Raw genomic sequence first — 47,150 nt, 5'->3', positions numbered from 1 at the left:
ATTATATATCGATTGACATATAACACAGTATTTGTGATTGCACTCCCAATTATTTTTCATGCATATGAAATGTTATTTCAATCTCGCTTAATGATAATAAATATCACTCCACATTAATTATTTTCCTTCCGATTTTTAATTGATAACGATCAAGGTTACAGGGGGGGAATAACCACATTATTTATCCGCCTAACCCTAAAGGATTATACCCGTGTTTAGGGTATGGATTGATTCAGTTTAACCACCGTCATCTGTGCGATCAGGTTAGGGCAAAAATTCACGTGTTGTTGGCAACATTTATGGCCGATTTGACCTGATCTGCATTCATTAAAATTAGCCTGGATCTGTTGCTACTACAGCGTTTGCGAAGAGGATGCGAAATAAATGAACCAGGTTGATCGTCCATTTTTAGATTGTGGTTTAACGCGGCTTGAGTTTCTGCGTATATCAGGGAAAGGTCTGGCAGGATTAACGATTGCCCCCGCTCTGCTATCCCTTTTGGGTTGTAAGCAGGAAGATATCGACAGCGGCACCGTCGGACTTATCAATACGCCGAAAGGGGTGCTGGTGACTCAACGGGCTCGCTGTACTGGCTGCCACCGCTGTGAAATTTCCTGTACTAATTATAACGATGGCGCTGTTGGCACCTTCTTTTCCCGCATCAAAATTCATCGTAACTACTTCTTTGGCGATGATGGAGTCGGGTCCGGTGGTGGGTTGTACGGCGATTTAAACTACACCGCAGACACTTGCCGTCAGTGTAAAGATCCCCAGTGCATGAAAGTCTGCCCGATTGGCGCAATTACCTGGAAACAGGAAGACGGTTGCATTGCCGTAGATCATAAACGCTGTATTGGCTGCAGTGCCTGTACCACGGCCTGCCCATGGATGATGGCGACCGTTAATACCGTAACGAAGAAATCCTCAAAATGTGTTTTATGCGGGGAATGCGCTAATGCTTGTCCGACTGGGGCATTAAAAATTATTGAGTGGAAAGATATTACTGTTTGATGGATAGCAGGGCTGCCTGATACGCGTCATTTATTGCCAGAAAATCGCAGTTTTTGAATAAAAGAACTGCCTGAAAGGTGGCGTGTATATCTATCGGACCTTCTTGCAAAGGAAAACATGATGGCTAATGGTTGGACAGGTAATATTTTACGGGTCAATCTCACCACGGGTAATATCACCGTTGAAGATTCCAGTAAATTTAAGAAATTTGTCGGTGGGATGGGCTTTGGCTATAAAATTATGTACGACGAAGTCCAGCCAGGCACCAAACCTTTTGATGAAGGAAATAAACTGGTTTTCGCGACCGGGCCGCTAACCGGTTCGGGTGCACCCTGCAGTTCTCGCGTCAATATCACCTCATTATCGACATTTACCAAAGGCAATTTAGTGGTCGATGCCCATATGGGCGGTTTCTTTGCCGCACAAATGAAATTCGCGGGTTACGACGCCATTATTATCGAAGGGAAATCACCTTCTCCGGTCTGGATCAACATCAAAGACGATAAGGTCAGCATCGAAAAAGCGGACTTCATATGGGGTAAGGGTACGCGCGCAACCACCGAAGAAATTTGCCGTATCACCAGCCCGGAAACGTGCGTTGCAGCTATTGGTCAGGCGGGTGAAAACCTCGTTCCGCTTTCCTGCATGATTAACAGCCGTAACCACAGTGGCGGGGCCGGCACTGGCGCAGTCATGGGGTCGAAAAACCTGAAGGCCATTGCGGTAGAGGGGACCCAGGGGGTCAATATCGCCGATCGCAAAGAGATGAAGCGGCTTAATGACTACATGATGACCGAGCTTATCGGCGCCAACAACAACCATGTTGTGCCGAGCACGCCACAGGCCTGGGCTGAATACTCTTCACCGAATTCGCGCTGGACGGCCCGCAAAGGGCTGTTTTGGGGCGCGGCGGAAGGAGGGCCAATTGAAACGGGGGAAATTCCACCGGGAAACCAGAATACTGTCGGTTTTCGTACCCATAAATCCGTGTTTGATCTCGGCCCTGCCGCTGAGAAGTACACCGTCAAAATGAGTGGCTGCCATTCATGTCCAATTCGCTGTATGTCGCAACTCAATGTTCCCCGTGTGAAAGATTTTGGTGTGCCGAGTACCGGCGGGAATACCTGCGTGGCGAACTTTGTACATACCACTATTTTCCCGAATGGGCCGAAAGATTTCGACGATAAAGACGATGGGCGCGTCGTAGGAAACCTGGTTGGCCTGAACCTGTTCGATGATTATGGTATTTGGTGTAACTACGGTCAGTTGCATCGTGACTTTACGTACTGCTACTCCAAAGGCGTCTTTAAGCGGGTGTTACCTGCGGCAGAGTATGCAGAGATCCGTTGGGATCAACTGGAAGCAGGCGATCCGAACTTTATCAAAGATTTCTACTATCGACTGGCGCATCGTGTGGGTGAACTCAGCCACCTGGCAGATGGCTCCTACGCGATTGCAGAACGCTGGAATTTAGGCGAAGAGTACTGGGGTTACGCGAAGAACAAACTGTGGTCGCCGTTTGGTTTCCCTGTTCACCATGCGAACGAAGCCTCGGCGCAGGTGGGGGCGATCACCAACTGTATGTTCAACCGCGACTGTATGACGCACACCCATATCAACTTTATCGGCTCCGGTTTACCGCTGGCGCTACAGCGCGAAGTGGCGGGCGAACTGTTTGGTTCACAGGATGCCTACGATGAAACCAAAAACTACACCCCGATTAATGCCGCCAAAATCAAATACGCCAAATGGACGCTGATGAAAGTCTGTCTGCACAATGCGGTTACGCTGTGTAACTGGGTCTGGCCAATGACGGTTTCGCCACTGAAGAGTCGAAACTATCGCGGAGACCTTGATCTGGAAGCGAAATTCTTCCAGGCCGTAACGGGGGATGAAACAACGCAGGCTAGTCTGGATTTGGCCGCGGAGCGCATTTTTACCCTGCATCGTGCTTATACAGTCAAGTTGATGCAAACCATGGATATGCGTAATGAACACGACCTGATCTGCTCCTGGGTGTTCGATAAAGATCCGAAGATCCCGGTCTTTACCGAAGGGACTGACAAGATGGACCGGGAAGATATGCGTCAGTCGCTTACGATGTTCTATCAGGAAATGGGCTGGGACCCGGCGTTGGGCTGCCCAACTCGCGACACCCTTCACCGCCTCGGCCTTGAGGATGTGGCAGCCGACCTGGCTGCACACAATCTGTTGCCGGCGTAAGGAACGCAGATGACGTACGTGAGTAACGACCTGGCCGCTGCAGAGGATGCGCATGGTGACAACGTGGATAGCCAAAAAAGACAGTGGCTGCACGCGTTACACCAGCCTGTCGCACACCGGAGTTCGTCATTAATTCAGGAACCCACCAGCCCAGAGTCGATAGTGGCGGATTTTATCCGCCAGCATTCTGCTTCAGGTCAATTGGTGGCACGCAGCGTGTTTCTGTTGCCACCTTATTCGGTTCCTGAAAGTGACCTGGCTACGCTGCTGGACGCGATGTGTCAGCACGCATCCGACGCAGATATTACCTGTATCCAGGGCTCAGAGGATACCTACTTCTACTCGACGCAAACCATGACGGCAAACTACGCCGAGATGTGTGTGCAGGTGGTGGAAAATGATATCTGCCGTGCCATTGCAGAAGCGGTACGTTTTGACTGCCAAACGTATCCTCGCCCCTATAAGGTCGCCATGCTGGCGCAGCCGCCATACCACTTTGAACCTGAGCAGGTTACGGCGGCGCTCACGGCCATGGAAACGCATCCTGATTATGCAGACATACGTGCTGTGGAATCGTCGAATGCGGAACCTTATCTGTTTAGCGAGCGCTTTATGAGTTACGGCAAAGCGTATGGCCTGTGCGAATGGCTTGAGGTTGAGCAGTATCAGAACCCCTGAATTTTTCAGGTTGATGTCATGGAACGTGTGGACGATCACTGTCACAGCATTAGAGGATAACCCGATGTCCTTCACCCGACGAAAATTTGTCATTGGCATGGGGACGGTGATTTTTTTCACCGGCCCAGGCCAAAACCTGTTAGCGAGTACGAAGAGTACTAAAGACGTTCGTTATGTCATGATCCACGACGAATCATTGTGCAACGGATGTAATATTTGCGCCCGAGCGTGCAGGAAAACGAATCATGTTCCTGTTCAGGGGAGTCGTTTATCGATAGCCCATATCCCGGTAACGGATAACGATAACGAAACGCTGTATCACTATTTTCGTCAGTCCTGTCAGCATTGTGACGATGCCCCCTGCATTGAGGTGTGTCCTACCGGTGCTTCCTGGCGAGATGAAAACGGGATTGTGCGAGTCGATACCTCTCGTTGTATTGGCTGCAGTTATTGCATTGGCGCATGCCCGTATCAGGTACGCTATCTCAACCCACAAACCAAAGTGGCGGATAAATGCGACTTCTGCGCCGAATCACGTCTGGCGAAAGGTTTCCCGCCAATCTGCGTCAATTCCTGTCCAGAACATGCGTTGATTTTTGGCCGTGAGGACAGCCCGGAAATTCAGACCTGGTTACAGGAAAACAAGTACTACGAATATCAACTTGCAGGCGCCGGGAAGCCCCATCTGTATCGTCGGTTCGGTCAACATTTGATTAAAAAGGATAATGTATGAACGCGTCGCAGAATGCCGAACAGTTTCACGCACAGCTTGCGCAGTACGTCCCGATGTTTTCGCCGGATTACTGGCCCGTCTGGCTAGTTTTCGCCGGGTTAATGCTGGTGGGGATGTGGCTGGTGCTGGCGCTCCACGCAATGTTGCGCTTTCGTTCAGCGAATAAAGCGTCGGCAGGACACGGAGAGAAGGTCTATTTATACTCGAAAGCTGTCCGTTTGTGGCACTGGTCGAATGCGCTGTTATTTCTGCTGCTGCTGGCCAGCGGCCTGCTAAACCATTTCACCGCGGTCAGTGCCCCAGTGATGAAAAGCCTGCTGACCGTGCATGAGGTCTGTGGCTTTTTGCTGCTTGCCTGCTGGATTGGTTTTGTCCTGATTAACCTGATTGGGGGGAACGGACATCATTATATTATTCAGCGTCAGGGCTGGATCGGCCGGGCGCAGAGGCAGACGCGATTCTATCTGTTTGGCATTATGCAGGGCGAAGCGCATCCATTCCCGGCATCAACGCGTTCGAAATTCAATCCGTTACAGCAGGCAGCGTATGTCGGCGTGATGTACGGTTTGCTGCCGCTACTGCTGATCTCCGGGTTGCTATCCCTGTACCCACAGGCTGTGGGCGATCTGTTCCCTGGCGTACGTTACTGGTTGCTGCAGGCGCACTTTGCACTGGCGATCGTGAGCGTGTTTTTCATTTTTGGGCATCTTTATCTCTGCACGACAGGACGCACTCCGGGCGAAACCTTTAAGTGCATGGTGGATGGCTATCACCGGCATTAAGAGATGATGATTACTCGTGGTGACTTACGGGCCTGGCGCGTCGGGCCCGTGATGTATCGCTGGTTTCTGCGTGCGTTTCCTGAGGGAGGCAGCTATGCGGAGGTGCACCGTGCACTCCAGCTGGAAGGGTATAGTGACTGGGCAGATAGCCTCGTGGAATACGGCTGGTCAAGATGGCAGGATGAAGAGAATTTTGTCCAGCAGGATATCTGTGCGATGGGCCGTGCTGTCTGTCCGCAGACGGCAGACGACATCGGTAAACAATTGGCGAGTGCGGCTGATGGCGACAGTCTCGGTAGCGCGGGTGATAACATCAAAATCGTCAGCGCCGGGTACGCTGCGCAGATTGCCAGTGCAGGTTACAGCGCACGTATTGGCTGCGTGGGTTATAACGCTCATGTTGCCAGCTCCGGTGAGCGTGGTCGTATTGCCATCGCGGGAAACTCCACACGTGTCAGTAGTGTGGGAGGCGGTACACGGATGGCCAGCACGGGTATGCGGGTGCGCATCAGTTCGCTGGGTGACAGAAGTCGTATCGCCAGCAGCGGTGATTTAACCCAGATAGCCAGTTTTGGCGCAGAGTCGAAAATCGCCAACTGCGCGGACAACGTGCAGATCATGGCTAACGGGGAAAACACCGTTATTGCCAGTACTGGCGTGGTCGATTCGATAATCCTCGGCCCCGGTGGATGCGCGGCGCTTGCCTATCACGACGGTAAGAGAATGCGTTTTGCGGTGGCTATTGAGGGGGAAAATAACATTCGCGCAGGGGTGAAGTATCGGCTCAACGAAGACCATCAGTTTGTGGCATGTTGAGCCGTGGTGCTATTTCAACGCGAACCGGCGCTGAGTGATCTTCTCCAGGCTAAAGCACAGCAGGTAATAGACCAGTCCGGTAAAGACAAAAATGGCCGCCGGGTAAATTTGTACCCGGCTGTTAACCTGACCCGCCACCGTCGTGAGCTCAGGCACGTTGACGATAAACGCCAGCGACGTATCCTTGAGTAGCCCGATAAAAATCCCCGTTAGCGAGGGGAGTACGTTGCGCAGAACCTGCGGCAACAGAATGAACCCGAGCGCCTGGAGTGGGCTAAATCCCTGAACGACTGCCGCATCATACTGACCGACAGGCAATGCAGTTATGCCTGCGTACACGGAATGCATCACCGAAGCGGCGGTAAACCAGGCCAGTGCCAGTGTGACGGTTATGGCTCCCGGTAAATCACTGCCTGTGAGCATGGGTAACAGATACCACATCCAGAAAATCACGAAGATTAACGGAATACCACGAATAAACTCTGCCCAGATAAACAGCCCCTTACGTATCGCCCCAGGAAAACGCCAGGCACAGCAGGCGAGTGCGATCCCGACGGGAAGCGCCAGTACCGCTGCGCCAATCGCCATCAGCAGCGTGAGCAGAACGCCCCCCGGTTGACCCTCTGCGACCCGCCCCCACAGGAGGTAGTCCAGATTGTCGGTAATAACCGAAATATTAGCGATCATGCTGTAGGCTCCTGAAACGAAATATGCCTGTTTTACGCGCCAACGGTTTACCTGCTGCAGGTACAGGGCCAAGACGGGTTAACAACATCCCCAGCACAATACCGGTCAACAGGTAGAGTGCCGTGCCGACGGCAAAGGCTTCCAGCGCATGGGCGTTATAGCTTTCAATTTGCCGCACCTGGTACGTCAATTCGGCAAAGCCAATGCCGCTGGCTAATGAAGACAGCTTCATCAGATTAAGATATTGCCCCACAATTGGCTGCCAGGCATTTGCCAGCCCCTGAGGGAGCAGGATGTGACGGAAAGTCGCCCATGACGAAAACCCCTGTGCTATGGCTGCCTCGCGCTGCCCACCAGACACCGCCTGTAAACCGGAGGTGACCTCTTCGACCAGAAAGGCCGAGGTAAAGACACCCAGCCCCCATGCGGAGCAGAGAAACTCCGGCGTTAACCACCAGACATCTCCTGGCAGAATGGACCAGGCGTGTTCCGCATTAATGAAGGTAATCACGTCGCGAGGAAGGAGATTCCACGCAGCGAAGTACCAGAACATCAGCTGAACCAGTAAAGGGGTATTGCGAAAAACAGAAACCCACACGCTGACCACGGTGGTCGCAAAGCGGTGTCCTGTCAGGCGCAGGCTGAGCAGAAAGATGGCAAATACCGTGGCGAGTACCACGCCGGCTAGCGTGACCCAGAGTGTGGTCAGAAAACCGGAGATTATCCATTGCAGAGGTTGCCCGCTCAGCACCCCCTGCCAGTCCATTGCATGCATTATAACGATGACTCCTGGTGTAACGGGTCGAGCACTTTTTTCAGAAAACGTTGGGTCCTGGGGTGCTGAGGACGTGTGAAAAACGCCTCAGGAGGTGCGACTTCGAGAATATCGCCGCCATCAATAAACACCACACGATCGGCAATCTCCCGGGCGAAATGCATTTCATGCGTTACGACAATCATGGTGATGCCGCTATGGGCAAGACTCTTCATTACCTGCAACACTTCGCCGATCATTTCTGGATCCAGCGCGGAGGTGGGTTCATCGAACAGAATGATTTGCGGTGAGGAGGCCAGGGCGCGGGCGATGGCAACACGTTGTTGCTGTCCGCCGGAAAGTTGGGCGGCATATGCATCGGCTTTTTCGGCCAACCCTACCTGTTCCAGCAGTTCAAGTGCCCGTTGCTCAGCATCCGCTTTTTTCCAACCGTGAACATATTCCAGCGCCAGTGTGATGTTCTGCTGTGCTGTCAGGTGGGCGTAGAGATTAAATTGCTGGAATACAAAGCCAATTCGGCTGCGAAGCTGACGCAATGCGGGGCCGCGCAGCTGACCGATGGGTTTGTCATCAATAAAAATATCGCCGCCGCTCAGTGACTCCAGTTGGTTGATCAGGCGAATTAGCGTCGATTTTCCTGAGCCAGAAGGCCCGAGAATGGTGACGACTTCGCCCGGTTCAACCGACAGGCTGACGCCGTTAAGCACGGTATGATTGCCATAGTGTTTTATGACATTACGCAGTTCAACACGCGCTTGGCGCAGATGCGTAAAATCCGCAGCCGAAGCTGCGGGACGATTAAAAAGGCCTGAGAGCATATTACTTCGCTTCTATTTTGAAGGCGCGGGGCTGTGGATTTTTGGTTTGCGGACCAAACCAGACGTCATAAATTTTGGCTGCCTGCCCGGTAGACTCGAGCTTTAATAGCTCGTCGTTCACGGCCTTTAACAGTGCAGGTTCACCTTTTTTCACACCCACACCAATTTCTTCTTTGCTCAACAAGTCGGGCAAAATTTTGAAATCTGCTTTATCCGGCGCACCGCCTAACAACCCTGCCAGAATGGTGCTGTCCTGGGTGATCGCCTGGACATTACCATTACGCAGTGCGGTTAATGCCAGCGGAATATCGTCATAGGCCAGCACACGTGATTGTGGAAAACGCTGGTGCAACGCCTGCTCACCTGTCGTCCCTTTAACTGCGCCGATACGGGCCTTGCTGTAGTCATCAAGCTTATCCGGCGATTTTGCCGGAACGAGGAATTGCTGCCCGGTAACGAAGTAAGGGGCGGAGAAATCGATAACCTGTGCACGCTCAGGTGTAATAGTGATATCCGCTACGATTAAATCGGCCTTACCGGATTGCAATAACGGAATACGGTTAGCCGGATTGGTGGCGATCAGTTCCAGTTTAACGCCAAGTGATTTAGCCAGCGCTTCAGCGAAATCAACGTCGTAGCCGACAATCTTATGCGTTTTTGCATCAATAGAACCGAACGGTGGATTGGCGTCAAAGGTGGCGATTTTTACCACACCTGCGGCTTTGATATCTGCCAGTTGATCGGCCTGAGCATTTGACGCGGCAATGCCTGACGCCAGCAGGACACTGAGTGCCAGCCATGTTTTTTTTGTGCTGTGAATTTTCGTTGCCATCATTTTCTTTGAATCCCTGTTGTTTTGGTTTGTGCTTTTTACGCTCCCATAACTTGTGGCGGTGACCAAATAAGAAAAAATTCTTATCTATATACAAAATGATATTAGTGAAAGGGGTGTTAATTACGGGTGAAAATAATGAAAAACTGAAATGCAAAATAGTGCACAACGTTGGCAAAAATTCGCATTTCATTTTTTACGCATTCTGCGTTGGAATACGTTGTGTCCAACAGACAGAGGCGGTGGAGAAGATGAACGGGGTTAAATATCTTTGGTTGCGTATCAAGAATCGACATCCACAGACGCCACAGCATAGTGCGGAACGAAATCTTCAGCGTGTTGTGGAGTCTGTTCTTCCTGTCGCCAGCCTGTATGGGGTGGATATCGCCAACATTGATCCGGAGTGGTTCCGTGATAAAACAACACGCTGAACTTCGCCTGACGCGCGAAATGTACTGGAATGAAGTGTGCAAAATAAGCAGAAATACTACTGAATCCCTATTCTGACCTGTAACATACGACAAAACAGGTCTGGATTGGGAACAAGCATGCTGCGTGATAATTTTAACGATCTCTATTATCTCATTGTCGTCGCCCGTGAACGCAGTTTTACCCGCGCCGCAGCGAAGCTAGGGGTCTCGCAGTCAGCATTAAGCCATGCCATTCGCGGGCTTGAGGAGCGACTGGATGTCAGACTGTTGACCCGTACCACGCGAAGCGTCGCGCCAACCGAAGCCGGAGAACGGCTTATCAACAGTATCAGTCCGCGTTTCGATGACATTGAGACGGAGCTATTGGCATTAACCGATATTCGTCAGCGTGTGGCGGGTAATATCCGTCTGACGCTCGGGGAACATGCGTTGCAATCGACAGTCTGGCCTGCACTACAGCCGTTTTTGCAGGCGTATCCTGATGTAAATGTGGAAATGACTATCGACAATAGCCTGACGGATATCGTGATGGGACGCTATGATGCCGGTATCAGACTCGGTGAGCAGGTGGCCAAAGATATGGTTGCTGTCAGGATCGGTCCCGACTGGCGCATGGTCGTGGTGGGGGCACCCGCTTATTTTGCCCGCCATGGCAAACCGCAAACCCCACACGATCTACAGAATCATAACTGCATCAATATGCGCATGCCGACCCTCGGTGGGCTGTATGCCTGGGAGTTTGCCAGGAATGGGCAGGATCTCCGCGTGCGGGTAGAAGGGCAGCTTATTTTTAACAATCTTCCACCGCGTATCAGTGCGGCAATTTCGGGCATGGGCCTGGCTTTTGTACCGGAAGATACCGTCGAACAGGCGGTAGCAGAAGGGGCGTTGGAAAAAGTACTGGAAGACTGGTGTGAACCTTTTCCCGGTTATTACCTGTACTATCCCAGCCGTAGACAACATACCGCGGCCTTTGCACAGCTGATTGAAGCGTTGCGTTATACGGCGTGAAGCGCAGGCTGACTAGAAAAAAACCGGCATTGCGCCGGTTCAGAAATTAGATTTTGCAGGCATCGCCGCAGTCGTTATCAGCAATAATTTCCTGCGCTTTTTTGTCCGCATCTTCCAGACGTTCAGCATTACGCTCTTGTGCTTCTTCCAGTCCATCAAAGACCAGATTATCGAGATCAATTTCCATCATTCACCTGCTCAGGTTCAGCGTTTAACATCGTTCCATTATATTGCAAAAATGTTGCTGAACAGCAGCGATTATTGCTACTAAGCATGTTCTTATACCAGGTCGGCGTATTTTTCCGGCAGCGTATCCCACAGATGGCGGTTCGCGGCGCTGAGAATAATATCGCGCATACATTCCCTGGCCGTCACGCCTTGACGCAGGCGTATCGCTTCCAGCAGCAGACGGTGCTGCTCAACAGCGTGCTCGGTTTCCCGCACCGAGGATTCCTGCGTCTGTTTAAACGACAGCATCATGGCGGCGGAAAGGGCGTTGCCAATCGACATTAAAAACGGGTTATGGCACGACTTCAACAGCGCTGTGTGAAACGCCAAATCCCCTTCCTCAAACAGTGCAATTTCATCTTGTTGTTGCCCGCGCGACATCAGCGTCCAGGCCTCTTCAATCGCGGCCAGATCGCGCGCAGTTGCGTTGGCGGCAGCCAACGCGGCAGCGTTGGGCTCGAACATCAGACGGGTGACGACCAGCTGTTCTGCGACATCAGGCGAGATACCCACTTCTTCCATCCAGCCCAGCACATCCGTATCCAGAAAACTCCAGAGTTCGCGTGGGTTGACCGTACTGCGACGTTTAGCCTGAATCGACAGTAATCCTTTCGCCGATAAAACATGCAGTGCGTTTCGTACAGAAGTACGCGATGCAGAGTACTGCACGGCTAGCTCATTCTCGCCGGGGAGCATCTCCCCATCGCACAGGGTGCCGCGGAGGATTTTCATTGCCAGATCACGCGTGATCGTTTCGGAGATGGTGGCCAGGGAAGTCGTCATTGTTCGCCTTGAAAAATAGAGGGTTGCCCATTGTACGCATAAAACAAGGCGTTATGTATACAAGGAAGCATCACTTGTCCCTTCAGATAACACAATTATACGTTTTGTTTCACTTCACGATCGTGCTCACAGATCACTTACATAAAATTAACTACATTCTTGTCATACAAGATTTAATAATTGGGGTTACAAGATGAAATGGGAATGGATTGCGGTTGACTGGGGAACCTCAAATTTCCGGGCGTGGTTGATGGCAGGAGATGACGTGCTGGATAAACGTAGCGCCAACTGCGGACTGCTCCATGTCAAACAAGGTCAATTCGATGGCACGCTAAAAATGCTGCTGGGTGAGTGGGTGACTAATGCAGCTCCGACAATAGCGATGGCCGGAATGGTGGGTTCGCAGCAGGGCTGGTATGAGGTTGACTATTGTCCGCTTCCTGCCAATGCCGACAGTTTGCTTGCCCACAGCAAAACGTTCACGACCTCATGGGGAAGTGAGGCGTGGATTGTTCCTGGTTTGCGAGCGTCACCTGCTGGCGGCATACCGGACGTGATGCGTGGCGAAGAGGTTCAGTTGCTGGGGCTGGCGATACTGGAAGATATTGCGGATTTTCAGGCAATTTTACCGGGTACGCACAGCAAACATGTAGCGGTCGAGAATAGGCAGATTACTGATTTTTCGACATATATGACCGGTGAGCTTTTTCAGGTATTGATTTCTCACTCGTTACTTGGCCGCGGTCTTCCTGATGCGGTGATCGATGACAGTGCATTTCTACTTGGGGTAGAGGCATCCCAGCGTCACGCGGCGCTAAGCCAACTCCTTTTTTCCACTCGAACGCGGCGACTTTCAGGTGAATTACCTGCTGAATCCGTCAGTGATTATCTCTCCGGATTATTGATCGGTACAGAGTTCGGCGCTGACTGTCGCGGGCTTGTCTGGCTGGTGGGGAGTGCGGCGCTAACTCGCCGCTACCAGTTGGCGGCAACGGCGTTGGGTATTAAGACACGCTGCATTGATGGCGATTGCTGTTTTATCGCCGGAATGCAGTCCCTTCAACAACGGCTAACAGAGAAACACCATGGACAGTTTTGACTTTGCCACGTTGTGGCAGAAAACACCGCTTCCGATGATCGCCATTCTGCGCGGTCTGACACCTGAGGAAGCACCGGATATCGGGGATGTACTGCTGGAGGCCGGCTTCACCTGGCTGGAGGTTCCGCTAAATTCCCCGCGAGCGCTCGATTCTATCACGCTGCTACGTGAACGCGTTGGCGAGCGTGCTATCGTCGGGGCGGGTACGGTACTGACGGCGGCGCAAGTTGATAGCGTTGTCGATGCGGGCGGGCAAGTGATTATCTCGCCGAATATGAACACCTCGGTCATCCGCCGTAGCAGGGAGCGGGGGGCGATTAGCTTACCCGGTGTGATCACCCCAAGCGAGGCGTTTACGGCGCTGGATGCCGGAGCCAGCGGGCTGAAGTTTTACCCTGCGGAAATGATCTCCCCGGACATACTGCGAGCTATGTGCGTGGTCCTACCGCCTCACGTGATTTGCATGCCGGTCGGCGGTGTTTCAGCCGAGGTTCAGCAGTTGCAAAACTGGATGTCGGCGGGGGCAAAAGGCTTTGGCTGCGGGGGTGGTTTATACCGTGCGGGCACATGCCGTGAACAGGTTATGCATAACGCGCTGGCCTATGCTCAAGCCTGGCAACAGGTAAATACCTGAGCGTCGCGCCAATAACAACTTAAGAGGCTGAAAGATGAATACGCGTACCCTCGATACTGAAAATAAAAATGCGGTTTATCGTAAAGTGACCCGACGGCTGATCCCGTTTTTAATCCTGTGTTATTTCTTTGCCTATCTCGATCGTGTAAACGTGGGCTTCGCCAAACTCCATATGCAGGATGCGCTTAATCTGAGCGATACAGTTTATGGGATTGGTGCCGGTATCTTTTTTATTGGTTACTTTATCTTTGAAGTCCCCAGCAACCTGTTGATGCAGCGGTTTGGTCCCCGCTTCTGGATTGCGCGCATCATGGCCAGCTGGGCGATATTGTCCGCGCTGACAATGTTTGTGACTACTCCGACCCAGTTCTATGTCGTGCGCTTTTTACTGGGTGTCGCGGAAGCCGGGTTCTTCCCAGGGATCGTTTACTATTTAACGCTGTGGTTCCCCTCATGGCGCTCTGCTCGTACGCTCGGGCTGTTTATCCTGGTCACACCGTTATCAACCATTATCGGCAGTCCACTATCGGGGCTGATCCTGAAAATGTTTGAGGGCGTGGGTCACCTGCATAACTGGCAATGGCTGTTCCTGGTGGAGGCAATCCCATCATTCCTGCTGGCCTTCGTGGTGTTGCGTTATCTCGATAATGACGTGAAATCGGCGAAATGGTTGTCGGATGCTGAAAAAGCGCTGATCGAACAGGATTTGCAAAAAGACCAGCTTGATAAAGTAGCAGCGAATGCGGGAATGCCGCAGCACAGCCTGTCTGCCATGTTCCGCAACCGGTTCGTCTGGCTGCTGGCACTGATCTTCTTCAGCTTCAATATCGGCTATTACGGCATTAACTTCTGGTTGCCATCGATCATTAAAAGCTCCGGCGTACAGGATGATTTTGCTATCGGCCTGCTGGCGGCGGTGCCGTATATCTTCGGCGCGGTCTGCATGTTGTGGAACAGCCGTCACTCAGATCTGAAGCAGGAGCGCCGTTGGCACATTGCCATTCCGGCGATAGTCGGTGCGATTGGCCTGACGTTTAGCGCCCTCAATGAAGGCTCCACGTTCTGGATGATGGCATGGATTTGTGTCGCGATGTCCGGCACGTTATCGCTGATTCCAACCTATATCAGCCTGCCAGGGACGCTGCTCTCGGGTACTGCTGCTGCAGCAGGCATCGCGTTAGTGAACTCCATCGGCAACCTGGCCGGGTTCTTTGGTCCGACCGTACTGGGCTGGCTGAAAGACACCACCGGCAGCACCAGTAGCGGGCTGTATATTCTGGCGGGATTCCTGGTGCTTTGCGCACCGCTGATTTTCCTCATCCCGGCACGCCTGATTAACCCCCGCGATCGAAAAGCGACGACACAGGCAGAAAGCAGTGTATTAACGAAAAGAGGTCATATATGAGCAGTTGTGGCAGCGGATGCGCAGGTTGTGGTGGCGAACACTTCAACCCGATCCTCAGCGGTGATGACGGCGCCTTAAAACGTGCCCTGTATAAATCAATGGGACATACCGACGAGCAACTTCGCCGGCCAGTGATTGCCGTCGTCAACAGTTATACCAATGCAACGGCAGGGCATGCCAACCTGAATGAACTCACGACACATGTGCTAAAGGGCATTGATGAAGCGGGTGGCGTAGGCATGGTGTTTGGTACCATCGCTCCTTGTGACGGTATTGCAGAAGGGCATCTGGGCATGCGCTACATCCTGGCGGCGCGGGAAATTATCGCCAGCTCGATCGAAGTGATGATGCGTGCCCACCGCTTCGACGGCATGGTGCTATTGGGGTCTTGTGACAAAATTGTCCCCGCCATGTTGATGGCGGCGGCGCGACTTGATATTCCGGCCATTCTGGTCAACGGTGGGCCAATGTATCCTGCTGAATACAAAGGTAAGCACTGGGACGGCAATATTGTCACTGAGGCGATAGGCTGGAAACGTCGCGGGGAAATCGATGAGGCAGAGTTCCGGCACATTGAAGATATTGCCGAACCAGGGCACGGATCCTGCACGATGTACGGAACGGCCAATACGATGTGCTGTATTGCTGAGGTTTTGGGTATGAGCCTGCCGGGGAGCAGTACGCTGCCCGCGATTTCACGCGAACGCCGTGATTGCGCCTATGCGACAGGAATGACCGCAGTGGACCTGGTAAAGCGCGGCGTGAATGCGCGGCAGATCATTACCCGCGACGCGATCCGCAATGCGATGACCTATCTGTTGGCTACGGGGGGCTCAACCAACGCCATTCTGCACCTGCAAGCTATTTACTATGAGGCCGAACTGGGACATCTGCCGCTGGCTGAGTTTGATGCTCTGAGTCATCAGGTACCGCTGGTGGCTTCGCTCTATCCGGCATCGGAATACGACATGATCGACTTCTGGGAAGCGGGGGGCGTCGCTGCGGTGGAAAAAGAGATCGCCAACCTGTTGGAACTCAATTGCCTGACGGTCAATGGACAGAAAAAAGGGGAGTGGCTAATGGATGTTCCTGCCACTCGTCGCCCGGAAGTGATTCATACGCTGGCGATCCCGGTACGCAATGAATCCGGTGTCGCGGTGCTGCATGGCAATTTGTCGCCTATGGGGTGTGTGGTGAAACCCGCTGCGGTTCCGGAGCATTTGATGGTCTTTACCGGACCTGCCGTGGTGTTTAACAGCGAGGATGAGGCCGTCGAGTCGATCCTCTCCGGTGATATTCAACCCGGCAGCGTGTTGGTTCTGCGTTACGAAGGACCGAAGGGGGGGCCGGGCATGCCAGAGATGTATAAGCCGATGAAATTCCTCGAAGGGATGAATCTCTCGGACTCGTGTGCGCTGATCACCGATGGGCGTTTTTCCGGTTCAAATCGGGGGCTATTCGTTGGGCATATTTCGCCAGAAGCCAGCGATGGCGGCGTGCTGGCACTGGTTGAAACGGGGGACACTATCAGCATTGATATTCCGCAGCGGACATTAACGCTGAATGTGGCGGATGCCGTACTGGCAGAGCGTCAAAAAGTCTGCCAACTGGTGCATAAAGAGGTGCCACGTGGATTCTTGCGGCTGTATCGTCGTTGGGCGCTACCTGCGGCGCAAGGGGCTGTACTGGCCGATCGGGAGGATCTCTGATGTCATCAGTCGCAATGATCCAGGGCGTCAATCCCATCGTCGCCATGCCGTTTACCGCACAGGGTGAGGTCGATTTTACGAGTTTTCGTCGGCTGGTGGCTCACCTTTCCGGTCTCGGTGTGAATGGTTTAACGTTGTTTGGTATTGCCAGCGAGTTTCCCAAGCTGGACGATGGCGAACGGTTGCAACTGGCAGAAATCTATCTTGATGAATTGTCGGGGAAGCGACTGTTTCGTGCACTGTCGATTACCGATCATAGCACCGACCTTGCAGTACGGCGGGCGCGGCTGTACCAAAGCATGGGGGCTGACGCGTTGATGTTGCTCCCGCCATTTTTCCTGCAACCGTCATTGGCAGCTGTACAGGCGCACATCTCTGCCGTACTTGAGGCGGTAACTATTCCGGTGATGGTGCAGTACGCGCCAGGCGAAACAGGATTCCCGGTTACGCCACATCAACTGGCCGAGGTCGCAAAACGCTATCCACATGCGGTGTTTAAGATTGAATGTAATCCGCCTGTGGATTACACGCGTGAATTCCTGCAACAGGCTCCAGACGCTCACGTTCTCAACGGTTACGCAGGTCTCTATATGCTGCATATGCTGGACGTGGGCGGAAAAGGCGTGATGCCAGGCTGCTCGTTTAGCGAAATTTATGTGCGTATATATCAACACTGGCTGGCGGGGGAACATCAGCAGGCGGTGCAATTACACAACGCGCTGTTGCCGTATATTCAGCACTGGATGCAGCACTGCGAATATATTATCCAGATTGAAAAAACGATATTGCAGCGACGCGGGATCATCGCCGATGACTATTGTCGTAAACCCGGTTGGCAATTAGCGGATGAGGATTTAAAAACCATCGATAGTTTTATTTCACAGTTCAATTTGTCGGTCTGAGTCATCTCCAGCAAGTGGATCGGGTATGGCGCATCCATACCCGATTAAACACCTGTTCGTACTGGCGTTCTCTGGCGCGCAGCATGCGAGGTTAACATGCAAAATGATATTCATGATTCAACGATTAAGAGAGTGAACAAACGGCTTATTCCTTTCCTGATGTTGCTGTATCTTATTGCTTATATTGACCGTTCTAACATTTCAGTCGCCGCATTACAGATGAACGCCGATCTTGCGCTAACCGCTGAAATGTATGGTATTGCTGCTGGTATTTTTTATATTGCTTATATTCTTTTTGAAGTGCCCAGCAATGTCATTCTGACGCGCGTTGGCGCGAAACTGTGGATCGCCAGGATTATGGTGACCTGGGGCATGATTGCTGCGGGTATGAGTCTGGTACAGACGCCAACGCAGCTATATATTATGCGTTTTTTACTCGGTGTCGCGGAGGCGGGATTTACCCCCGGGATTATTTATTATCTTTCCTGTTGGTACCCGCGAAATAACCGGGCACATGCCATGTCCATGTTTTATATCGGCGCTGCGCTGGCATCAGTCATTGGCTTGCCAATTTCCGGCACTATTTTAAATATGCATGGTTTTTTCGATATTGCAGGCTGGCGTTGGCTGTTTTTATTAGAAGGTATTCCGGCGGTTATCCTCGGTGTGGTCGTTTGGTTTTATCTTGATGATTCTCCCGCTCAGGCGCGTTGGCTCAGTGTACAGGAACGAGACTGGTTACAACGGAAACTCTCGTCCGAAGCCGGGGCAGACAATCATCACCATCAGTGGCATCAGGCTCTCACCAGTAAAAAGGTATGGTTACTGAGTGCCATCTGGTTGCTGCAGGCCTTTGGTACGATAGGCATTACGTTGTTCCTGCCGCTGATCGTTAAAGGTGTCGTCACGGAGCAAAGTAACCTGATTGTCAGCTTACTCTCCGCGGTACCTTTTTTGTTCGCATGTCTGTTTATGTGGCTCAATGGTCGCCATTCTGACCGTAGTGGAGAGCGACGTCTGCACCTTGCAATCCCGCTGATGTTAGCCGGCGGATTACTCCTTGTCGCGGTTTATACCCAGTATCTGCTGCTGGCATACCTTCTGCTGGTGGTAACGGTCGGTCTGAACTGGGCAATTACCCCAATATTCTGGGCGGCAACCACAGAATCCTTAACCGGGGTCGCAGGCGCAGCGGCCATCGCACTGATCAATGCTGTTGCCAACGTGGCAGGCCTGGTGTTTCCGCCGCTCATGGGACGGTTGAAAGATCTGACAGGAAATTATGATGTGTCTTTGGTGATTGTTGCGTTTGCCCTGGTGAGTGGCGGTGGGTTGGCACTGTACGTTCTGTCAATATCTCCCACGCGTAACTCGCGAGTTGCTGGAAAAGAAGAAAGCCTGCGTTAAGTCAAAAATCGTTGTTTCCACTGGTGCGTACCTGGGCATAAACGCCAACCAGGTGCGCACCAGCCATCTCATCCCGCCAACGCTGAAAATCTCTCGTAACTCACTCGATGTGTAAAATAAATGTTAACAAACCGAGTCATATCCCTGTCCATTCAGGAACGTGATGTGCGATTTGTTTTAACAAATATGCGACAAAATCACTATACATATAACTTAATATCTTTTATACATTAATTGTTCAACCCTGCGACTATTCCACAAAAGAGAAAGAAATATGGAACAGACACCTGATAAGAAAAACGATAATTTTCAAAAAGATGGCAAAGAACAGTTCAACCGCTCGATCGGGCTTATTTCAAATTTTGCGTTGGGTTTTACCTACCTGTCGCCGCTTACCGCTGTTTATTCGCTGTTCGCGTTGGCAGTGACGTTGGCAGGACCACCCGCAGTGTGGTGGATTTTGATCGTCGCGTGTGGGCAGTTGTTAGTCGCCCTGGTGTTTGGTGAGGTTGCGTCTCAATATCCGATCACCGGGGGACTGTATCCCTGGGCGAGAAGGTTGTGGGGTAAGAAATATGCGTGGATCGCCGCCTGGATCTACCTGTGGGCGCTGGTGGTGACCATTACCTCGATCGCGGAATACACATCAACATTTGTTGAATCACTCTTTCATTATGGCCAGACACCCGCCACCATGCTGGTGACTTCCGTTTTGCTGCTGCTCTTGATGATGGCCGTCAATATGTCCGGGACCAGGAATCTGGCCAGGGTCGCCAAAATTGGTTTCTGGTGTGAAATCGTCAGCGTGATTGCGCTGGGTATTTACCTGCTGATTTTCCACCGTTCACAGCCTTTCTCCGTCATCTTTGATTCGATGGGGGTACTGGCGCATGACGGAAGTTATTCCACCGCCTTTATGTCCGCCGCGCTGATGGGGCTGTTTATGTTCTTTGGCTTCGAGGCGTGCGGTAACGTTGCAGAGGAAGTGCAAAATCCAAGCAAAAAAATCCCGGTAGCCATGATTTTAAGTATCGTGTTTGGCGCGATCTCCGCCATTATCTCTGTCATGGGCTACCTGCTGGCGTCACCGAACCTGGTGAGTATCGTGAATGGTAAAACCGCCGATCCGATCCCGGCAATCCTTAATGAAGCGCTGGGGGAAACCGGTGCGACGGTCTTTATTATTGTCGCTATTATCGCGATGCTGTCGTGCATTTTGTCTCTGCAAGCAGCATTAAGTCGTCTTATCTTTTCTTTCTCCCGCGACAGAATGCTGCCGGGCAGTGAGTGGATGGCCAAAATTTCTAAAAATGGTGTCCCGGATAATGCCATGGTCGTCAGCTGTGTGTTGCCGGTTATCATTTGTGTCTGGGTCTATTTCCAGCCAGATAACTTATCGCGTATCACCGCATTTGCTGTTATCGGTATTTATATTTCATTCCAGATGGTGGTACTGGCCGCGCTGCGTCAACGCCTGAAAGGCTGGAAACCCGCCGGAGAGTGGACGATTGGTGGTTGGGGTGTGATTGTCAACGTGCTGGCGTTAGCTTACGGTCTGTGTGGGATCTGGTTACTGGCACAGCCTGCTGACAGCAGTGATTTCATCGACCGTTGGACAGTACTGTTTGGTCTGGCGATTGTGGTAGGTTCAGGATTGATCTACATGTTCCTTACCCGACCCTTTGGCCGCTCGGCTGCACCGGAAAACGATGCCATTGCCTACGCCACGAAACTCAATATGGGGCAGGATAACTAAAACTAAGGGCCTTCGGGCCCTTAGTTTCGACCGTTTTATGCGCCGGATACGACGCTGGCATCCTTATCCGGTAACGCTCAGCCTTGAATTGACTATTTCTGGTAGTGATAAAGGATAAAGTAGTCGCTTTGATACACCACTGTGCTGTGCGCAGGCGACAATAATTCACCGACACGAAAGCGCGGCCAACTGGAAAAGATGATCCGGTTTTCCAGATTGGTCAGGATGACATAATCAGGGTGAGGGCAGGAGAGCAGTTCGGCTTCTATCTGACTGACCAGCAGATCGACGGCGGCGACGCCGAGGAACTGATCATGATAGTAAACCGGAACCGCCGAGGTTAGGGTATAGGAGATGTTACAGATATAGTCGACGTACGGGCCATGAATATACGCTTCACCTGCCGGAGGCGAATGCTTAAACCACTCAAAGGTTCTGAAATCCAGCCGCTGTTGCGTCGCCTGATCCAAATCCAGATGTGCCTGACTCAATCCATTATCTTTCTTATACCACCATTCCAGCAGCCAATATTCTTTGGTGGTTTCTGTACTCTCAATATGGCTGGCGAAACCTGCGCCCGAACAGTAGTGGTTGTTGTTCAGTGTGCTCTTGATGTGTTGCTGAACCGTTGATCTGACAGCGGGGTCGAGGACAACTTCGGCTGAAGCTTTTTGCACACCAGCAATGGCCTCGTGAATGCTCCTCGCCAGCGCAACGGTAGACTCTACGGTAGAGGCGGTAATATCATCAATTTTACGGATTAATGCGCTTAAGGATGTCGAAGAGCTCATGGTCTGTCCTGCCTTCACTGATTGTCAGTTCGAGTTATATTTCAGCTTTTTTTCAATAAGGTAATAGGTAAACGTGTCGATGATCTGCGTGGCGTACTGGACTGACTCGGTCTCGTTATGGGCGGCGAGCGCGTCGGCCAGCGCCGAATAAAGCGCAATAATTTCCGCATGAATATTGTCGGCGCGATAGAGTATTGCCACCAGTGATGCCCACTCGGCCTGGACCTGAAGCTCCTGGTTGGCCAGCCGTGCTGAATGAGAGCTGGCCGCAATTGCCAGCAAACAACGCATATCGGCCTGAGTCATCAGTTCAGGTGAATCGGCTTTCCTCAGTACGTCTACAAACTCGCGAAATTTGGCAATGTCCGCCCCGGTCATGCGTCTGGAGGCTAACCTGGCGCTGTGGCTGATAATGGCGCAATGCATTTCGCCTAAATCCGAAAGGTAATCGGTACTGATCGATTTAAACGGATGCAGGGCGCTATTTTTGCCATCAATATTCTCGCAAACGAAGCTCCCGCCATTACGGCCACGAACCGTATGGATAAGATTATTAGCCCGAAGCGTGTTGAGCGCTTCTCTGATAGTGATATGTGAGACACCCATCATCTTTGCCAAATCGGTTTCATTGGGCAGCTGTTCTTTTGGCTCCAGCAACCCGGTAATAATGGCGTTTGAAAGGCGCTGCACTATCTGGTCTGAACGACTGACCTGCCCGATAGGCGCAAATATGACCGCATGAGTAATCATAATCTTTTCTGCACTCAATTCCCTGAAACAACGACCATTTTTAACACATGCCCGCGGGGCACGAAAGGTCAGAATGGCCGCGTTATTTTACCAGCCCACGCGCAACATCGCTGCACAGGCGGATGTGTGTCCCGATAGCGTCAAAACGCATTCCGCGCTGACGATAAATAACCTTACCCTGAAAATGTAAAATTTAAGTTAAAAGTGCGAGGCTTATCATAGTGTCAATGTTGCGCATTTGAAAAATTTTTACAATATATATATTACATAAGCTTCTTTATGTATTAATTGGCGGGAGAAAGGCATGAGAACCCTGAAGCATTTTATAAACGGGCAATATGTAGCGGGTAACACAGAAGACACGTTTGAGTTGGTGAGCCCGGTTGACGGTGAAACGTACGCGTTATCGCCTAATGCCGGTGCGACTGAGGTGGCGCTTGCCTACTCGGCGGCCGCGGCGGCATTTAACATATGGAAAAAATCGACACCTGCCCAGCGGCAAAAAGCACTGCTGCAACTGGCGGATGAGATAGAAAAAAATGTTGAACGACTGGTCAACGCGCAAAGCCAGGAAACCGGTCAATTGCGTCATTTTATCGAAAAAGAAGAGATCGCTGCGTCGTGCGATGCGATCCGTTTTTTTGCCGGCGCAGCACGTTGTCTGGAAGGGAAGGCCGCCGGAGAATATTCCGCCGGGTTCACCTCAACGATTCGTCGTGAGCCATTGGGCATTGTGGGACAAGTCACACCGTGGAATTACCCGTTTATGATGGCGGTATGGAAGATTGCACCGGCGCTTGCCGCTGGCAATACGGTGGTTTTAAAGCCGAGCGATACCACCCCGGTAAGTACGCTGCTCCTGGCTGAACTGGCGGCACCCTTATTTCCGCGAGGGGCGTTTAACGTCGTGTTGGGCAAGGCCAGTACTGGCTCGCTGGTGGTTTCTAACCCGACGGCTTCATTGGTGTCGATTACCGGTTCGGTACGCGCTGGTCTGCAGGTTGCGGCATCAGCAGCAGCTAACCTGACAAAGGCCCATCTTGAACTGGGTGGCAAAGCGCCCGCCGTCGTATTCGCTGATGCAGATATGGACAAGGCGATTACTGCTATCACTACCGCAGGATTTTTCAATGGCGGACAGGATTGTACTGCCGCCACGCGCATCCTGGTGGAAGATTCTGTCTATGCGACGTTCCTGGAAAAACTGATCCAAAAAACGAAAAGTATCAAGTTTGGTCCTCCGCAGGATCAGGATGCGTTATATGGCGCGCTGAATAGCAAAAATCAGCTTGAGCAGGTGAAGGGGTTTATTGAGCGTTTACCTGCACATGCGAAAATTGAAACCGGTGGTCATGCGGGGCCTGGGCCGGGTTTCTACTTTGAACCGACGATAATTTCCGGCCTGCATCAACACGATGAAGCCATTCAACACGAAGTGTTTGGCCCGGTAATGACCATTCAGTCGTTTTCTGGTGATGAAGAAGCGTTGCGCAAGGCGAACGATGTGGAATATGGCCTGGCCGCGAGCGTCTGGACCAGCAATCACAGTCGCGCGCAGCGTTTCAGTATTGATCTCGATTTCGGCACAGTTTGGATTAACAGTCATATTCCTCTGTGCGCCGAAATGCCACACGGTGGATTCAAAAAATCCGGCTACGGAAAAGATCTCTCCTCTTATTCGCTCGATGAGTATACCCGGGTGAAACATATCATGTGTGATATTTCCGAATAACAGGTAATACGATGAAAACATTAAAAATAGCCGTACTTTCATTGGTGATGTTCTCAGGATTCAGCCTGGCAGAAAGCTCACCGCTGAACACGGTAAAAGCGTATATGGCAGCATGGAATGCGCATAATGCGCCGCTGGCAGCCCAGTACCTGGCGGACGATGCCGTTTATTACGATGCCGCTGCAGGGGAGCCGGTAAACGGGCGGGAAAAAGCTGAAAAAGATGTGATCGGTGCATTTATTAAGGCGGTCCCGGATCTGACCTGGAAAATGGTCGGTAAACCTGTTGCTGATGAAGATACTGTGGCATTTCGTTGGGAATTCTCGGGTAAAAATAGCGGCGAATGGGCGGGAAGCCCGCCGACAAATAATCCGATCAAATTTGAAGGTGCCAGCTATATTCATGTTAAGGCAGGAAAAATCACCTGGCAGGGTGATTATTATGACGCTAAAAAACTGGATGAAGAGCTGAAGCCAGTGAAGTAGTCGGCGGTGTCCTCCTTGTATCTACGAGGGGGAACCTCTCATTTGTAGTGTTTTTTAGGACAATGTGTCAGTGGCAAAAGGACAAAGTTAATGGCAATTACCCGACGTGATTTTCTCAACGGCGTGGCGGTGACGATCGCTGCGGGACTGACCCCTCTGGATCTGGTCAGAGCGGCAGGAAAGGGGCACGAATTTATTGATGGAAGTTATTATCCACCGGCGTTAACGGGGCTACGCGGTAACCATCCGGGTTCGTTTGAAATGGCCCATGCGTTAGGCCGTGAACATAAGCACTTTGATTTAAGCGCTCAGCCCGTAGAGGAAGAGTACGATCTGGTGATTGTGGGCGGCGGTATCAGCGGACTGGCCGCGGGTTGTTTCTGGCATGAACTGGCCGGAAAAAACAGCAAGGTGCTGATCTTCGATAACCATGATGATTTTGGTGGTCACGCCAAACGCAACGAATTCACCTCCGCAGGCAAAAAACTGATCGGATATGGCGGGAGTGAAGCCTTTCAATCACCCGCGCATAACTTCAGCCCCGAAGTGAATAAGCTGATGGAAACTGTCGGCGTAAGCGTCACGCGGTTGAAAAAGAGTTTTGACGTTAATTTCTACCCCGACTGGCAGCTTAGTCGCGGCGTCTTCTTCGATAAAAAGAATTTTGGTGAGACGAAAATAGTCAGCGGTGATCCGGGTCGTGCGGTATCCGATGATATTCCGCCAGATCGGCTCAATGGCCGTAATATCGAAGACTTTATCAATGACTTCCCATTGAGTGAGGAAGATCGTAAAGCGCTAATCGATCTGCACGTACGTCCGGTTGATTATCTTCCAGGGATGACGGTTGATGAGAAAACGGAATGGCTGGATACCCACAGCTATAGTGAGTTTCTTTCCACCAAGGTTGGTTTAAGCAAAATGGCGCTGCTCTATTTTCAGCAGCGTTCCAACGATTTCTTTGCCATCGGTATTGAAGGCATATCCGGTAGTGATGCTCGTGCGTGCGCATTGCCGGGAATGGAAGCGTTAGGGCTGCCGCCGCTGGACGGTGAATCGCTGGCCGACCTCGAAGAACCCTATGTCTATCATTTCCCGGATGGCAATGCGGGTCTGGCACGGTTGCTGGTCAGACACATGCTGCCGGGCGCGCTGCCGGGCAATACCATGGAAGATTCTGTCCTCGCCAGACTGCATTATGAAAAGCTCGACCTGCCGGAAAACGCCACGCGTTTGCGCCTGAACAGCACGGTGATAAATGCGGCGAACGTAGAGGGGGGCGTTGCCGTCACGTATCTTTGCGACGGCAAAATGCATCGCGTGCGCGGTAAGAACGCCATTATGGCGGGCTATAACATGATGATCCCGTATCTGGTACCGGAAACGCCGGAGCAGCAGCAGGCCGATCTCAAACTGAACGTGAAGGCGCCGCTGGTGTACACCAATGTGGTGGTCAAAAACTGGCAAGCGTTTAAGCAATTGGGGGTTCATGAGTTTTATTCACCGGCCGCGCCTTATAGCCGAATCAAGCTCGACTATCCGGTCAGTATCGGTGGATACCAACACCCGGCCTCGCCGGACGAGCCCATGGTGATTCATATGGTCTATGTGCCCACGTATCCTGGCAGTAATCTGTCCGCGAGGGAGCAGTTCCGTTTGGGGCGTGCTTATCTGCTGGGGACCACGTTTGCCGCACATGAAGAGATGATCCGTTCTCAGTTGCAGGAAATGTTTGGCTCAACCGGTTTTGACAATCAGCGGGATATCGCGGCCATTACTGTTAACCGTTGGGCGCATGGTTATGCGTATTACGCTAATTCACTGTTCGACGATATGGAAAAAATGCCGGAGATTATTGAGCGGGCGCGTAAACCTATCGGACGTATTGCCATCGCTAACTCTGATGCTGACTGGAGCGCTTATGCTCATGCTGCTATCGATCAGGCATGGCGCGCGGTCAATGAACTCAAGGATATGGGGTGATCTATGCGTAATGTAACCGTTCTAATCGCCTGCCTGTTTACTGCTTCTGTCTCTGCCGCTGAATCTAACGGTGAGTACATCGCGAGGATCTCAGACTGCGTGGCATGCCATACCGCGGAAGGCGGAGCGGCGATGGCGGGAGGCAAGAAGTTCCCCACGCCGGTTGGTGATATCTATTCGACGAATATTACCCCGGATAAGACTCACGGTATCGGCAACTATTCTTACGATGATTTTGAGAAGGCCGTGCGCCAGGGGATTGCCAAAGACGGTCATCCCCTGTATCCGGCGATGCCTTATCCTTCTTACTCGAAACTGTCCGACGCAGATGTTCAGGCTCTGTATAGCTATTTCATGCATGATGTTAAGCCGTCAGCAGAGCCCAATAAAGAGAACGCCATTCCCTGGCTTGTCTCGGCCCGCTGGCCGCTGCATATCTGGAATTGGTTGTTTACCGATGCGCCGACTGCCGCTGTTGAAGATAACAAAGCGGATGATACGGCAGCACGGGTAAAACGGGGTGCTTATCTGGTGGAAGGTCCGGGTCACTGCGGGTCATGCCATACCCCGAGAGGGATGGCGATGAACGAAAAAGCCTATACCAATGCCGATGCTGAGTATCTGAGCGGGGCGATGATCGACGGATGGTATGCGCCATCGCTACGGGGAACCGGGATGTCTGAGCAGGCGTTAACGTCATTGCTGCTGACGGGGAAAAGCAAACATGCTGCAGTATCGGGATCGATGTCTGAAGTCGTCAGCCAGAGCACACAGTATCTGACGGACGAAGATGCCACGGCGATTGCACAATATTTGTTGAGCCTGAAAAGTGAGAAGACGGAACCGGCACGTACGGTAGCTGCCACGGCCTCCTGGTCGAATTCGCCTGAAGCGGGTAAAGTGACTTACAACCGCTACTGCTCGACCTGTCATGGTCTGGAAGGGAAAGGGACCGATGATAATGCACCTTCGCTCATTCACAACCCGTTAGTGATGGTAGACGACCCAACGCCGTTGTTCAGGGTGATTGCCCACGGCGCAGAAACACCGACGACACGCGGGAATGTCTCCTTTAAGATGCCAGCCTATGGTGGGTTGCTCAGCGACAGCGAAATGCGCGACGTGATCAATTACGTGCGTAAAAGCTGGGGTGAGGGTAATGGTGAGGTAAGCCAGGAAGATCTGTCCGGGATTAAAAAAGCCTCACATTAATCGGTGCGATGATGCCGGATGGCGCTGCGCTTAGCCGGCCTACAAAAATGCGTAATTCGTAGGCCGGATAAGGTGCTTGCACCGCCATCCGGCAGTGCTTACTCGGTGTTTATTCTGATAATACCTGCCAGTCGGGTAAACGCCGCAGCCATATCATGTTCTTCAATACTGGCAAAGCCCAGTAGCAGACCGCTGCGTTTTTCTTCTTTCACGTAGTAGCGAGAAAGTGGGCGAACCAGAAGACCTTGTGCGTTGGCCTGTTGGGCAATGGCGCTATCATCAGTACCCGCAGGTAGCTGTAAAATCAGATGTAGCCCGGCGTTGCTGCTGTAAGGCCCCAGATAATCCTCACCAAGCTGGCTGACAATGAGCTCTACCAACGTATGTCGTCGGCGGCTATATAACTGGCGCATTTTACGGATGTGCGCCGCATAGTAACCCTCACGAAAAAACTCAGCCAGCGCCGCCTGAATCAGGAGATGCCCACCACGATAGAGATCGTTATGTACCTTCATCAGTGGGGCGGCAAGCGGTTTAGGTATCACAACGTACCCGAGCCGCAGTGCCGGATAGAGGGTTTTGCTGAAGGTGCCGATATAGATAACCGGAGCATCTTCTTCCAGTCCCTGCAATGACGGGATGGGTTGGCCGGAAAAACGAAACTCGCTGTCGTAGTCATCTTCCACAATCCAGCTGTGCGTTTCACGTGCCTGATAGAGTAGCTGCCGCCGTCGACCAAGGCTCATTACCGGGCCAAGCGGATATTGATGTGACGGTGTCACAAAAATGAGTTTCGGTGCCGGGTCGACGCAAGCTGGCGGAACCATGCCTTGTTCATCCACCGGGATGGCCGAAAAGTTGACCGCATTGATGCGCAGAATGTTTTTTATTCCCCAGTAACCGGGTTCTTCGATCCACGTATTATCACCAGGATTACATAAAGAGCGAGTTACCAGATCCAACGCCTGGTGAATGCCCTCGGTAATCAATATTTGATCTGGCGTACAGCGTACGCCGCGTGCGGTGCGCAGATAGTCCGCCAGCGCTTCTTTCAGTTCAATCAAACCACCCGTGGCATCGTAGGTGAGAAACTCCGGGCGTAGCCGCCTTGCCAACCGATCCTGAATCTTTTTCAGCGTGCGATGCGGGAAAGAATGCACGTCCGGTACACCAGGAATAAAAGCCCCCCACTGGCGGGGGCTGGCGCTGGCATGCCCTAGCAGTTCAAGGCTACGGGCGGACAAACTGGTGTGATCTTCATGTGTCGCAGGTGAAACCAGTTGTTTATTAGGGGCCAGGCCGAGATTGTCCAGCACGCTGTCGGTCACAAATGTGCCGCTGCTGGTGCGCGCGGAGATATAGCCTTCGGCCTGCAACTGCTCGTAAACCCGCAGGACAGTATTCCGTGATAACGCCAACTCACTCGCCAGGTCGCGGGAAGGAGGCATGCGGGTAGCGGGTTTTAGGCTACCCTCGAGGATGCAGCTACAGATGGCGGCATACAGGCGACGATGCAGCTTCTCGTCCGTCTGCTGGCTAAATGCATGCTTGATCACATCTCCGGCAAGTGAACGCATTTGGATCCTTAAAATAAAACGATTTGGCTCTCGATTAAAGTACCAGATGGCGTCTAAATTTAAAGGGTAATTCAACCAATTGTGTTTATGGACAAGGTGTAGAGAATGAACAATAAAAACCTGCAACAACGTCGTCTGGATGCCACCCCACGTGGCGTGGGTGTGATGTGTGATTTTTATGCCCAGTCGGCTGAAAACAGCACGATTACCGATATAGAAGGCAATCAGTATATCGATTTCGCCGCCGGGATAGCCGTGCTGAACACCGGGCATCGCCATCCGCGTCTGGTGCAGGCCGTTGAAGCGCAACTGCACGCCTTTACCCATACGGCTTATCAGATTGTTCCCTACGAAAGCTATGTGTCGCTGGCGGAGAAAATCAACGCCGTGGCGCCAATTGACGGTAAGCGTAAAACGACATTCTTTACTACCGGGGCAGAGGCCGTGGAAAATGCGGTTAAAATTGCCCGCGCTCACACCGGTCGCCCTGGTGTTATCGCCTTTGGCGGTGGTTTCCACGGGCGGACATACATGACGATGGCATTAACCGGCAAAGTGGCGCCATACAAAAAAGGCTTCGGCCCGTTCCCGGGGTCCGTTTACCATGCGCCGTATCCTTCTGCGCTGCAGGGGATTTCAACTGCAGACTCGATTAAAGCGATAGAACGTTTGTTTAAAGCGGATATCGATCCGAGCCAGGTCGCTGCGATTATCTTCGAACCCGTCCAGGGTGAAGGCGGCTTTGTTGTCGCACCGGCGGAGTTTGTCGCGGCAATTCGCCGTATCTGCGATGAGCATGGCATCGTGATGATTGCCGATGAGGTGCAAAGTGGTTTCGCCCGTACCGGGGAACTGTTCGCGATGGATCACTATGCGGATAAAGCAGACCTGATGACCATGGCGAAAAGCCTTGCGGGTGGGATGCCGTTATCGGGTGTGGTAGGCAAAGCCGATATTATGGATGCGCCTGCGCCGGGTGGACTGGGGGGGACTTACGCCGGGAACCCGCTATCGATTGCGGCAGCTCATGCGGTGCTGGATATTATTCGTGATGAAAAGCTGTGCCAGCGTGCAGCAGCGCTTGGCGAGCAACTGCGTGCTGTGCTGACCGATGCGCGTGCAGCGTGTCCTGAACTTGCTGAAGTGCGGGGATTAGGCTCGATGATTGCCGCTGAATTCTGCGATGCAGCCACGGGTGAACCCAGTGCCACCGCCGCACAGCGCGTGCAGAAAAAAGCGCTTGCACAGGGGCTGTTGCTGTTAACGTGCGGTCAGTATGGCAACGTGATCCGCTTCCTGTACCCACTGACTATTCCGCAGGATCAGTTTGCAAAAGCGTTAGAAATAATCAAAACGTCGATGAAGTAATCTCGTCAGCACCGATCGTGTGTAAAGCCGACAGTAGCCATTACCGTCGGCTTTTTTGTTGTCACGCATTCGCCAATCTCTTTCGTTATATATTTACATATATATCGATTAAGCCTATCCTATTCATCATACAAATATAATAAACGTGCCCCGCAAGAGAAGGCGCTTGTGTTAGCGACCGCCAGTCTTTCTATCTAACGAATTGAATCAACACATGTTAAATTGCAAAATCACCCCAATTGCCTCCGGGTTGCTGACGTTTTCTTGTCTTGCCGCCCCCCTGTCGGCCCATGCTGATGACACCATTACCGTGACTGCCTCCGTATCTGCTCAATCTTCGTTTCCCGAGCAGGAGCCTGCGGCGGCGGAAAAAAAGGCGACGATCGGTAGCCTGGGCCAGCGAGTGTTAATCGATGTTCCGTGGTCGGTACAAACACTGTCGAAAAAGGTGATTGATCAGCAACAAATCAAAGATGTTAAGGATGTTTATCGCTACATACCGTCCGTTCAGGGAGAGGGTGTTCGACCACAAACCCGTGGCATGCAAGGGAGCGTGGTGCAAAACCATATGATTGATGGGCTGAATGCCGTTTCCACCACCGAATATCCGACAGAGCAGTTCCAGAATATAGACGTACTGAGCGGTATCGCAGGCTCACTGTACGGGCCAGCCAACCCGGCGGGGATGTTTAATCTGGTCTCGAAACGCCCTCTGGATACGCCACTGCATCGGGTTACCGTAGGGCAAGGTACAGGGTCAGGAACGCTGGCATCAATGGATTTCAGCGGGCCTGTCGACGCGGGAGACAGAGTGAAGTACCGCCTCAACCTGATGAATGATGAAGGGCACAGTTACACCACCGATAGTCATGTTCGTCGGCAGTACGCGGGATTGGGCCTGGATTTTCAGTTGACCGATAAAACCGTGCTGGAGAGTAATTTCAGCTATTACCATTATTACGAAAAAGGCATGCCGGGCAGCTTTGCGCTGGCAAAAGGCGTGCAGTTTCCTTCGGCATTCGATCCGACTAACAGTAAATATGGTCAGTCGTATGCGGGTCATGATGATGAAACGACTACCGCGGACATGCACATCAAGCATGATTTTGACGGTAACTGGATGCTGGATCTGGGAGCCTTACACCAGGTTGCTGACCGTGAATCGACGGCGGTAACCAATACCCTGACGGATAATCGGGGTCACTACACCACCACGACCTCGAATTCAGCGGCCAGTCGCTTTACGATCAATAGCTATTTAGCGAACCTGACCGGCAGCATTGATTCTGGCTGGTTGACGCAGGATATCGCGACCGGAATGCGCGGATTTGTATGGAAAAACTATAACCCGAGAAATGGGGGAACCTTTACGCTGGGGCATTCTTCACTTGATCAACATCCCGACTATCCACGCCCGCCTTATCCTGACTTTACTAATCGCTATCATTCGGCGACCACTACGCAGCATGCATTTCTGTTAAGCGATACGCTGCATTTCACTCCGCAATGGAGTTTGTTGCTGTCAGGTAGCGAAAACCTGTTTACCGTCAGCAACTATAACAAATCCGGTCATGAAACCAGTCGCCAAAAGGATAACGGCATGAGCTGCTCCACCAGCCTGATGTATAAACCGGTTGAGAAGGTCACGCTGTACACCACCTGGGCTGACAGTTTGCAGCAGGGGGATACCGCACCGGCCGGGGCCAGCAACGCAGGACACGTACTGGATCCGTATCGCAGCCATCAGGTGGAGGTGGGGGCAAAATATGCGCCCGTCAAAGATCTGCTGCTCACCGCTGCACTATTTGAAGCAAAACGTCCCTTTGCTTATACCAACGACAACGGTGAATTTGCTCAGGACGGTACGCAGAAGAACCGTGGGCTGGAACTGATGGCTGATGGGCATATCACGGAAAATTTACGGGTGTTAGGGGGAGCCGCCTGGTTGGACCCCATGCTGCACAACACTGCCGCCAGTAATGCAGATGGTAAGCAGGTTGTCGGCTTGCCACGCTTTACCTCGAATGTGCTGGCAGTCTATAGCATTGAACAGGTTCAGGGACTGGATGTGGATGCCAACGTGCATTACGTCGGACGTCGGGCTACCGATAACGCGAATGATACCTGGGTAGGCAGTTATACCACGGTGGATATTGGTAGCCGTTATGCCACCAGACTGTGGAACACACCCACGACTTTCCGGTTTGATATCACTAACCTGACTGACCGCCGCTACTGGACCAACATTGTCCCCGGCGCGTTGACGGGTTATACGGGGGCCGGGGCGGCCAGCGCGCAACTTGGCGCCCCACGTCAGGCGCAGATTTCTGTTCAGGTTGATTTTTAAGGATTGCTGATGAAAACGTGCCACACATGGCTGCTCTGTGTGTGGCTGGCGTTTCCCGCCCTGGCCACGCGTCAGGTTGTGGATGATGCCGGTCACACTGTCACCGTCCCCACACAGGTTCAACGTATTGCGGATAGCTGGTTTGCCCATCACTCGGTGCTGATGACGCTGGGGGCGGGACGTCAGATTGTCGCCACCGTCAACCACCCACAGAGCCAGCCGTGGATGTTCAAAATAAACCCATCGCTTAATCAGGCCTTACAAATTCACGGGACGTCATTCAATAGCGAGGCCCTGCTGGCTCTGCATACCGACGTACTGTTTGTCGCAAAGGGCAAGGGGGATGCGCAGAGTTACAACCAGGCGGGTATCCCGACGCTGGAAATGGCATTTACTGATTATCCGTCGATGGAAAAGTCAGTCACGACCACGGCGGACGTGTTGGGTACGGACCAGGCGCGCGCCAGGGCGGTGGCATATAATCAATTTTTAACCCGCACTATTGCGGATGTTCGCGCTAAAACGGCGACGTTAGCGGAAAATCAGCGCCCGCGGGTTCTGCACATTCAGTCGCTAAACCCACTGAAAGTCGACGGTAGAAACACGTTGATTGATACCTGGATTGCGCTCTCTGGTGGGCGGAACGTCGCCGGGGAAGTGGACGGTAACATGAAAGAAGTCTCACCCGAGCGGGTGCTGTATTGGCAGCCGGAGGTGATTATTCTCGGGGCGGGATGTGGCGATATTGCCAGTTCACCTTATGCCGCGTTGTTCAAAGAACTTAACGCGGTGAAACAGGGCAAAGTCTGGCGCAATCCGGCGGGCGTCTTCCCTTGGGATCGCTATGGAACCGAAAGTGCGTTGCAGTTGCTGTGGGCCGCGTCAAAACTGCATCCAACACTGTTTAGCGGTCTGGATATGGTTAACGTAACCCGCGATTTTTACCGCCAGTTTTTTGATTATTCGCTTAGCGAGGCGCAGGCGATGCGGATTTTAGCCGGCCTACCCCCACAGGGGTAAATCGGGAAGCGCAGACGGGCAAATGCAGGCCAGTTCAGGTTTACACGCTGTATTTGCCGTGACGAACCGCGTGGCGGTATACCGTGCCTGGCGATAATGGGTTGCCAGTTATCACGTTATATAATTTAATGCATATCGAATTTTTCCCAGTCCAGATGGTATCTATGTTAACGCTTCGCTCTTTTGTGCTGGTTTGCGCCAGCATGTTTTTTGCCTTTTCCGCGCAGGCGGATCGCACTATCACCGATCAACTTGGGCGTCAGGTTACGATCCCTGACCATGTCGATAAGGTGGTTGTTCTGCAACACCAGACGCTGAATATACTGGTGCAACTGGATGCTGCGCAGGATATCGTCGGCGTGATGTCGAGCTGGAAAAAACAGCTTGGGCCTGAGTTTGCCAGGTTTATGCCGACAATAACTACGCTGCCTACGCCTGGCGATCTCACCAGCGTGAATATCGAAAGTCTGCTGGCGATTCATCCACAGGTAGTGTTCGTCGCCAACTATGCGCCCGCCGAGATGATCCAGCAGATTCAGAATGCCGGTATCCCGGTGGTGGCTATCTCGTTACGTCAGGATATTGCCGGGCAACAGAATAAAATGAACCCGACGATGGCTGATGAAGAGCAGGTCTACAACGACGGTTTAAAGCAGGGGATCCGCCTGATTGCGGATGTGGTAGGGCGTAAAACGCAGGCGGAAACGCTGATCAATTACGTCTTTACGGCGCGAGCAAAATTCAATGCACCAGTTGCAGCCATACCGGAAGCGCAAAAGGTTCGCATTTATATGGCTAACCCTGATCTTATGACCTACGGTTCCGGGAAATACACCGGCCTGATGATGCAACATGCGGGTGGGTTAAATGTGGCGGCGGCCAGCGTGAAAGGCGCACGTCAGGTGGCGCTTGAGCAGGTGCTGGCGTGGAACCCGCAGGTGATTTTTGTTCAGGACCGATATCCGCAGGTGGTCACTGAGATCCAAAACGATCCTAACTGGCAGGGCATTGATGCGGTGAAAAATCATCGCGTCTGGTTGATGCCTGAATATGCCAAAGCCTGGGGCTATCCAATGCCGGAAGCGTTGGCGATAGGTGAGCTGTGGATGGCTAAAAAACTTTACCCGGATGCCTATAAGAATGTCGACGTGGATGCACAGGCGCAGGATTACTACCAACGTTTTTATCGTGTGAACTGGCAGTCTGATGCTGCTAAGTAAACGGGGTTTCCCCCTGCAATCATTACTGATAGTAGGGGTGTTGGTGCTGGGGGTTAGTTCGCTGTGTCTCGGACAATATCCGCTGTCGCTACGTGACGTGTTTTATCAACTCACCCATTTTGGCGATGCGCAGGATATTGCCAGTCAGGTGATATGGACGGTCAGACTACCGCGTATTCTGATGGCGTTGCTGGCGGGTGGTGCGCTGGGATTGTGTGGTGCTACCTTGCAAGGGGTGTTTCACAACCCATTGGTCGACCCGCACATCATAGGCGTAACCTCGGGGGCGGCCTTCGGTGGGACGCTGGCTATTCTGCTGGGCCTTGAGCCGTGGCTGATGATGGGGTCAACCTTCTTCTTCGGTCTGGCGGCGCTCATTCTGGTGTATGCCATTGCGGCCTTACAAGGGCTGGAAAATACGCTGGTGCTGATCTTGTCTGGCATTATTTTAAGTGGTTTTTTTGCCGCGTTGGTGAGCCTGATTCAATACCAGGCCGATACGGAAGAAACCTTGCCCAACATCGTATTCTGGCTGCTGGGCAGTTTTGCCACGGCTAACTGGCATAAAGTCCTGCTGCTGGCGATCCCGGTATCCATTGCGGCGACGATGTTGTACCAGTTGCGCTGGCGGATAAATCTGTTATCGCTCAATGATAAAGATGCTAAAGCGCTGGGCGTGGCGGTGGTCCCGCTGCGGCGTAGCGTGCTGGTGTGCTGCGCGTTTTTAGTTGCTGCTCAGGTGGCGGTCAGCGGCAGCATTGCCTGGGTCGGGCTGGTTATTCCCCATCTTGCGCGGCTGCTGGTGGGGGTTGATCATCGTCGCTTGCTCCCGTGTGCATTCTGGATGGGGGGCGGTTTTATGATTGCGGTCGATGATATCGCCCGCACCCTGATGCATGCGGAAATACCGCTGGGGATCATCACCGCGTTGCTCGGCGCACCGCTGTTTGCCTTCTTACTCATTCGTACCAGTCGTCGGGGGAAACAATGACATCTGTTGCGCTCAGCGTGAATCAGCTTAGCTATGGCTATCGCTCTCCACTGTTTGACCCCCTCACTTTTCAGTGTGAGCAAGGCCAGATCTGGGCGGTGCTTGGGCGAAACGGTCTGGGCAAGAGCACGCTGCTGGATACGCTCACGGGCACGCGACCCGCACTGGGCGGGAGTATTGACGTTCATGGGGGGATAGGCATTGTGGCCCAGCATTGCCATCTGCCGTTTCCCTATACGGTGAGCGATGTGGTGTTGATGGGGCGGGCGCAGCACGTAAAATTGTTTGCTCAGCCCAGCCGTCAGGATCAACAACGGGCGGAGCAGGCGCTGGAACAGCTAAACATTGCGCATCTCGCCGCCACATCGTTTAGCTCACTTTCTGGTGGTCAGCAGCAACTGGTGATGATTGCCCGCGCTCTGGTTACGGAATGCCAGACGCTGTTGCTTGACGAGCCATGTTCAGCGCTGGATCTTGCTAATCAGCAGGTCGTGCTACAGCTCATCAGCGATTTGGCACACCGGCAGGGCTGTAGCGTGCTTTTCTCGACGCACGATCCGTTGCACGCCTTACAGATTGCAACCCATACGCTGTTGTTGCTTCCCGAGGGCAAATGGCTGGCAGGGCCGACAGACGGCGTGGTGACAGAAGACAATCTGTTCCAGGCCTATGGCCTGCCATTGCGAAAATTCAGTGTGGAAAACTATCAGACTCCGTTTATTGCGCCGCTGTTTGCGATCCAGCGCTAACGGGCAAGAAACCGGCGGCGGTCAGCAACGCCTGGCCGTCGTGGGCAAGCATAAATTTAACCAGTCTCATCACTTCCTCAGAAGCATCGAGCACCGCGAGTTGGTATTCACACAAGATGTTCTGTTCAGCAGGAATAGCAACGTAGCGAACATCGGACAGTGAACCGAGTGCTTTTGCATAATGCGCGTAACCAATAAACAGATCGGCCAACCCCTGGCGAAGAATCCAACTGCTTGCCAACTCACCAGGCGGGATGCTGAGCGTATCGCGGCCGCCAACCAGTGGCAGGGCGCGTGCACGAAGCTGTCGTCCAAGGCCCGGTTCCAGTGCATCCATGTTGTCGAATAATGCCCAGGTATAATCACCGGAAGGGTCGCAACCCGGTGTGGATGTGCCAATACGCAGTGCCGGGTCGCGAAGTAAATCCAGCCATTCACCGCGCCGGTTGGTGACCAGACCCAGTTGATTCCAGCACAGTGTATGCGTGGAAACGGCCTGGCGTGTGTCCAGTAGCCGTTGCGGATGTGCCCGATTTGCACTGGCGAACAGTGCACACGGTTCCCCGGCTTCAATACGCTCGCGTAGCAACCCTGCCGGGCCATAGCCAACGTTGACCTCAATGCCGCTAAGGCGGGTGAACTGATTGAGCAGTGGGGTAAATGCCAGTCGTAAACTTCCCGCAGCAAGGAGGGTGATTGAAGAGGGCATGAAATCTGATCTCTGGGCTATGGCGGTTAGGCGAAGAAGATGAATGATACGCTCTGTACAAGGGATTTTGAAGGCATCTGGTGACGCGGTTCCGCTTGTATCATTTGGTGTCGTAGTCACATTCATCGGGGTATTTGATCCAGGGTGCGGTGGGATGCTGACGCTATCTTTTTTTGTTCTATGCTTTGACCGTAATGAAAAGATCCTGAACGGGAACGGAAGAGGGCATGCGTGCAGGGGGAAGACAAATGACAATCTTGTGTAAGACCTGCGGGACGTCCTATGACGATGCGCAAGGGGCGATAACGCATTGCAAAATCTGCGAAGATGAGCGCCAGTATGTTCCCGTTAGCGGGCAATCATGGATCGATCCAGCCGTGCTTCACGCGACGCATACGAATAAATGGCAGCAGCATGAGCATTTGCTACTGAGCATTCAGACTGTGCCACGGTTTGCCATTAACCAGCGGGCATTTTTGCTACGCACCCCGCAGGGGAATGTGCTCTGGGATTGTATTGCGAATCTGGACCCGGCCACGCAGACGCTCATCACCGCGCTGGGTGGGTTGAGCGCTATTGCTATTTCGCATCCTCACTACTACTCCACGATGCAGGATTGGGCGGCAGCATTCGATGCACCAATCTATCTGCATGCTGACGATCGCCAGTGGATTATGCGTGACAGTCCCTCTATTCGGCTGTGGGAAGGCGATGTGCATAAATTGCTCCCTACCGTGACGTTGTTACGTCTGGGCGGACATTTTGCGGGGGGGAGTATTATGCATATTGATGATGGAGAGGGGATAATCCTCGCGGGCGATATTCTGCAGGTCACCCCCGGTGCGGATGCAGTGTCGTTTATGTGGAGCTACCCCAATATGCTGCCATTGTCGGCAAGCGCGGTTATCCACATTATGCACGCGTTGCAGGATGTCAGATTCGACCGACTCTATGGTGCATTTGAAGGTCAGGATATTAAATTTAATGCCAGACAGATTGTGGAGCGATCGGTGCAGAAGTATCTTACATGTCTGCGCAAAGAATAGGGCGAATTTCAGGAGAACGTTTGAGAATTTTCGAAGTAGAAAAGCACCAAATCAAAGGGATATGATTTGGTGCGTCCGAGTGGACTCGAACCACCGACCCCCACCATGTCAAGGTGGTGCTCTAACCAACTGAGCTACGGACGCAAATGGTGCGTTCAATTGGACTCGAACCAACGACCCCCACCATGTCAAGGTGGTGCTCTAACCAACTGAGCTATGAACGCAACGTTGTAGGTGACAACGGGGACGAATATTAGCGGCACAGACCGAATGAGGCAAGAGGGAATTAGCATTTTTCTGCATGTTTTCACGCGATTGCAGAGTAATTAAGCAAGTTGATTATATTTTGTTGATTTTGCAGCGTGTTTTTTATTCAGACAGCGAACTGGAGCAGGCAGGGTCGGATTGAATTACAGGGGCGCTCAGACTTTAAGCGCGGTAAGGATAGTGGTTTCTATTTTCTCTGGGGTAGTGAAGGGGTAAAACGCTTGAGCGGCTTGCCGTCACGCCCGATCAGGAACGTAGTAAAATTCCACTTGATCCGCCCACCCAGCGCGGCGGAGAATTCGTCTTTCAGGTAACGAAATACCGAGTGCGTAGCGGCACCGTTGACTTCCACTTTCTCAAACATCGGGAAGCCCACACTGTACATTCCATCATTTATATTAACCAACCTGACGAGCGTTCCATTCGTCGCGCGTGATTTCCCAAAGTTCAGAATCCAGCAACCCGCTGACATACTCTTTCTTTTCCGTCTTGATAAGCCGCATGCCGCTACTGTCCGAAATTCGTTTGGAACGGATATTGAGAGATGCTTTCGGCGCACGCAATACCGTCTTATTTAACGTATTAAACCAGTAATCCGTAGCGACATTACTGGCCTCACGCATAAAACCCTGCCCCTGATATTCCGGATCTAACCAAAATCCACGGTTATTATCCTCAACGTCATAAAGGCAAATTAAACCTATTAGAGCGTCAGGGGCCTCACGGAGTCTGATAGTCCAGATCCACGCAATCCCTTTTTCCATATCAGGCAGGGCAACGTTATTGACGTAATTCTCCGCGCCGTTATCAGGATAGGGCCAGGGTACTGAGGAAACCATATAGCGAACTATCTCCCAGCGTGGATAAAGCACCTGAATCTGCGAGGCATCTTCGGCTTCTAATGGTTTTAACAGCAAGCGTTCCGTATGGAGTTTTGGTATTTTCATATGCGCTTTTCCTACTTGAGCAAGATAAGAGAATCAATGTAGGGAGGATTTTGAAAAAATATTAATAACCAGAACCCCAGCACAAATAAGAAGCATGCCTGCGATCGCTGGAAAATCAAGTTTTTGCCCACTGACCAACCAGCCCAAAAGGCTAATTAATACGATTCCAGCTCCTGACCAAATTGCGTACGCAATACCCGTCGGAATGGTCGACAGAGTCTGGGAGAGAAGATAAAAGGCGGTGCAGTAGCACACAATAGTTGCTACAGATGGCCATAGGCGTGTGAATCCGTCAGAGAACTTCATCAGGGTTGTACCTATGACTTCAGCTACGATGGCCCCGGCAAGGAAAATGTATGAATTCAAAATCTGATCCTATGTGACAATCTAAAGCAAATATCGTAGCACAAAGGGGTGGGTGAGTTTGAAAACAGCCCGAACGACTACTGAAACGTCCGTTTCATGGCATCTAGCGAAGCACTGCAAGGTTCGCTTTGAGCGGGAGCAGATATTCAATGGGGATATAAAATATAGCTAGTAAAACCGTCAACAAGTAATCTGGCAACTCGTGAAACGTGCGCCATCAGTATTGCTGCTTTATCGCGTCTATAAATGTATAGGAGGGTTCAATGTCTTCAGCTTTTCAACATCGTTTCATTCTTACAGGTGGTCCTGGGTCAGGCAAAAGCACGATAATTGATACGATTAAGAAACGAGGGTTTTGGTGCTCTAAAGAAGCGGGAAGAGGCGTTATACAAGATCAGGTGAACATAGGTGGCAATGCATTACCGTGGGCCAACCAGACTGCATTTGCAGAGCTCATGCTATCCTGGGAAATGCGTTCGTGGCACGAAGCTGAAGGGCAAACACAACCATGCTTATTCGACCGTGGCGTTCCTGATGTTGTAGGTTATTTAAGCCTTTCTGAACTTACCATACCGAGGCATTTGGAAAATGCCATCGAGAAATTTCGCTATAACCGAACCGTATTTATTGCACCACCCTGGCGTGACATATATGTACAGGATACAGAGCGTAAACAATCTTTCGATATCGCCATAGCGACATATCAGGCAATGGTGAAAACATACCGTACGTATGATTATCAGTTGATTGAATTGCCATGTGTTTCTGTAGAGGATCGTGTGGATTTTATCCTTTCCAGGATAGTACGTTGATAAAATATCAACTACGCGTAATGACGAATCACCATACCTGAATCTGTCGCATTCCAGTGAATATACAACTTCCGTTCCTGGCACGGAGTGGACTAACTAACGGATCTGAAGGTCCGCTGTGAGCGAAAAACGGACGTTCACATAATTGTTTATATAGTGAACTTTCTCGTTTTAGCTGCGTAAAATTAGCTTTTTTGATTACTGAACCCTTACCTCTGCAATTAACGATATTGTTCATTTTCAAGGGCGCTGCGTACTTTCAACAATGCTTTGTACAAGTTCTCAATCGAGACAGAGCCAAGCGCTACCCTAATAGCCTGGGGAGTGGTCTGTGATGTGCAGAAAGGTTCGGCAGTTGAAACTGAAATATGGCTATCCATCAGAACTTTAACGACACGATCGGCCCGTGATTCATCGGAAAGTGGCATCCAGGCAAAATAGGAGCCCGGATGCGTAATACAGGGGATGTCGCCCAGGACATCTCTGAGCACAGCTTGTCTATGACGGGCATCCTGCCGCTTAAGTTCTTCGAAACGTTCAACGGTGCCATCCTGTATCCAGTTGCATACCAGCGTGGTCATCAATGATGGGGTATTCCATGTTGTTGCCCGGACGGCCCTTTCGAGGGCGGGACGGTATGCTTCAGGGCACACAACGGCGCCAACCCGAAGACCAGTGGCAACATTCTTTGAATAGCCGGTGACGTAAACCGTACGCTCAGGTGCGTAAAATGCAATCGGTGGAGGGGGGCGTCGGATCAGGTACGAATAGGCGGTATCTTCAATAATCAGTAAGTCATGCTGACGGGCAATGGCCGCCAGATCCTTTCTCTGGCAATGTGTCAGCACCCATCCCAGGGGGTTATGTAAGGTTGGCATGGCATACACTGCCCTGATATGTCTTTTCTGACATAACTGTCTGAGTACGCTGAAATCCGGCCCATTGGTCAGGGACGGGATCGCGATGAGTTCAAGATGGAACAACTCGGCCAGGACTTTAAACCCCGGATAGGTAAGTGCATCCACAGCTACAACGTCTCCAGGCCTCAGCAGCCCCATTGCTGTCACCGTCAGCCCATGTTGTGCGCCATTCACAATCACAACATTGTCCGCTGTCGGTTTAAATCCCCTTCCTGACAGGTGTTCTGCAATGATCTCTCGCTCAGAGAGCCTGCCTGCATGAGGCTGGTAACGCAGGTGTGATTCGATATCCCCAGCGGTAGATATCTGCCGGAGTGCGTCGCGCAGCAGCTCACCTTGCCCTGGCAGAGCAGGATAGTTGAAATTCAGATCCAGCACATCCGTTGCCACGGCAAGCTGGTCGATACCATGGCCATAAGGCAACGAAATTTCTCGGACAAATGTCCCCCGACCGGTCTCACCGCTGACAAGGCCCATTGCTTCCAGCTCGCTGTAGACCCGTGTTGCCGTAGCCAGCGAGATATGTTCCTGAGCAGAAAGATCGCGGTGAGTCGGCAAACGGCTGCCGGCCAGGATTTTTCCGCTGCGAATCATCTCCGCAAATTTATCCACGATGGCTTTGTAACGCGCTTTCATCAAATGTATCCATGACAATAATTTGATTGTATCAGATTACTGAGATTACCATCCGCCTGACAAATGCTCAAGCCTGCGGGCAAAACGTAGATAACGAGGTCAACTTGGTTAATTCAGTGGTACATAAAACCGATCCCAGCTCAGTTTCCGGCTGGGTTAACGGCCTGTTGGGTGTCGTGATCTTTAGTGGTTCTTTACCTGCCACGCGTGTTGCCGTACTCGATATGGATCCGTTCTTCCTGACATTCCTCCGTGCTTCCATTGCTGGAATAGTGGCTGTCATGTTGATCTTCGGTTTCCGGGAAAAACGCCCACACGCATCGCACCTCATCCCACTTGTGATCGTGGCAGTGGGCGTGGTGATTGGCTTTCCGCTACTGACGGCGATGGCGTTGCAGCATGTCACCTCTGCCCACTCGATCGTCTTTCTGGGTCTTCTGCCTCTGACAACTGCGACTTTTGGCGTCCTGCGGGGTGGCGAACGGCCCAAACTGGCCTTCTGGATCTTCTCAGTGATTGGCAGTCTGCTGGTGATGGGATTTGCTCTCTCGCGAGGTGCCTCTGTTTCGCTTACCGGTGATTTACTGATGCTGTCGGCGGTGATTGCCTGTGGCCTGGGTTATGCCGAGGGTGCCAAACTGACCCGCATATTGGGCGGATGGCAAGTTATCAGCTGGGCGCTAATTATTTCTCTGCCCTTCATGCTCATCGCGTCCTTGCTCACCATGCCAGCCACATTTTCCGGCATCGGAACGTCAGCCTGGGTCTCGCTGGGGTATGTGTCGCTCTTCAGCATGATGATTGGTTTTATCTTCTGGTACAAAGGGCTGGCAATCGGAGGCATTGCTGCGGTCGGACAGCTGCAACTTCTACAACCTTTCTTTGGTTTGTGTCTTTCAGCCACGCTCCTGCATGAAACCGTCAGCCCCCTGATGGTGCTGATCACACTGGGAGTCATTCTGTGTGTGATCGGCTCCCGTAGGTTCACCCGATAAGAAACGCTCCCCGGAAACCATGCTGGTTTGGGAAATGATTATTTCTTTTATAAGGAAGCAAACATGTTTACTGGTCTGAGTGCATTTCCCCTTACGCCCCTTGTCGATGGTGAAATAGCAGAAGCTTCATTTGTATCGTTGATTGAGAAACTGACTGACGCAGGAGTGAATTCTATCGGCGCTGGGTTCGGCAGGAAGTTATGCCTATCTGGCTCGTGAGCAACGGCTCAGAGCTACAAGGCTGGCGGTGAGCACCATTCAACCTAACATTGCATGAAGTAATCGGGTTTGATACAACGAATAAATCATATCGCAAAAGCGCATACGAAGATGATTTCTAGCCTCTATTTCCAAGTCCCCTTTCATGGCAAAACAATTCATGCTGAAAGCACATTTGGGCGCAATGGACATGTACTGATGCTTCATGGTGGAGGCAAAGATCGGACCGTTTTCTACAAATACCGAGATCTTCTGGATAATCTAGGTTTTGGAACGACGATATTCGACTTTTTAGGTCATGGTGAAACAGGGGGAGACATTCACGAATCTTCTCTTTTTAATCGTACGATGCAAGCAGAAGCTGTGATCGCTTCCCTAGGGCAGGTGCTTACAGGTTGTATGGGCATCAGTATGGGTGCTTACAATGCACTTCAACTTAGCAAAACGTTGCAATTCCAATCTCTCATCCTTATGGTTCCGGGTGTCTACTCAACACCTGCGTATAAAGTTAAGTTTGGCCCTGATTTTTCTGCAATCATACGACAACACAGGAGTTGGGAACATACAGATGCATGGGACATTGCCGCTGAGTTTAACGGGAATTTACTGGTTATTGCTGCCGAAAATGATGTAATCATTCCCTCAGAAATTCCAGAAAAGCTATTATCCTCTGCATCATGCTGTTGTCAAAAGCAACTTCTGACCATTCCCAAAGCTGGACACAATAATATTTGGGAAAATGTAATACTATCACCTGTACTATACGAAAACGTACGCTCGGCCTTTAAGCATTGTTTATCTATTTGATTCTACGTCCGCTTCTGACACGCAACGGACAGGCTGCGTGGTCATTGGGTCTGCTTAGAGCGACAAGCAGAAAATAGCATATCTTTGAAAGTGGCCAAATTTAGCTACCCACTACAGTGCAAGATATAAAAATGCCCCCGATGATGGTTGGGGGCTGTAGAAATTACCCTACTACGACTTCTTGCACTTACTTCATGGTGATATTGTCGTGTTGTAGTATTTTTAAAATGTCAGAAAAATTTCTTCAAACAATGACATTACGCTGATAATTAGCCAAATGCAGCTAACGCCAACTATTGAACTTACGCATATTTCGTATTTATGGTACTTGCCACGTTCAATCGCAAGGTCAATTAATTGTTCAACTTGTGTTAATGAGAGTGACAACACAATGATGACCCAACCAGAAATAATCCAGTGACCTAAAGCAAGACTAATGAAACCCGACATCGTAACCCGCTTAATTATGGGGAACACCACAGACGGACTAACTACAGCCCAGACCATGCGAACTACGGGTTTATCCGTATCGTCTGGAAAAGGATGAGCGTTTAGCTTTTATTTTGCATAACCCTGGAACTGATTTTTATCATCCATGACGGCAATCTTGCCATTTGCATAGACGATATAAGAAAACAGCCCTTGTTGATACACGGTCGCATCTTTGTTGGTTTCTGATACCGCTGCTGGTTTGCTATCCACGGTAAGGCCATTCTTAGTTACTTCTAACTTCATCCCCTTCCACTGTTTCACACCTGCTTTCTTTGCTGAATGGGTGTGTGGTTCAGAAACTTTTGTGGTTGCCTGAACGGAGTAAGAAATCAGTGCAGAAGAAATAGAAAAAGTAATAATCGCAATTAATTTTTTCATCATATTCACCTAAACTTAGTCACCAAAGAATTTATCTAATTTAGACTTGTGCTTTTTCTTGTGGCTATCGCCACTACCTTCTTTGTAAGCATCAGCCATAGTGTTTGCACTTGTCAGGGTAGCGCTGGTTTGCTGATACTGACGCTGATTAGCCTGGTCCTGTTCATAGCAAATATTTCTGTCAACGCCATGAGCTTCACACTCACTTAAACGCTGGTCAAGACTCTTACAGCCGGAAAGTGAGACTACGGATAAAGCACAAACTACCATCATCAAATATTTCATTTATTAATTCCTTAGAATTTCCATCCAGCGCCAATAACAACGCTATTAACCTGTGAACCAAAAACCTTAGACCCTTCATAACCCGCATCAAGAGTAAATCCAGAAATGGGGGTTACCTGGATACCAGCGCCGTATGCGAAGCCGGTAGAAGTGTCGGTATCACCATCTTCTTTTACGGCACCACGACCCACACCAATCATCACGTAAGGCTTCAGAACATCATTCACACGGTAGCTGGCACCGACCAGAGCGGAACCATAGCCACGGTCAATGTCATCGTCACCGTTCGCCGTTACCGTCAGAGATGAAATTACCCCCAGATCCATTTCATTGGGTGTATAGCCGTACTTGAAGTTCACACCATTAAAGCTGTTGCCCGCTGTTTTAGTGTGCGCATATCCGCCTGTTACTACATTCTCTGAATCAGCAAGAACTTGTGCAGAGAATGCCGCTATCAGTGTGAAAATCATAGTCAGCTTACTATTTTTCATTTAACTATCATCACCTTATTAATTGATTCATATCAAATGCATGTTTTAATGTAAAACACTGTAAACATGGTCTTCGTCAAATCATAATCAAAAATTTAATTCTGGATGAGTGAATTTTTTTATTATCTTGCTACGTATACCTTCATATGAAGGGCAATGACGAACTGTGGAAAAATGACGCCACTGATACTGTGGAACGGATTGAAAACATTGAAATTAATTATGATATTGGAATGTTAATAACTGTAAACGCGAAGTTATTATAAACATCACGTGTTAAAATACCGGATTTGGAAAAAAGGTGGTATGACTATATATACAGTAATGGGACCATCCTTATGGTGTCGTTTGTAATGACGAAATCTATATTTATTGCCTCAATGGCGGAGCATTGGGCCGCCAAAATTGGGTATGAACTGCCGATACATAGGATCAAACCTGCCAGTTACCCTAGGAAAATTTGCCATGAAGCAGCAACAGAGCGTTATCCCGATGTGATACGTGTTGAATAGCAATCTGCCTGGCTTACTCTCCCTATTACAACCGGTTTACCACAAGTGCTGGAACTTCCGCTTCTGGCACGGAGCGGCCGGTCACACGCTAGACAGTGATCCCCATGATCCTGATGACGCTCTGCTGTGAAGCAGTTTTGAAATAGTCGCTTTTAATTAAGGTCATGCCCTGTTTGCGGTAGAAATTACAGGCGCGTGTAGTGGTCAAGTAATACTGGCCACGGTTTTACAGTAAAAATGGTACCTGTTCTCGGACTCTTCCGGTGTCAACCCACCGTTATAATGGTGAGGTCTGACACTGTTGTAGTAGTTCAATATGTAAT

Annotated in this window: 45 protein-coding genes, 2 tRNA genes and 2 pseudogenes; 30 read left to right on the top strand and 19 right to left on the bottom strand. The window is 51.4% G+C overall.

Annotated elements, in window-relative coordinates; genetic code table 11:
- The first annotated feature begins 384 nt into the window (after nt 1–384).
- From NNO03_RS19315 to ydhT, 6 genes are all read left to right on the top strand, one after another.
- Complete coding sequence (locus NNO03_RS19315; RefSeq protein WP_005122832.1) at nt 385–1,011, top strand: ferredoxin-like protein; 627 nt, start codon at nt 385–387, stop codon at nt 1,009–1,011.
- Between the two features lie 120 nt (nt 1,012–1,131).
- Nucleotides 1,132–3,234 (top strand): aldehyde ferredoxin oxidoreductase, encoded by a 2,103-nt coding sequence (locus tag NNO03_RS19310; protein WP_137383452.1) that lies wholly within the window; start codon nt 1,132–1,134, stop codon nt 3,232–3,234.
- Nucleotides 3,235–3,243: 9 nt separating this feature from the next.
- Nucleotides 3,244–3,912: a YdhW family putative oxidoreductase system protein gene (locus NNO03_RS19305; RefSeq protein WP_271450267.1), complete on the top strand. Its 669-nt coding sequence runs from the start codon at nt 3,244–3,246 to the stop codon at nt 3,910–3,912.
- Between the two features lie 64 nt (nt 3,913–3,976).
- Nucleotides 3,977–4,645 carry a 4Fe-4S dicluster domain-containing protein gene (locus NNO03_RS19300; protein WP_271450268.1) on the top strand — a complete coding sequence of 223 codons (669 nt, stop codon included), beginning with the start codon at nt 3,977–3,979 and terminating at the stop codon, nt 4,643–4,645.
- Complete coding sequence (gene phsC / locus NNO03_RS19295) at nt 4,642–5,427, top strand: thiosulfate reductase cytochrome B subunit (protein ID WP_115643466.1); 786 nt, start codon at nt 4,642–4,644, stop codon at nt 5,425–5,427. Before NNO03_RS19300 ends, phsC begins: the two co-directional genes overlap by 4 nt.
- Before the next feature lie 3 nt (nt 5,428–5,430).
- On the top strand, nt 5,431–6,243 hold the full coding sequence (ydhT, locus tag NNO03_RS19290) for a protein YdhT (RefSeq protein ID WP_271450266.1): 813 nt from the start codon (nt 5,431–5,433) through the stop codon (nt 6,241–6,243).
- A 9-nt stretch (nt 6,244–6,252) separates the two neighbouring features.
- On the opposite strand, the gene NNO03_RS19285 is transcribed toward ydhT, so the two are convergent.
- Genes NNO03_RS19285 through NNO03_RS19270 form a run of 4 tightly spaced genes read right to left on the bottom strand, consistent with a single transcriptional unit; the run spans nt 6,253 to nt 9,358 of the window.
- Nucleotides 6,253–6,930, bottom strand: coding sequence for an amino acid ABC transporter permease (locus tag NNO03_RS19285; RefSeq protein WP_271450265.1), 678 nt, complete (start codon nt 6,928–6,930; stop codon nt 6,253–6,255).
- On the bottom strand, nt 6,920–7,705 hold the full coding sequence (locus tag NNO03_RS19280; RefSeq protein WP_271450264.1) for an amino acid ABC transporter permease: 786 nt from the start codon (nt 7,703–7,705) through the stop codon (nt 6,920–6,922). Before NNO03_RS19280 ends, NNO03_RS19285 begins: the two co-directional genes overlap by 11 nt.
- Nucleotides 7,705–8,523 carry an amino acid ABC transporter ATP-binding protein gene (locus tag NNO03_RS19275; protein ID WP_271450263.1) on the bottom strand — a complete coding sequence of 273 codons (819 nt, stop codon included), beginning with the start codon at nt 8,521–8,523 and terminating at the stop codon, nt 7,705–7,707. The genes NNO03_RS19280 and NNO03_RS19275 overlap by 1 nt, the downstream gene beginning before the upstream one ends.
- 1 nt (nt 8,524) lies before the next feature.
- Complete coding sequence (locus NNO03_RS19270) at nt 8,525–9,358, bottom strand: ABC transporter substrate-binding protein (protein ID WP_271450262.1); 834 nt, start codon at nt 9,356–9,358, stop codon at nt 8,525–8,527.
- 248 nt (nt 9,359–9,606) lie between these two features.
- Between NNO03_RS19270 and NNO03_RS19265 the strand changes: the two genes are divergently transcribed.
- Both NNO03_RS19265 and NNO03_RS19260 read left to right on the top strand, forming a co-directional pair.
- Entirely contained in the window at nt 9,607–9,786 is a 180-nt protein-coding gene (locus tag NNO03_RS19265) for a hypothetical protein (RefSeq protein ID WP_005122845.1), read from the top strand.
- Nucleotides 9,787–9,903: 117 nt separating this feature from the next.
- Entirely contained in the window at nt 9,904–10,797 is an 894-nt protein-coding gene (locus tag NNO03_RS19260) for a LysR family transcriptional regulator (RefSeq protein WP_271450261.1), read from the top strand.
- A 46-nt stretch (nt 10,798–10,843) separates the two neighbouring features.
- On the opposite strand, the gene NNO03_RS19255 is transcribed toward NNO03_RS19260, so the two are convergent.
- Together NNO03_RS19255 and NNO03_RS19250 are read right to left on the bottom strand one after the other, a co-directional pair.
- The gene (locus NNO03_RS19255; RefSeq protein ID WP_003832695.1) at nt 10,844–10,984 is read right to left on the bottom strand and encodes a hypothetical protein; all 141 of its coding nucleotides are present in this window, start codon (nt 10,982–10,984) and stop codon (nt 10,844–10,846) included.
- A gap of 92 nt (nt 10,985–11,076) precedes the next feature.
- Complete coding sequence (locus NNO03_RS19250; protein WP_271450260.1) at nt 11,077–11,808, bottom strand: FadR/GntR family transcriptional regulator; 732 nt, start codon at nt 11,806–11,808, stop codon at nt 11,077–11,079.
- Between the two features lie 193 nt (nt 11,809–12,001).
- Here NNO03_RS19250 and NNO03_RS19245 point away from each other — a divergent pair, with 193 nt between their 5' ends.
- The 7 genes from NNO03_RS19245 (at nt 12,002) to NNO03_RS19215 (ending at nt 20,720) form a co-directional block, all read left to right on the top strand.
- On the top strand, nt 12,002–12,907 hold the full coding sequence (locus NNO03_RS19245) for a 2-dehydro-3-deoxygalactonokinase (RefSeq protein WP_271450259.1): 906 nt from the start codon (nt 12,002–12,004) through the stop codon (nt 12,905–12,907).
- Nucleotides 12,894–13,541, top strand: coding sequence for a 2-dehydro-3-deoxy-6-phosphogalactonate aldolase (locus NNO03_RS19240; RefSeq protein ID WP_271440806.1), 648 nt, complete (start codon nt 12,894–12,896; stop codon nt 13,539–13,541). The genes NNO03_RS19245 and NNO03_RS19240 overlap by 14 nt, the downstream gene beginning before the upstream one ends.
- A gap of 34 nt (nt 13,542–13,575) precedes the next feature.
- Nucleotides 13,576–14,946, top strand: coding sequence for an MFS transporter (locus tag NNO03_RS19235; protein WP_271440807.1), 1,371 nt, complete (start codon nt 13,576–13,578; stop codon nt 14,944–14,946).
- Nucleotides 14,943–16,655: a dihydroxy-acid dehydratase gene (gene ilvD / locus NNO03_RS19230; protein ID WP_271440808.1), complete on the top strand. Its 1,713-nt coding sequence runs from the start codon at nt 14,943–14,945 to the stop codon at nt 16,653–16,655. The genes NNO03_RS19235 and ilvD overlap by 4 nt, the downstream gene beginning before the upstream one ends.
- Complete coding sequence (locus tag NNO03_RS19225; RefSeq protein ID WP_271450258.1) at nt 16,655–17,557, top strand: dihydrodipicolinate synthase family protein; 903 nt, start codon at nt 16,655–16,657, stop codon at nt 17,555–17,557. The genes ilvD and NNO03_RS19225 overlap by 1 nt, the downstream gene beginning before the upstream one ends.
- Nucleotides 17,558–17,653: 96 nt before the next feature.
- Nucleotides 17,654–18,964 (top strand): MFS transporter, encoded by a 1,311-nt coding sequence (locus NNO03_RS19220; RefSeq protein ID WP_271450257.1) that lies wholly within the window; start codon nt 17,654–17,656, stop codon nt 18,962–18,964.
- 274 nt (nt 18,965–19,238) lie between these two features.
- Nucleotides 19,239–20,720 carry an APC family permease gene (locus NNO03_RS19215; RefSeq protein ID WP_137383305.1) on the top strand — a complete coding sequence of 494 codons (1,482 nt, stop codon included), beginning with the start codon at nt 19,239–19,241 and terminating at the stop codon, nt 20,718–20,720.
- 92 nt (nt 20,721–20,812) lie between these two features.
- On the opposite strand, the gene NNO03_RS19210 is transcribed toward NNO03_RS19215, so the two are convergent.
- On the bottom strand, nt 20,813–21,511 hold the full coding sequence (locus NNO03_RS19210) for a hypothetical protein (RefSeq protein WP_271440811.1): 699 nt from the start codon (nt 21,509–21,511) through the stop codon (nt 20,813–20,815).
- A gap of 24 nt (nt 21,512–21,535) precedes the next feature.
- Nucleotides 21,536–22,261 carry a FadR/GntR family transcriptional regulator gene (locus NNO03_RS19205; RefSeq protein ID WP_271440812.1) on the bottom strand — a complete coding sequence of 242 codons (726 nt, stop codon included), beginning with the start codon at nt 22,259–22,261 and terminating at the stop codon, nt 21,536–21,538.
- 304 nt (nt 22,262–22,565) lie between these two features.
- Between NNO03_RS19205 and NNO03_RS19200 the strand changes: the two genes are divergently transcribed.
- The 4 genes from NNO03_RS19200 (at nt 22,566) to NNO03_RS19185 (ending at nt 27,673) form a co-directional block, all read left to right on the top strand.
- Entirely contained in the window at nt 22,566–23,993 is a 1,428-nt protein-coding gene (locus tag NNO03_RS19200) for a gamma-aminobutyraldehyde dehydrogenase (protein WP_271450256.1), read from the top strand.
- A gap of 11 nt (nt 23,994–24,004) precedes the next feature.
- Nucleotides 24,005–24,478, top strand: a complete 474-nt coding sequence (locus tag NNO03_RS19195) for an ester cyclase (protein WP_271450255.1) — start codon at nt 24,005–24,007, stop codon at nt 24,476–24,478.
- A 90-nt stretch (nt 24,479–24,568) separates the two neighbouring features.
- Complete coding sequence (locus NNO03_RS19190) at nt 24,569–26,461, top strand: FAD/NAD(P)-binding protein (RefSeq protein WP_271450254.1); 1,893 nt, start codon at nt 24,569–24,571, stop codon at nt 26,459–26,461.
- A gap of 3 nt (nt 26,462–26,464) precedes the next feature.
- Nucleotides 26,465–27,673, top strand: coding sequence for a cytochrome c (locus tag NNO03_RS19185; RefSeq protein WP_271450253.1), 1,209 nt, complete (start codon nt 26,465–26,467; stop codon nt 27,671–27,673).
- Nucleotides 27,674–27,771: 98 nt separating this feature from the next.
- Here the strand turns inward: NNO03_RS19185 and NNO03_RS19180 are convergent, their stop codons facing one another.
- On the bottom strand, nt 27,772–29,250 hold the full coding sequence (locus NNO03_RS19180) for a PLP-dependent aminotransferase family protein (RefSeq protein WP_271450252.1): 1,479 nt from the start codon (nt 29,248–29,250) through the stop codon (nt 27,772–27,774).
- A gap of 105 nt (nt 29,251–29,355) precedes the next feature.
- Here NNO03_RS19180 and puuE point away from each other — a divergent pair, with 105 nt between their 5' ends.
- The 6 genes from puuE to NNO03_RS19150 all read left to right on the top strand — a co-directional run bounded on the left by puuE (nt 29,356) and on the right by NNO03_RS19150 (nt 36,945).
- A complete protein-coding gene (gene puuE, locus NNO03_RS19175; protein WP_271450251.1) occupies nt 29,356–30,618 on the top strand; it encodes a 4-aminobutyrate transaminase in 1,263 nt (420 codons plus the stop codon).
- A gap of 214 nt (nt 30,619–30,832) precedes the next feature.
- Nucleotides 30,833–32,965 carry a TonB-dependent siderophore receptor gene (locus NNO03_RS19170; protein ID WP_271450250.1) on the top strand — a complete coding sequence of 711 codons (2,133 nt, stop codon included), beginning with the start codon at nt 30,833–30,835 and terminating at the stop codon, nt 32,963–32,965.
- A gap of 9 nt (nt 32,966–32,974) precedes the next feature.
- Nucleotides 32,975–33,985 carry an ABC transporter substrate-binding protein gene (locus tag NNO03_RS19165; protein WP_271450249.1) on the top strand — a complete coding sequence of 337 codons (1,011 nt, stop codon included), beginning with the start codon at nt 32,975–32,977 and terminating at the stop codon, nt 33,983–33,985.
- Between the two features lie 164 nt (nt 33,986–34,149).
- The gene (locus tag NNO03_RS19160) at nt 34,150–35,205 is read left to right on the top strand and encodes an ABC transporter substrate-binding protein (RefSeq protein WP_137383295.1); all 1,056 of its coding nucleotides are present in this window, start codon (nt 34,150–34,152) and stop codon (nt 35,203–35,205) included.
- Nucleotides 35,192–36,196, top strand: coding sequence for an iron ABC transporter permease (locus NNO03_RS19155; protein ID WP_271450248.1), 1,005 nt, complete (start codon nt 35,192–35,194; stop codon nt 36,194–36,196). Before NNO03_RS19160 ends, NNO03_RS19155 begins: the two co-directional genes overlap by 14 nt.
- Nucleotides 36,193–36,945: an ABC transporter ATP-binding protein gene (locus NNO03_RS19150; protein WP_271450247.1), complete on the top strand. Its 753-nt coding sequence runs from the start codon at nt 36,193–36,195 to the stop codon at nt 36,943–36,945. The genes NNO03_RS19155 and NNO03_RS19150 overlap by 4 nt, the downstream gene beginning before the upstream one ends.
- Here the strand turns inward: NNO03_RS19150 and NNO03_RS19145 are convergent.
- Nucleotides 36,914–37,654 (bottom strand): substrate-binding domain-containing protein, encoded by a 741-nt coding sequence (locus NNO03_RS19145; protein WP_271450246.1) that lies wholly within the window; start codon nt 37,652–37,654, stop codon nt 36,914–36,916. The two genes, NNO03_RS19150 and NNO03_RS19145, sit on opposite strands and share 32 nt — an antisense overlap.
- A gap of 248 nt (nt 37,655–37,902) precedes the next feature.
- On the opposite strand from NNO03_RS19145, the gene NNO03_RS19140 reads away from it, so the two are divergent.
- Nucleotides 37,903–38,700 carry an MBL fold metallo-hydrolase gene (locus tag NNO03_RS19140; RefSeq protein WP_271450245.1) on the top strand — a complete coding sequence of 266 codons (798 nt, stop codon included), beginning with the start codon at nt 37,903–37,905 and terminating at the stop codon, nt 38,698–38,700.
- A gap of 67 nt (nt 38,701–38,767) precedes the next feature.
- On the opposite strand, the gene NNO03_RS19135 is transcribed toward NNO03_RS19140, so the two are convergent.
- The 5 genes and pseudogenes from NNO03_RS19135 to NNO03_RS19115 all read right to left on the bottom strand — a co-directional run bounded on the left by NNO03_RS19135 (nt 38,768) and on the right by NNO03_RS19115 (nt 40,280).
- Nucleotides 38,768–38,844: transfer RNA gene (locus tag NNO03_RS19135), tRNA-Val, on the bottom strand.
- 3 nt (nt 38,845–38,847) lie between these two features.
- Nucleotides 38,848–38,924: transfer RNA gene (locus tag NNO03_RS19130), tRNA-Val, on the bottom strand.
- A gap of 198 nt (nt 38,925–39,122) precedes the next feature.
- Nucleotides 39,123–39,367 (bottom strand): annotated as a pseudogene (locus NNO03_RS19125) (glutathione peroxidase); the annotation flags it as partial.
- Entirely contained in the window at nt 39,366–39,914 is a 549-nt protein-coding gene (locus NNO03_RS19120; protein ID WP_271450244.1) for a GNAT family N-acetyltransferase, read from the bottom strand. The gene NNO03_RS19120 and the pseudogene NNO03_RS19125, both read right to left, overlap by 2 nt.
- A 33-nt stretch (nt 39,915–39,947) precedes the next feature.
- Entirely contained in the window at nt 39,948–40,280 is a 333-nt protein-coding gene (locus tag NNO03_RS19115; protein ID WP_271450243.1) for an EmrE family multidrug efflux SMR transporter, read from the bottom strand.
- Nucleotides 40,281–40,543: 263 nt separating this feature from the next.
- On the opposite strand from NNO03_RS19115, the gene NNO03_RS19110 reads away from it, so the two are divergent.
- The gene (locus NNO03_RS19110) at nt 40,544–41,092 is read left to right on the top strand and encodes an AAA family ATPase (RefSeq protein WP_202038756.1); all 549 of its coding nucleotides are present in this window, start codon (nt 40,544–40,546) and stop codon (nt 41,090–41,092) included.
- Nucleotides 41,093–41,313: 221 nt separating this feature from the next.
- Here NNO03_RS19110 and NNO03_RS19105 read toward each other — a convergent pair whose 3' ends face one another.
- The gene (locus NNO03_RS19105; RefSeq protein WP_271450242.1) at nt 41,314–42,648 is read right to left on the bottom strand and encodes a PLP-dependent aminotransferase family protein; all 1,335 of its coding nucleotides are present in this window, start codon (nt 42,646–42,648) and stop codon (nt 41,314–41,316) included.
- Nucleotides 42,649–42,752: 104 nt separating this feature from the next.
- On the opposite strand from NNO03_RS19105, the gene NNO03_RS19100 reads away from it, so the two are divergent.
- From NNO03_RS19100 to NNO03_RS19090, 3 genes and pseudogenes are all read left to right on the top strand, one after another.
- Nucleotides 42,753–43,643, top strand: coding sequence for a DMT family transporter (locus tag NNO03_RS19100; RefSeq protein WP_271450241.1), 891 nt, complete (start codon nt 42,753–42,755; stop codon nt 43,641–43,643).
- Nucleotides 43,644–43,706: 63 nt separating this feature from the next.
- Nucleotides 43,707–43,893 (top strand): annotated as a pseudogene (locus NNO03_RS19095) (dihydrodipicolinate synthase family protein); the annotation flags it as partial.
- Between the two features lie 80 nt (nt 43,894–43,973).
- Nucleotides 43,974–44,669 carry an alpha/beta fold hydrolase gene (locus tag NNO03_RS19090; RefSeq protein WP_271450240.1) on the top strand — a complete coding sequence of 232 codons (696 nt, stop codon included), beginning with the start codon at nt 43,974–43,976 and terminating at the stop codon, nt 44,667–44,669.
- Between the two features lie 558 nt (nt 44,670–45,227).
- Here the strand turns inward: NNO03_RS19090 and NNO03_RS19085 are convergent.
- The 3 genes from NNO03_RS19085 to NNO03_RS19075 are packed head-to-tail and all read right to left on the bottom strand — an operon-like array spanning nt 45,228 to nt 46,315.
- On the bottom strand, nt 45,228–45,542 hold the full coding sequence (locus NNO03_RS19085; RefSeq protein ID WP_271450239.1) for a hypothetical protein: 315 nt from the start codon (nt 45,540–45,542) through the stop codon (nt 45,228–45,230).
- 12 nt (nt 45,543–45,554) lie between these two features.
- Nucleotides 45,555–45,824: a hypothetical protein gene (locus tag NNO03_RS19080; RefSeq protein WP_271450238.1), complete on the bottom strand. Its 270-nt coding sequence runs from the start codon at nt 45,822–45,824 to the stop codon at nt 45,555–45,557.
- An 11-nt stretch (nt 45,825–45,835) separates the two neighbouring features.
- Nucleotides 45,836–46,315, bottom strand: a complete 480-nt coding sequence (locus NNO03_RS19075) for an outer membrane beta-barrel protein (RefSeq protein WP_271450237.1) — start codon at nt 46,313–46,315, stop codon at nt 45,836–45,838.
- Between the last annotated feature and the right edge of the window lie 835 nt (nt 46,316–47,150).

It is taken from the genome of Citrobacter sp. Igbk 16 (assembly GCF_028069755.1).
Taxonomy (GTDB): Bacteria; Pseudomonadota; Gammaproteobacteria; order Enterobacterales; family Enterobacteriaceae; genus Citrobacter.
This window is presented reverse-complemented; position numbering and strand designations above follow the sequence as displayed.

Coding starts and splice junctions, on each gene's coding strand:
- NNO03_RS19270 (WP_271450262.1), bottom strand. CDS start 9,358: ATGATGGCAACGAAAATTCACAGCACAAAAAAAACATGGCTGGCACTC.
- ydhT (WP_271450266.1), top strand. CDS start 5,431: ATGATGATTACTCGTGGTGACTTACGGGCCTGGCGCGTCGGGCCCGTG.
- NNO03_RS19165 (WP_271450249.1), top strand. CDS start 32,975: ATGAAAACGTGCCACACATGGCTGCTCTGTGTGTGGCTGGCGTTTCCC.
- NNO03_RS19155 (WP_271450248.1), top strand. CDS start 35,192: ATGCTGCTAAGTAAACGGGGTTTCCCCCTGCAATCATTACTGATAGTA.
- NNO03_RS19190 (WP_271450254.1), top strand. CDS start 24,569: ATGGCAATTACCCGACGTGATTTTCTCAACGGCGTGGCGGTGACGATC.
- NNO03_RS19120 (WP_271450244.1), bottom strand. CDS start 39,914: ATGAAAATACCAAAACTCCATACGGAACGCTTGCTGTTAAAACCATTA.
- NNO03_RS19200 (WP_271450256.1), top strand. CDS start 22,566: ATGAGAACCCTGAAGCATTTTATAAACGGGCAATATGTAGCGGGTAAC.
- NNO03_RS19110 (WP_202038756.1), top strand. CDS start 40,544: ATGTCTTCAGCTTTTCAACATCGTTTCATTCTTACAGGTGGTCCTGGG.
- NNO03_RS19280 (WP_271450264.1), bottom strand. CDS start 7,705: ATGCATGCAATGGACTGGCAGGGGGTGCTGAGCGGGCAACCTCTGCAA.
- NNO03_RS19075 (WP_271450237.1), bottom strand. CDS start 46,315: ATGAAAAATAGTAAGCTGACTATGATTTTCACACTGATAGCGGCATTC.
- NNO03_RS19315 (WP_005122832.1), top strand. CDS start 385: ATGAACCAGGTTGATCGTCCATTTTTAGATTGTGGTTTAACGCGGCTT.
- phsC (WP_115643466.1), top strand. CDS start 4,642: ATGAACGCGTCGCAGAATGCCGAACAGTTTCACGCACAGCTTGCGCAG.
- NNO03_RS19085 (WP_271450239.1), bottom strand. CDS start 45,542: ATGATGAAAAAATTAATTGCGATTATTACTTTTTCTATTTCTTCTGCA.
- NNO03_RS19205 (WP_271440812.1), bottom strand. CDS start 22,261: ATGATTACTCATGCGGTCATATTTGCGCCTATCGGGCAGGTCAGTCGT.
- NNO03_RS19160 (WP_137383295.1), top strand. CDS start 34,150: ATGTTAACGCTTCGCTCTTTTGTGCTGGTTTGCGCCAGCATGTTTTTT.
- NNO03_RS19170 (WP_271450250.1), top strand. CDS start 30,833: ATGTTAAATTGCAAAATCACCCCAATTGCCTCCGGGTTGCTGACGTTT.
- NNO03_RS19255 (WP_003832695.1), bottom strand. CDS start 10,984: ATGGAAATTGATCTCGATAATCTGGTCTTTGATGGACTGGAAGAAGCA.
- NNO03_RS19140 (WP_271450245.1), top strand. CDS start 37,903: ATGACAATCTTGTGTAAGACCTGCGGGACGTCCTATGACGATGCGCAA.
- NNO03_RS19245 (WP_271450259.1), top strand. CDS start 12,002: ATGAAATGGGAATGGATTGCGGTTGACTGGGGAACCTCAAATTTCCGG.
- NNO03_RS19185 (WP_271450253.1), top strand. CDS start 26,465: ATGCGTAATGTAACCGTTCTAATCGCCTGCCTGTTTACTGCTTCTGTC.
- NNO03_RS19150 (WP_271450247.1), top strand. CDS start 36,193: ATGACATCTGTTGCGCTCAGCGTGAATCAGCTTAGCTATGGCTATCGC.
- NNO03_RS19195 (WP_271450255.1), top strand. CDS start 24,005: ATGAAAACATTAAAAATAGCCGTACTTTCATTGGTGATGTTCTCAGGA.
- NNO03_RS19300 (WP_271450268.1), top strand. CDS start 3,977: ATGTCCTTCACCCGACGAAAATTTGTCATTGGCATGGGGACGGTGATT.
- NNO03_RS19210 (WP_271440811.1), bottom strand. CDS start 21,511: ATGAGCTCTTCGACATCCTTAAGCGCATTAATCCGTAAAATTGATGAT.
- NNO03_RS19265 (WP_005122845.1), top strand. CDS start 9,607: ATGAACGGGGTTAAATATCTTTGGTTGCGTATCAAGAATCGACATCCA.
- NNO03_RS19105 (WP_271450242.1), bottom strand. CDS start 42,648: ATGAAAGCGCGTTACAAAGCCATCGTGGATAAATTTGCGGAGATGATT.
- NNO03_RS19145 (WP_271450246.1), bottom strand. CDS start 37,654: ATGCCCTCTTCAATCACCCTCCTTGCTGCGGGAAGTTTACGACTGGCA.
- NNO03_RS19080 (WP_271450238.1), bottom strand. CDS start 45,824: ATGAAATATTTGATGATGGTAGTTTGTGCTTTATCCGTAGTCTCACTT.
- NNO03_RS19225 (WP_271450258.1), top strand. CDS start 16,655: ATGTCATCAGTCGCAATGATCCAGGGCGTCAATCCCATCGTCGCCATG.
- NNO03_RS19240 (WP_271440806.1), top strand. CDS start 12,894: ATGGACAGTTTTGACTTTGCCACGTTGTGGCAGAAAACACCGCTTCCG.
- NNO03_RS19305 (WP_271450267.1), top strand. CDS start 3,244: ATGACGTACGTGAGTAACGACCTGGCCGCTGCAGAGGATGCGCATGGT.
- NNO03_RS19180 (WP_271450252.1), bottom strand. CDS start 29,250: ATGCGTTCACTTGCCGGAGATGTGATCAAGCATGCATTTAGCCAGCAG.
- NNO03_RS19220 (WP_271450257.1), top strand. CDS start 17,654: ATGCAAAATGATATTCATGATTCAACGATTAAGAGAGTGAACAAACGG.
- NNO03_RS19275 (WP_271450263.1), bottom strand. CDS start 8,523: ATGCTCTCAGGCCTTTTTAATCGTCCCGCAGCTTCGGCTGCGGATTTT.
- NNO03_RS19260 (WP_271450261.1), top strand. CDS start 9,904: ATGCTGCGTGATAATTTTAACGATCTCTATTATCTCATTGTCGTCGCC.
- NNO03_RS19285 (WP_271450265.1), bottom strand. CDS start 6,930: ATGATCGCTAATATTTCGGTTATTACCGACAATCTGGACTACCTCCTG.
- NNO03_RS19250 (WP_271450260.1), bottom strand. CDS start 11,808: ATGACGACTTCCCTGGCCACCATCTCCGAAACGATCACGCGTGATCTG.
- NNO03_RS19090 (WP_271450240.1), top strand. CDS start 43,974: ATGATTTCTAGCCTCTATTTCCAAGTCCCCTTTCATGGCAAAACAATT.
- NNO03_RS19215 (WP_137383305.1), top strand. CDS start 19,239: ATGGAACAGACACCTGATAAGAAAAACGATAATTTTCAAAAAGATGGC.
- NNO03_RS19310 (WP_137383452.1), top strand. CDS start 1,132: ATGGCTAATGGTTGGACAGGTAATATTTTACGGGTCAATCTCACCACG.
- puuE (WP_271450251.1), top strand. CDS start 29,356: ATGAACAATAAAAACCTGCAACAACGTCGTCTGGATGCCACCCCACGT.
- ilvD (WP_271440808.1), top strand. CDS start 14,943: ATGAGCAGTTGTGGCAGCGGATGCGCAGGTTGTGGTGGCGAACACTTC.
- NNO03_RS19235 (WP_271440807.1), top strand. CDS start 13,576: ATGAATACGCGTACCCTCGATACTGAAAATAAAAATGCGGTTTATCGT.